Below are 44,525 nucleotides of genomic sequence, written 5' to 3' on the forward strand. Positions count from 1 at the left end.
GCGAGCCGAGTTGTAGACCTTCTCGAAGACGCGCGGGACGCCGAGGATCAGCGTCGGCCGGAAGGACTGCAGCTCGTCGGTGAGGTTCTTGATGTCCGGTACGCAGCCCAGCCGGATCGGCGCCAGCACGGCCGCCACCTCCACCAGGCGCCCGAACACGTGCGCGGCCGGCAGGAACAGCAGCACCGAGCACTCGCCGGTCTTGAACAGCGGGCTCAGCCGCTCGACCGCGTTGCCGCACTCGGCGAAGAAGTTGCGGTGGGAGAGCACGCAGCCCTTGGGGCGGCCGGTCGTGCCCGAGGTGTAGACGATGGTCGCCGGGTCGTCGGCGTTCGCCAGACCGCTGCGCTCGTCGACCTCGGCGTCGGTGATCTTGGCGCCCGCGGCCTTCAGCGCCTCCAGGGCGCCCTGCTCGATCTCCCAGACCTCGCGCAGCTCCGGCAGCCGGTCGCGCAGCGCGGCCACGGCCGCGCTGTGGCCCGGGCTCTCGACGATCGCCGCGGCGGCGCCGGAGTCGCCGAGGATCCACTGGATCTGCTCGGGGGAGCTGGTCTCGTACACGGGGACGGTGACCGCGCCCGCGCTCCAGATCGCGAAGTCGAACAGGACCCACTCGTAGCGGGTGCGGGAGATCAGGGCGACGCGGTCGCCCGGCTGGATCCCCGCCGCCATCAGACCCTTGGCGGCCGCCCGCACCTCGGCGAGGAACTCCGTCGCGGTCACGTCCTGCCACCGACCGTCCACCTTGCGGCTCATGACGGCGGTGTCTGGATGCTGAGCGGCGTTGCGGCGGATGAGATCCGTCAGGTTCCCGTCCGACGGGACCTCGTACAGAGCCGGAAGGCTGAACTCGCGCAAGACTGCTGCTCCTCTGGGCGCCATCGCCACCGTGTGGACCGACCGGACGTTACCCACCGGTAGTGGGTTCCGGATAGAGGGAACCGGCCAGATGTTCCGTGCGTCACATTCTGTACATCGTCAGACATTGCCAGAACGACGCACGCCCGGTATCGGCGATGCCGACAGTAGTCGACCCTGTTTGCGACTAGGAAGTAACCGCAGGTCCGGCAGGCTTCCGGAACCGCTCTACCCGTCGGGCCCGGTCGCCCCTAGGGTGTCGGCATGGGTGGCAGCAGGAGTCGTACGAGGGTCCACGTCGTCAGCGACGTCCACGGCAACGTCGAGGCGCTCGGTCGGGCCAAGGACGGCGCCGACGCCCTGATCTGTCTCGGTGACCTGGTGCTCTTCCTCGACTACGCCGACCACTCGCGCGGCATCTTCCCCGACCTGTTCGGCGTCGAGAACGCCCACCGCATCGTGGAGCTGCGCACGGCCCGGAAGTTCGGCGAGGCACGCGATTTCGGCCGCCGGCTGTGGGCCGGGCTGGACCGGGACCGCCTGATCGAGGAAGCCGTGCGACGCCAGTACGCACAGATGTTCGCGGCCTTCCCCTCCCCGACGTACGCCACCTACGGCAACGTCGACGTCCCGTCGCTGTGGCCCGAGTACGCGGGCCCCGGCACGACCATCCTCGACGGCCGGCGCGTGGAGATCGGCGGCCGCGTCTTCGGCTTCGTCGGCGGCGGCCTGCCCTCGCCGATGCGCACGCCCTACGAGGTGTCCGAGGAGGAGTACGCCGCCAAGGTGGAGGCTCTGGGCGAGGTCGACGTGCTGTGCTCGCACATCCCGCCCGAGGTCCCCGAGCTCTGCTACGACACCGTGGCACGCCGCTTCGAACGCGGCAGCGAGGCCCTGCTGGCCGCGATCCGCCGCACCAAACCGCGGTACGCGCTCTTCGGGCACGTCCACCAGCCCCTGGTCCGGCGCATGCGGATCGGCGGCACGGAATGCGTGAACGTGGGCCACTTCGCCTCGACCGGGCGGCCGTGGGTCCTGGAATGGTGAACTCCGCACCGCCCACGAGGTGACGGGAGGTGCTGGAGTGGCCGCACCCACACGCGCGGTAGCCTTCACGCGGCGGCCGGAGGCCTCCCGCACACTTGTCGAACAGTCCCCGGAGGAGCGACCGCGATGGCGGAACACACCAGCTCAAGCATCACGATCGAAGCCTCGCCGGCCGACGTCATGGCCGTGATCGCCGACTTCGCCCGCTACCCCGAGTGGACCGGCGAGGTGAAGGAGGCCGAGGTGCTCGCCACCGACGCCGAGGGCCGGGCCGAGAAGGTGCGCCTGCTGCTCGACGCGGGCGCGATCAAGGACGACCACACCCTCGCCTACTCCTGGAAGGGCTCGGACGAGGTCAGCTGGACGCTGGACAAGTCCCAGATGCTGCGCCAGCTCGACGGTTCGTACCGGCTGGCACCGCTGGACGGCGGCCGCCGTACCGAGGTGACCTACCAGCTGACCGTGGACGTCAAGATCCCGATGCTGGGCATGATCAAGCGCAAGGCGGAGAAGGTCATCATCGACCGCGCGCTGGCGGGCCTGAAGAAGCGCGTCGAATCCGCCTGACCCCGACGGTGACCCGGCCCCGAACCCGCCGACGCCCTGACGCGCCGCCCGCACGGGGCGCCGCCGGGCGCTCGGCCGGTCGGGCGGCCCGGGCTCCGCGCCGGACTCCGTCCGTCGGGCCGGCAGGTCGGTGCTACGGCCCGAGGGGCCGGTCCCGTTGCCGGACCATCCCCCCCGGTGGCCTTGCGGCCCCGTGCACGAGGAGAACCATGCCCCGCACCCTGCTGATCACCGGCCCCGGCGGGGCGGGGCGGACCACCGTCGCCGCCGCGACCGCGCTCGCCGCGGCCCGCGCCGGACAGCGGGTGCTGCTGCTCTCCGGGGACCCGGCGGCAGACCCCGGTACGGTTCCCGGGGTGCGGTTCGCCGGCATCGACTCCGGCGAGGAGTTCCGCGCCGAGCTCGCCGCCCTCCAGGAACGCGGAGCCTCCCTCATCGGCATGCTCGGCGGACGCCCGCTCGGCGCCGAGGAACTCACCGAACTGCCCGGCGCCGAACAGTTCGCCCTGCTCCGCGCCCTGCGCCGGGCCGCCGCCGCACCCGCGACCGACCTCGTCGTCGTGGACATGCCCCCGCTGCACCAGACCGTGACCACCCTCGCCCTCCCCGCGCAGCTGCGGAGGTACCTGGCCCGGCTGCTGCCCGCCGAACGGCAGGCCGCCCGCGCCCTGCGCCCCGTACTGGCCCAGCTCGCCGGCGTCCCGATGCCCGCCCGGTGGCTCTACGAGGCCGCCGCCCGCTGGGACGAGGAGCTCGCCGCCGTCCAGGCCGTCGTCGAGGCGGCCGACACGGCCGTCCGCGTCGTCGCCGAGCCCGGGGCCGCAGCGGACGACGCCCTGCGCACCGGCCTCCTCGGCCTCGCCCTGCACCAGCTGCCCGTCACCGACCTGGTGGCCAACCGGCTCGCCCCCCGGGACTCCGCCGACCCCTGGGTCGCGGGCATCGCAGCCCGGCAGGACGAGTACCGCGAGGAGTGGGCCCGGTACCTCCCCGTCGTCGCCCTGCCCCACCCGGGCCGGGAGCCGCGCGGCTCCGAGCAGCTGGCCGCCCTCGCCGCCGCGGGCCCGCTCGACCCGCCGGCCGCCCCCGGCCGCCCGCACTGGAGCGTCGAGGACCGGCGGACCGAGGACGGGGTGCTGGTCTGGGCGGTGCCGCTGCCCCGCGCCCGCAAGAGCGAGCTCGACCTGATCCGGCGCGGGGACGAGCTGCTCCTCGCGGTGGGCCCCCACCGCAGGATCGTTCCGCTGCCCTCGGTGCTGCGCCGCTGCACCGTGTCCGGCGCCGGCCTCACCGACGGCGTGCTCCGCGTCCGCTTCACCCCGGACCCGCAGCTGTGGCCACGGGCGCACTGAGCGCCGTACCGCCGTTCGGGTAAGGTCGAATGTGGCTGCACCGTACGCCCCGCAAGGAGAGTCCGCGATGAGCGAGACCGCCGACCGTCCCACCGATGACGACGCCTGGGCGAAGGCCTGCGAGGAGGACCTCGCCGCCGAGCGGGAGCGCCGCCGCGCCGGACGCGACGGCGCCGGACCGGGCAACGGAACCGCCGCCGAGGAACTGTTCAAGCTCTTCGAGGCCGTGGCCGAGAAGGTCTCCTCCCTGAACAACCCGCTCGTCGGCGCCGTCGCACAGGACGCCGTACGCCAGTTCGTCAACCAGGCCAAGACCGCGGCCAAGCCCGTCGTCGAACGCAATCCCGAGGTCTTCGACCACCTCGCGGCCGCCGGAGCGGAACTCCTCGCCGCCTACCGCTCGGCCGTCGAGGGCCACGAGCGCCGGTGGACGCGGGACGAGCCGACCACCCCGCCGACCCCCCGCAAGGACGGCGCCCCCGGTCACGGACCCGACGACGACCCCGGAGCCGGCCCGGCCGAGCGGATCGATCTCGACTGATCCTCCGGCCGCCTCGGGTACGGTGGGCCGTGGCGGGGCTTGACCGGAAACCGAGGGACTAATGGGACTCACCATCGGCGTCGACATCGGCGGCACCAAGATCGCGGCCGGCGTGGTCGACGAAGAGGGCACCATCCTTGAGACGTACAAGGTGCCCACCCCGCCGACCGCGGACGGGGTGACGGAGGCCATCTGCGCCGCCGTCGCCGAAGTCAGCAGCAACCACACCATCGAAGCCGTCGGCATCGGCGCCGCCGGATATGTGGACGACAAGCGCGCGACCGTGCTCTTCGCACCGAACATCCACTGGCGGCACGAGCCGCTCAAGGACAAGGTCGAGCAGCGCATCGGCCTGCCGGTGGTCGTCGAGAACGACGCGAACTGCGCCGCCTGGGGCGAGTACCGCTTCGGCGCCGGCCAGGGCCACGAGGACGTCATCTGCATCACGCTCGGCACGGGTCTGGGCGGCGGCATCATCATCGGCAACAAGCTGCGGCGCGGACGCTTCGGCGTCGCGGCCGAGTTCGGCCACATCCGCGTCGTCCCCGACGGCCTGCTGTGCGGCTGCGGCAGCCAGGGCTGCTGGGAGCAGTACGCCTCCGGCCGCGCCCTCGTCCGCTACGCCAGGCAGCGCGCCAACGCCACCCCCGAGAACGCGGCGATCCTGCTCGCCCTCGGCGACGGCACCCCCGAGGGCATCGAGGGCAAGCACATCAGCCAGGCGGCCCGCCAGGGCGACCTGGTGGCCGTCGACTCCTTCCGCGAGCTGGCCCGCTGGGCCGGCGCCGGCCTGGCCGACCTCGCCTCCCTCTTCGACCCGTCGGCGTTCATCGTCGGCGGCGGCGTCTCCGATGAGGGCGACCTCGTCCTCGACCCGATCCGCAAGTCCTTCAAGCGCTGGCTGATCGGCGGCGCGTGGCGGCCCCACGCGCAGGTGCTGGCCGCGCAGCTCGGCGGCAAGGCCGGACTCGTCGGCGCGGCCGACCTGGCCCGCCAGGGCTGACCCGCCCTTCGTCATGACCGCCCGTCGCGCCCCTTGGGGGAGCGGCGGGCGGCTGCGTATGTTGCGGGCATGGACCCGACGCCGCACCTGCCGCCCAAGTCCCTTACGGAGCCCGACGGTTCCGTCGTCATCCGGGTACTCGCCTACAACATCCGCTCACTGCGCGACGACGAGGACGCCCTCGCCCGGGTGATCCGGGCCTGCGAGCCGGACCTGGTCCTCGCCCAGGAGGCCCCGCGGTTCTTCCGCTGGCGCAAGCACGCGGCCAGGCTGGCCGCGAAGTGCGACCTCGTGGTCCTCGGCGGGGGAGCGACGGCGGCCGGGCCGCTGCTGCTGTGTTCGCTGCGGGCCCACGTCGAGCGCACCGAGGACGTCCTGCTCCCGCTCACCCCCGGCCGGCACCGGAGGGGATTCGCCACGGCGGTGGTCCGCTTCGGGGCGGTCCGCCTCGGGGTGATCAGCGCCCACCTGTCGTTGGCCCGGGAGGAGCGGATGCGGCAGGCGGTGATGCTGCTGGACCGCGTCGGGTCGATGGACGCCCCGTACGTGATCGCCGGGGGCGACGTGAACGAGACCCCGGGCGGGGCCGCCTTCGGCCGACTCGCCGGGGCGCTCCAGGACTGCTGGGCGGTCGCTCCCTGGGGCGGTGAGCAGACCTTTCCGGCGGTTCCGGGCGCCGATCGGCGCGTCGACGCGGTCTTCGCCTCCCGGGGGGTGGAGGTGCTGGCCTGTGGGGTGCCGGCGGGGTTGCCCGGGGTGACGTCCGCCGATCTGGGTGCGGCCACCGATCACCTGCCGGTGCTGGCCGTTCTCCGGCTTCCGGCCGCGCGGTAGGGCGGGTACCGGGCGCTGCGCGGGCCGCTCCCCGCCCCGCCCTCTCGCCGTTTCCCGGGACTGCGCCCCGGCCCCCCTTCGGGGGCTCCGCCCCCGGACCCCGCGCCTCAAAACGCCGGCGGGGCTGGATGAGGGCCCCGCACCCCGCGCCCTCGGGCGCGGGGTGCGGGTGAGGGTCAGACCACCGCGCCGCGTCCCGGGTCGTCGTCATCGTCCTCGTCGCCGTGGGCCATGCGGGCCACCAGGGTGGCGAAGCCGCCCAGGAAGCCGCCGATGCCCAGGGTGGTCAGCCACCAGGTCATGTTCCACTGGAGCAGCACCGCCAGGAGCAGCAGCACCGGGCCGCCGACCACCGCCAGCCACGCGAACTTCGCCGTCGTGTCCGCGGGCGGGAGGTCCGGTTCCGGAGGAACGAAGTGGCCCTCCTCCGCCGCGCTCAGGTCGTCGTCCTTCGGTTCGGCCGGTGTGTGGTCCCGAGGACCCGTCCCCGGTCCACCCACACCCACGCCCGGGGCGAAGACCACCGAACTGCCCAGCGGCGGCAGGGGATCCGGGTCGGCTCCCTTGTCCTTGCCCTTGCTCTTTTCCTGGCCCTGGCCCTGGTCCGCGTCCGACGCGGGCGCCGGCGGGGCCGGCTTCACGTCCTCCTCGGGCAGCATCAGGTTCTCGATCGGCCGGAACGGCCGGGCCCCGGGCGGGTCCGGGGGCTCCTGTCCGTATCCGGCGACGATCGCGGCCCACGCCGCCTCCTCGTCCAGCGGGGGAACGCCCCCGGACGACTCCTCGTGCTCAGCCACCGCTGGCCGCCCCCTCCTTGCCGACGCTCTTCGCGAGCCGACCGACGAACGCATAGCTGTCCGCGAAGATCCGCTCCGCGTCATGGTCCAACGTCGCGACGTGGTAGCTCTGTTCCAGCAGGGTCTCGGTGACGTCCGTGGAGGACACCCGGGCCAGGATGCGCGCCGAGTCGACCGGCGGTACGACGTGGTCCTGCGGGCTGTGCAACAGCAGCACCGGCTGCGTCACCTGCGGCAGCTCGGCGTCGACCAGGTGGAAGAACTTGCGCAGGGAGTGCGCGGCCCGGGTCGGGACCCGGTCGTAGCCGACCTCGACGGAGCCCGGCTTGGCGATGTCGCTGGCGATGCCCGGCGTCGACCGGATGAAGTGCTTGGCCACCGGAAGCGCGACGGCGAGCGGGTCGTGCACCTTGTTGGCGGGGTTGACGAGCACGATGCCGCTGATCTCGTCCCCGTGCTTGGCCGCCAGCCGCAGGGTCAGCGCGCCACCCATCGACAGCCCGAACACGAACACCTGCTCGCAGGAGTCCAGCAGCTCCCGCAGCGCGCGGTCGACCTCCGCGTACCAGTCCTGCCAACCCGTGAGCTGCATGTCCTGCCAGCGCGTCCCGTGCCCGGGCAGCAGCGGCAGCGACACGGTCAGTCCGCGCTCGGCGAGATACTCGGCCCAGGGGCGGAGCGACTGCGGCGAACCGGTGAAGCCGTGGCAGAGAAGCACGCCGACCTCTCCGCCCTCGTGGCGGAACGGCTCTGCTCCAGGGAGGACGGGCACCAGAGTCTCCTTGTCGATCAGGATGCGCGGGAGTACGGGGAGCGTTGCGCTGTGTGACTTCACCGTACGCGACCGGGGTGGTACCGACCAGGGTCGTAGGGCCGCTCCGGGCGGAGGCAGGGGATAGGGTCTGTTCGACAGACACAGGAAGGCTTTCGAGTTGATCTACGGCGCAATGAAGTTCTCCATCGGCGGGTCCCTGAAGCTCGCCTTCAGGCCGTGGGTGGAGGGCCTCGAAAACATTCCCGCGGAGGGGCCGGCGATCCTCGCGAGCAACCACCTGTCCTTCTCCGACTCCTTCTTCCTGCCGGCCGTGCTCGACCGGAAGGTGACCTTCATCGCGAAGGCGGAGTACTTCACCTCCCCCGGGGTCAAGGGCAAGCTGACGGCCGCCTTCTTCAAGGGCGTCGGCCAGCTTCCGGTGGACCGTTCCGGCGCGCGGGGTGCGGGCGAGGCCGCGATCAAGAGCGGCATCGACGTCATCGAGCGCGGGGAACTGTTCGGTATCTACCCCGAGGGGACGCGTTCACCCGACGGCCGCCTCTACCGCGGCAAGCCCGGTGGACTGGCCCGGGTGGCGCTCGCCACCGGTGCGCCCGTGATCCCGGTCGCGATGATCGACACGGAGAAGATCCAGCCGCCCGGCAAGGTGGTCCCGAAGCTGATGCGTCCGGGCATCCGGATCGGCAAGCCGCTGGACTTCAGCCGCTACCACGGCATGGACGGGGACCGCTTCATCCTCCGCTCGGTGACCGACGAGGTCATGTACGAGATCATGAAGCTTTCCGGCCAGGAGTACGTCGACATCTACGCGACGGCCGCCAAGCGGCAGATCGCCGACGCCGAGAAGGCCGAGAAGGCCGCCAAGGCGGACAAGGGCGACAAGGCCGACAAGGGCGAACAGCAGGACCGGGTCGCGGAGTAGGCGGGCGGCGGACGTACCGCCCGCGGGGGGTGGGGGAGATGGCGAAGCGCGAGCGCGTCGTACGCATGTCGGTCGAGCAGCCGCTGTGGCAGGCCCTGACGGCCTACCGGCTGCTGACCATGGTCTACGCGGTCCTGCTGTTCGCCTTCTCCCACGAGGAGTTCGAGCGGCCCGTGGTCGCGATCGGCTACCTCTGCCTCCTCGCGGTCTGGACGCTCGCCACCCATCCGAAGGTGGCGAACGCGGCCGGCTGCACCAAGCGCTTCCTCGGCGCGGACCTCACCGTCGCGCTGACCGGGATCCTGCTCACCCCGCTCGCCGACTCCCACGAACGGATCGCGGGCGGCGGCCCGACCCTCCCCAGCATCTGGACCGCGGGATCGGTCCTCGCCTTCGCCATCAAGGGCGGCTGGCGCTGGGCCGGTTTCGCCTCGTCCTTCGTGGCCGCCGCCAACCTCGTCATCCACGCCGGCGAGCCCACCCGCGACACCCTCCACAACGTCCTGCTGGTCTGGGTCGCGTCCATCGCGATCGGCTACGTCGTCGAGGTCGCCCGCGCCAGTGAGGCGACCCTCGCCCGCGCCCTGGAGATCGAGGCGGCCACCCGGGAGCGCGAGCGCCTGGCCCGCGACATCCACGACGGGGTCCTCCAGGTCCTCGCCATGGTCCAGCGGCGCGGCACCGAGCTGGGCGGCGAGGCCGCCGAGCTGGGACGGATGGCCGGGGAGCAGGAGGTCGCCCTGCGCACGCTGGTCTCCAGCGGGCTCGTGCACCCCTCACGGGTCTCCCGCGACGAGTCCCTCGGCGCGCTCGTCGACACGTACGAGGTGGACGAGCCGGACGCCGGGTCCGGCGAACTGGACCTGCGCTCGCTCCTCGCCCCGCACGCCGGGTCGAAGGTGAGCTTCGCCGAGCCGGGCGCGCCGGTGATGCTGCGGGTGCCCGCGGCCCGGGAACTGGCCGCGGCGGTCTCGGCCGCCCTCGACAACGTGCGCAAGCACGCCGGGGAGGGCGCCCGGGCCTGGATCCTGGTGGAGGACTGGGGCGACGAGGTGATCGTCACCGTCCGGGACGACGGCCCCGGCATCCCGTCCGGCCGGCTGGACCAGGCGGAGGGCGAGGGCAGGATGGGCGTGGCCCTGTCCATCCGGGGCCGGCTGCGTGACCTCGGCGGCAGCGCCGAGCTGGTGTCCGTCCCCGGACAGGGCACCGAAGTGGAACTGAAAGTACCGAGGGGGAGGACCCAGTGAACGCGCCGAACGAACTCCAGGACATCAAGGTGATGGTCGTCGACGACCACCCGATGTGGCGGGACGCGGTCGCCCGCGACCTGGCCGCCGCCGGGTTCGACGTCGTGGCCACGGCCGGCGACGGGCCCGAGGCGGTGCGCCGCGCCCGCGCCGCGGTCCCGCAGGTGCTGGTCCTCGACCTCAACCTGCCCGGCATGCCCGGGGTGCAGGTCTGCAAGGAGCTCGTCGGCGCCGATCCGGCCCTGCGCGTCCTCGTCCTGTCGGCCAGCGGGGAACACGCGGACGTGCTGGAGGCGGTGAAGTCCGGCGCGACCGGCTACCTGCTGAAGTCCGCCGGCGCCCAGGAGCTGATCGACGCGGTCCGCCGCACGGCCGCCGGCGACCCGGTGTTCACCCCCGGCCTGGCCGGCCTGGTGCTCGGCGAGTACCGGCGGCTGGCGACCGACCCCGCCCCGGCCGCCGCCGACGAGCCCAAGGCGCCGCAGCTGACCGACCGGGAGACCGAGGTCCTGCGGCTGGTGGCCAAGGGGCTCTCGTACAAGCAGATCGCCGAACGCCTGGTCATCTCGCACCGCACGGTGCAGAACCACGTCCAGAACACCCTGGGCAAGCTCCAACTGCACAACCGGGTGGAGCTCGTCCGGTACGCCATAGAGCGTGGACTCGACGACGCCTGAGCGGACCGGCCGACCCGCCGCATTGCGCGAACCGGGTGTCGAAGGTCGTACTTACGTCCTCGTACGAGTGAACCCGTGTACGCAACGCCCTGTAATTCCACCTGAATTGCCCTCGCCCGGCCCCTTGTTGTGACCTGGGTCACCACTAGCGTGGCCGTCATGGCGAAGGGAGATTCCATGAAGGTCGGAGTGCTCACGGGCGGCGGCGACTGCCCCGGACTCAACGCGGTGATCAGAGCCGTCGTCCGCAAGGGCGTGCAGGAGTACGACTACGGGTTCGTCGGGTTCAAGGACGGTTGGCGCGGGGCCGTCGAGGGCAACACCGTGCCGCTCGACATCCCCGCGGTCCGGGGCATCCTCCCCCGGGGCGGCACGATCCTCGGGTCCTCGCGCACCAACCCGTTCAAGACGGAGAACGGCGTGCGCTCCATCAAGGAGAACCTCGCCAAGTTCGAGGTCGACGCCCTCATCGCGATCGGCGGCGAGGACACGCTGGGCGTGGCGGCGAAGCTGTACGAGGAGTACGGCATCCCCTGCGTCGGCGTCCCCAAGACCATCGACAACGACCTGTCGGCCACCGACTACACCTTCGGCTTCGACACGGCCGTGGGCATCGCCACCGAGGCCATCGACCGGCTGCACACGACGGCCGAGTCCCACATGCGGGTCCTGGTCGTCGAGGTGATGGGCCGGCACGCCGGCTGGATCGCCCTGCACTCGGGCCTCGCGGGCGGCGCCAACGTCATCCTCATCCCCGAGCAGCGCTTCGACATCGACAAGGTCTGCGCCTGGGTCACCTCCCGGTTCAAGGCGAGCTACGCCCCGATCGTCGTCGTCGCCGAGGGCGCGATGCCGACCGACGGCGAACTGGTCCTCAAGGACGCCACCACCGACTCCTTCGGGCACGTCCGCCTCTCGGGCGTCGGGGAGTGGCTGGCCAAGGAGATCGAGGCGCGGACCGGCAAGGAGGCCCGTACGACGGTCCTCGGGCACATCCAGCGCGGCGGCACCCCGAGCGCCTTCGACCGCTGGCTGGCCACCCGCTTCGGGCTGCACGCCGTCGACGCCGTGCGGGACGGCGACTTCGGCAAGATGGTCGCGCTCAAGGGGACGGACATCGTCCGGGTGCCGATCATCGAGGCCACCTCGAAGCTCAAGACGGTGGACCCGTCGCTCTACGAGGAGGTCGGCGTCTTCTTCGGCTGAACGGGCCGGGATTCCCGACGGTCCCGAGCGGCTGGGTCGCCGGGCGGGGCCGGACCGTGGGTCGTATCGTGACGGACGACCCATGGTCCGACAAACCGTACGGGAGCACGCGTGGAGATCCTCGCCTTCGGAGTGACCGCCGACGAGAGGCCGCTCCTGGAGCGCGCCTTCGCGGGGGAGCACGAGGCCCGCTGCCTCGAAGTCTTCCTGACCGAGGACACCGCGCCCATCGCCGCCGGGTACGAGATCGTCTCCTCCAGCGTCAACGCCGACCTGAACGCCCGCGTCCTGCACATCCTCGCCGCCGGCGGCACCAGGATGATCGCCCAGCGTTCCACCGGCTTCAACAACATCGACCTGGACGTGGCCGCCCGGCTCGGCATGACCGTCGGGCGGGTCTCGTACTACTCGCCCTACTCCGTGGCCGAGTTCGCCTGGACCCTGGCGATGGCCGTGAACCGGCGGATCGTCCGCGCCTCGATCCGCACCCGCGACTTCGACTTCCGGCTCAACGGACTGATGGGCCGCGACATGCGCGGCCGCACCGTGGGCGTCCTCGGCACCGGCAAGATCGGCGAGGCCTTCACCCGGATCGCGCACGGCTTCGGGATGAACCTGCTCGGCTGGGACGTCGCCGAGAACCCGGCCTGCACGGCCCTGGGCATGAGGTACGTCGACAAGGACGAACTGTTCGCCTCCTCGGACCTGATCAGCCTGCACGTGCCGCTGCTGGAGTCCACCCACCACGTCATCGACGCGGCCGCCCTGAAGGCGATGCGCGACGACGCGATCCTGGTGAACTCCAGCCGCGGCGGACTGATCGACACGGAAGCCCTGGTCGCGGAGCTGCGGGCGGGCCGCTTCAGCGGGATCGGCCTCGACGTGTACGAGGCGGAGGCCGGGGTCTTCTTCCTCGACAAGTCCCTGGAGGCGGTGGAGGACGACACCCTGGCCCGGCTGGTCACCTTCCCGCACGTGGTCGTCACCTCCCACCAGGCCTACTACACGAGCGACGCGGTGGGCCAGATCATCGAGACCACCGTCCGGAACGTGGCCGACTACCTCGCCGGCCGCCGCTCCGAGAACACCCTGGTGCCCGGCCCCGCCTGACACGGGGCACCCCTCACACCGCCGTCGCCCGCACCCCGCTCAGGAGGTCGCGCACCAGCTCCACGCCGCGCAGCGTCAGGACCGACTCGGGGTGGAACTGGACGCCCGCCACGCCCGAGGCCGCCGACCGCAGGGCGTGGACCTCGCCCGTCGCCGGGTCCCGGGACACCTCCACACCCTGCCCGGCCAGGCGCGCGGCCAGGTCTTCGCCGCAGTGCGCGGTGTACGTGTTGTAGAAGCCGACCACCTCCTCGGCCCCGAACAGGTCGACGCGGGTCTGCGCGCCCTGCGCGGGCTCCGCCTTGCGGACGAGCGGCAGACCCAGCTCGGCCGCCAGCAGTTCGTGGCCCAGGCAGACGCCCAGGATCCCGCCGCGGTGCGTTGCCAGCAGCTCCGCGGTCAGCGCGCGCAGCATCCGCATCCTCGGGTCGTCCGCGTCCGTCGGGTTGCCGGGCCCCGGGCCCAGGACGACCGGGCCCTCCCAGGCGGCGGCGGCCGCCCGCAGGCCCGGGTCGTCGTAGCGGCGTACGGTCACCTCCAGGCCGGTCACCCGCAGCAGGTGCGCCAGCATCGCGGTGAAGGTGTCCTCGCCGTCCACCACCAGGGCGTGCCCGGTGACCTCCGCCGGGCGGTCCTGCATCCGCAGCCAGAACGGGGCCAGGTCCCGGCGCCGGGCCGCGAGGGCGTCCCGCACGCGCGGGTCGTCGGCCAGCCGGGCGCCGTCGAAGGCCGGCCGGGGCGCGGCCTTCCGGACGCCGAGCGCGGCCAGTACCCCGGCGGCCTTGGCGTGGGTCTCGGCGACCTCGCCGGCCGGGTCGGAGTGCCGGACCAGGGTGGCGCCGACCGCCACCCGCAGGGCGCCGTCCGCGGCGATGTCGGCGGTGCGGATCAGGATGGGGGAGTCCAGGGTCTGGCCCCCGGCGGCGTCCGTGCCGAGGAGCGCCAGCGCCCCCGCGTAGTAGCCGCGGCCGCCTCTCTCGTACCGCTCGATGACCCGGCAGGCGTTCTGGACGGGCGAGCCCGTCACCGTCGCCGCGAACATGGTCTCCCGCAGCACCTCCCGGGCGTCCAGCGAGGACCGACCGCGGAGCTCGTACTCGGTGTGAGCGAGGTGGGACATCTCCTTCAGCCGGGGGCCCACGACGACCCCGCCCATGTCGCCGACGGTGCACATCATCTTCAGCTCCTCGTCGACGACCATCGACAGCTCCTCGGTCTCCTTGCGGTCGCCGAGGAAGGCGAGCAACGAATCCGCCGTCGGACCGCCCGCGGGATAGCGGTACGTGCCGCTGATCGGGTTCATCACGACGGTGCCGCCCGACATCCGTACGTGGACCTCCGGACTGGCCCCGACCAGGGTGCGGTCCCCGGTGTGGACGACGTACGTCCAGTAGGCGCCCCGCTCGCCCTCCAGCAGCCGCCGGAACAGGGCCAGCGCGTCCGCCCGGCCGAAGCCGTCGATCCGGCCGCCGTAGGTGCGCCGGATCACGAAGTTCGCGCCCTCGCCGCGGCCGATCTCGTCGCGGATGACCCGCTCCACGGTCGCCGCGTACTCCTCGTCACCGACGTCGAAGCCGCCGCCCGCGACCCGCACCTCGTGCGCGGGCAGTGCGGCCAGCGCCTCGGCGAGCGGCACCTCCCAGGCCTCCTCGGCGGCCAGCACGCTCAGCGGGGTGCCGTCGTCGCGTACGTCGAAGCCCCGCTCGCGGATCTGCCGGAACGGCACGAGGGCGAGGGTGGGCAGCGGGCCGACGGGCAGGTCGGCGAGCCGCTCGACCTCGTGGACCGGACCGACGAGCACCTCGACGGTGTCGTGGTCACGGCCCGGGGTCCGCCGGCGCAGCAGCGCGAACGGCGGGGCGGAGTCGTGGAGCAGGCGGCTGAATCCCGTGGTCATGGTGGGGCGTCCTTCCGGAGGGAGGGACGGCCCGGGCTCCTGCGCGGTGTCTGTCGCACCACATGCGGAAGGCCGCCCCTCGGGGCGGCCTTCGCGTCACTCGTACGTGTCAGTGGGTACGCGCGAGGTGTGGGCCGCCGGAAGCGGGCCACCACCAGTTCTGGTTCGAGTGCGCGTACATGCCGCCGACCCTAACCCACAGCGCGTACATCGGGGGAGACGGCCGTCTCACGTATTGGGCAACGGGCTGGACGGCACGTATGACGCCGTAATGTGTACGAGGTGACCGTGAACGCTGAAACCCAAGCCCCCGCCGCCAAGGCGACCTGGCGAGACCTTCCCGCGGCGCAGCAGCCTTCGTACCCCGATGCCGAGGCTCTGCGCGCTGTCGTCGCGGACCTCGAGTCGTATCCTCCGCTCGTTTTCGCGGGTGAGTGCGACCAGCTGCGTGCCCGTCTGGGAGCCGTCGCCAAGGGCGAGGCGTTCCTGCTCCAGGGCGGCGACTGCGCAGAGGCCTTCGACGGTGTGTCCGCCGACCACATCCGAGCCAAGCTGAAGACGCTGCTCCAGATGAGTGCCGTCCTGACGTACGCGGCCTCCGTGCCGGTCGTCAAGGTCGGCCGCATCGCCGGCCAGTACTCCAAGCCGCGCTCCAAGGACACCGAGACCCGCGACGGCGTCACCCTGCCGACCTACCGCGGCGACTCCGTCAACGGCTTCGCCTTCACCGAGGCGGACCGCATCCCGGACCCCGAGCGCCTGAAGCGGATGTACAACGCCTCCGCCTCCACGCTCAACCTGGTGCGCGCCTTCACCACCGGTGGTTACGCCGACCTGCGCCAGGTGCACGCCTGGAACCAGGACTTCGTGAAGTCCTCCCCGTCCGGGCAGCGCTACGAGCAGCTCGCGCGGGAGATCGACAACGCCCTGAACTTCATGAAGGCCTGTGGCACCGACCCGGCCGAGTTCAAGGCCGTCGAGTTCTACGCCTCCCACGAGGCGCTGCTCCTCGACTACGAGGGTGCGCTGACCCGCACGGACTCGCGCACCGGCAAGCTGTACGACACCTCCGGCCACATGGTCTGGATCGGTGAGCGCACGCGCCAGCTGGACCACGCGCACATCGAGTTCTGCTCGCAGATCGCCAACCCGATCGGCATCAAGCTCGGCCCGACGACCACGGTCGACGAGGCCCTCACGTACGTCGACCGCCTCGACCCCGAGCGCGAGCCGGGCCGGCTGACCTTCGTCGTCCGCATGGGCGCCGACAAGGTCCGCGACAAGCTCCCCGAGCTGGTCGAGAAGGTCACCGCCTCCGGTACGACCGTCGCCTGGGTCACCGACCCGATGCACGGCAACACCTTCGAGGCCGCCTCCGGCCACAAGACGCGCCGTTTCGACGACGTGCTCGACGAGGTCAAGGGCTTCTTCGAGGTCCACAAGGCGCTGGGCACCCACCCGGGCGGCATCCACGTCGAGCTCACCGGTGACGACGTCACCGAGTGCGTGGGCGGCGGTGACGAGATCTTCGTCGACGACCTGCACCAGCGCTACGAGACGGCCTGTGACCCCCGGCTCAACCGCAGCCAGTCCCTGGACCTGGCGTTCCTGGTCGCCGAGATGTACCGCGACCAGTAGGGATCACTCAGTACCTTCGTACGACGATGGGGCGCGGATCGATGTGATCCGCGCCCCATCGTCATATCGAGGGCTTTTAGGGTTGCCTAACTTTGGGTACGGTTAGGTAAGCCTCACCGAATAGGGGATGGCTGCCGAACCGTTCCTCGCCAGGGAGGTGAACCGCGTGTACGTCTGCTCTTGTTTCGGGATCACCGACAAGCAGGTCAAGGACCACGCGGCTGCCGGGGCCTGTACCCCCCGCCAGATCGCCTCCGCCACCAAGGCCGGCACCGACTGCGGCTCGTGCGTGCGCACCATCCAGGGCCTCCTGGGCCGCGGGGCGTGCCCGCGCCGGGAGCTGCTGGACCAGGGCAGGACGGCCGCCGTCCTCTCGGCCGACGAGCCCGCGCTGGCCGAAGCGGCCTAGCTCGCCCCGCCCGACCCTCCGGCCCGGTTCAAGGCCTGTCGGACTAGCTCTCCGGCTGCTCGATCAGCTGCGCGATGTACAGCGGCTCGCCGATGCTCTCGATCAGTTCCAGCTGGGTGTCGAGGTAGTCGATGTGGTGCTCCTCGTCCTCCAGGATCTCCTCGAAGAGCCGCGCCGAGGTGACGTCACCCTTGCCGCGCATGACCTCGATGCCGCGCTTGAGGCGGTCGATCGCCTCGACCTCGACCTGTCGGTCGGCCTGGAACATCTCCGTGAGGGTCTGACCTACGCGCACGTGGAAGAGGCGCTGGTAGTTCGGCAGACCGTCGAGCATCAGGATGCGCTCGGTGATCTTGTCCGCGTGCTTCATCTCGTCGATGGACTCGGCACGGGTGTAGTTGGCGAGCTTCGTCCAACCCTTGTTGTCCTGGATGCGGTAGTGCAGCCAGTACTGGTTGATGGCGGTGAGTTCGCCGGTCAGCTGCTCGTTGAGAAACTCGAGGACCTCGGGGTCGCCCTGCATCGCAGAAGCTCCTTCCAAGCAATGTCAGCTAAGTGACTGGGCAGGTGCGCGCATCCTTGCACCGCCGCCGGAGGTCGTCCAGTAAGTGCCTCCTTAGTGGGAGTTGCCGGGACTTGCCCGAATAGGCACGGACCTGGTCATCACCACCCTGCCCAGTCTGTCACCATGGAGACATGGGTCAGCCGGAAAACCGGGAATCACCGGGAGCAGAGCAGCTTGAGCTCCCACCGGGACAGCGGTTGCAGCGAGGCTGGCCCGTCACCCACTACGGTCCTGTACCGAAGTTCAAGCCGGAGCGTTGGGAGTTCCGCGTCTTCGGCGCGACCGCCGACGGCGAGAAGCGTTGCTGGAACCACGAGGAGTTCGCGGCGCTGCCGTTCGACTCGGTCGTCGCGGACCTGCACTGCGTCACCAAGTTCAGCATGCTGGGCGCCGAATGGGGTGGGGTGCTCGCGCGCACCCTCCTCGAACTGGCGCCCCCCGCCCCGCAGGTCACGCACGTGATGGTGTGGGCCGAGTACGGCTTCAGCTCCAACATGAGACTCGCCGACTTCGCCGCCGAACGGACCGTCTTCGCCACCCACATGGGCGGCGAACTGCTGACGGCCGAGCACGGATTCCCGCTGCGCCTCGTGGTCCCGCACCTGTACGCGTGGAAGGGCCCCAAGTGGGTCCGCGGCATCGAGTACATGACCGCCGACCGTCGCGGCTTCTGGGAGGAGCGCGGCTACCACAACATCGGCGACCCCTGGCGCGAGCAGCGCTACTCGTACCAGGAGGAACCGGGCGACGGCCCGGAGCTCTAGGGCCTGTCGGCGAACTCCCGGGCCCCGCCGTCACCTCCGGATCGCGGTCAGTGGTGGTAGCGGTGGACCACCGCGTGACCCTTGCCGCGGCCGATCATCCACTTGTTCACCGGCACGGTGATCACGAAGGCGGCGGCCAGCGCGATGGCCAGGACGATCCAGAACAGCGGGTCCGCCAGGTGCGCGTCCATCGCGCCCGGCCACAGCGCGATCACCCCGTTGTCGATCAGCTCCATGACCGCGATCGAGAGGGTGTCCGCGGCCAGCGCCACCCGGACGGCCGAGCGGAAGCCCACCCCGGCCGCGAGGATCCCGCGCAGGGTCAGCGCGTAGCCGAAGACGAACGCGAGGATGATCGCGAGGATCATCGTCGGGACGTTGCCCCAGCCCAGCGCGGTTCCGATGACCATGCCGAGCACCTCGCCGATGGCGCATCCGGTGAGGCAGTGCAGGGTGGCGCGGGCCGCGGCGGCCCAGGTGACCTTGCCGCCGGTGGTCGGATGTTCGTGGCCGGGGCCGTGCCCCGGTCCGTGGGCCGCGTCGTGCTCGTTGCCGTGTTCGTGGTGCGCGTGCGCGTGTTCCATGACCAAGCCCCTCGCATGCGAAACGCCGGTATGCGGTTCCGTCCCCGTGACAGAACCGTATACCCCCCTGGGGTATTCCTCAAGGAACCCGTGGATCAGTGGAGATCGCGCAGCTCCTTCAGCAGGGCCACGTCCGCCGCGTGCCCCTCCTTGCCGCCGGGCGTCTCGATGATCAGCGGCACGCCGGCCGTCTCGGGGTGCGAGAACAGCTCGCCGAAGGCCTCGCGGCCGATGTGGCCCCGGCCGATGTTGGCGTGCCTGTCCTTGTGGGCGCCGACGCCCTCCTTGGAGTCGTTGGCGTGGATCAGCTTCAACCGGCCCGGCCCGACGGTGTCCACCAGCAGGTCGAGCGTCTGCTTGGTGCCGCCGGGCTCGGCCAGGTCGTGACCGGCCGCGAAGATGTGGCAGGTGTCCAGGCAGATCCCGAGCTTCGGGTGGTGGTCGAGCGCCTCGAAGTACGGCCCGAAGTCCCAGGTCCGCGAGCACAGCGAGGAGCCCTGCCCGGCCGTGGACTCCAACAGCAGGTAGGGGTCGTCGTCATGGGTCAGCTCGTCCAGCAGCGGCAGCATGTGCTCCCTGACCTGCGCGTACGCCGCATCGCGCGGGCGGCCGCCGGTCGCCGAGCCGGTGTGGACGACCACCCCGAGCGCGCCGATCTCCCGGGCACGGCGCAGCGAGTGCCGCAGTGACTCCACGGACCTCTCGACGGTCGCCCCGGTGTGCGAACCGAAGTTGATCAGGTACGGGGCGTGCACGTACGCGGGTACGGAGAGCTCGGCGCACCGCGCGCGGAAGAGCTCGTCCTGCTTCGGGTTTCCCGTCGGCGTGGCCCAGCCGCGCGGGTTGGCGACGAAGACCTGGACGGCCTCGGCGCCCATCTCGGCGGCGTACGGCAGGCCGACCGAGGCGAGCCCGCCGGCGACGGGCACGTGCCCGCCCACCGGGTTGCGCGTCGCCGCCGCGTCGCGGGAGGTCGCCGGAGGGGTCGGCGTCGAGGGGGTCACCGTGGGCGTGACGGACGGGTTCACAGGCCCCTCGTCTTCACCGTGATCGTGCTGCCCTCGGGGGCGTTCAGGCCGCCGAGCACCGACTGGGACTCCACCGTGTTGCTGAAGGAGAGGAACGGACGGTCCACCTTGACCTTGAAGCCGAGGCCCTCCAGCGTCCCGCGGGCCGCGTCCACGTCCTGGCCGGTCACGTCCGGTACCTGGACCTGGCGGGGTCCCTTGGAGAGGGTGAGGGTGACCGTGTCGCCGGCGGCCGCCTGGGCGCCCGCGAGGACCGACTGGTTGGCCACCGTGCCGGGCGCCGAGGGCGAGTTGACCTGCTCGGGGGCGGTCTTCACGGTGAGGCCGAGGCCCTCCAGCGCTTCGCGCGCCTGGTCGACGGTCCGGCCGGTGACGTTCGGCACCTGGACGGGTCGGCCCTTGCTGACGATCAGCGCGACGGCCGTGTCCGGAGCCCGCCGCTGGCCGCCCGCCGGATCCGTACTGATCACCGAGCCCTGGGCGACGTCCTGGCTGAAGGCCTGTGTGACGATCCCGGGGGCCAGGCCCACCTTCGTCAGCTCGGCCTTCGCCTCCTCCAGCGGTCGCCCCTTGAGGTCGGGCACGCTGACGACCTCGGGGCCGCGGGAGATGGTGAGCGTCACCGCGCCGTTCCCGCGGATCCGCTTGCCGCCCTCGGGGTCGGTGTTCATCACCGTCCCGCGTTCGAAGGCGTCGCTGAACTTGCGGTCGATCCGCTTCACCCCGAGTCCGGCCGCCGACAGCTGCGACTTCGCCTGCTCCTCCGACTTGCCGAGCAGGTTCGGGACCTTCGTGAACTGGCCGGAGCTGATGTACCAGACGCCCGTGCCGAGACCCAGGGCGAGCAGCACCCCCGCGACGATCAGGAGCGGCCCGCGCCGGGGTGCGCGCGGAAGCCGCCGGGTGGGCGGTGCGGCGGCCGCGGGCGGCGCCGCCTCCAACCGCGAGGTGTGCAGCACCGGCTGCTGCACGTCCACCGAGCGGGGGATCACCCCCGTCCTGTCCTCCGCCGCGCTGCGCGCCTGGGCCCGCGCCTGCGGCGGTACGGCGTCCAGCTCGGCCTCGCCGAGTCCGTCGCGGGCGCCGCGGGCCAGGCCGAGGAGGGCGGCGGCGTCGGAGGGGCGCAGCTCGGGGTTGCGGGCGGTGGCCTGCGCGACGAGGGCGTCGAGGCCGGCCGGAAGGCCGGGGACGACGGCCGACGGGGGCGGAACGTCCTCGTGGAGGTGCTGGTAGAGCACCTGGGCGGGGCTGCCGCCGTTGTGCGGCTTGCTGCCCGTGAGCATCTCGTAGAGCACGACGCCGCAGGCGTACACGTCCACGCGGGTGTCGGTGATCCCGTTCTCGATCTGCTCGGGCGCCAGGTAGGAGACGGTGCCGAGGACCGAGCCGGTGGTGTTCGTGACCGAGCCCACGGAGCGGACCAGCCCGAAGTCGGCCACCTTGACGCGGCCGTCGTCCCCGATGAGCACGTTCTCGGGCTTCATGTCCCGGTGCACGAAACCGGCCCGGTGGGCGGCGCCGAGGGCGGCGAGGACCGGTTCGAGGATGTCGAGGGCGGCCCGCGGCTGGAGCGCGCCGCGCTCGCGGAGCACGTCGCGCAGGGTGCAGCCGGAGACGTACTCCATGGCGAGGTACGTGTACGGGCCGTCGGTCCCCTGGTCGAAGACGGCGACCACGTTGGAGTGGGCGAGGCGGGCCACGGACTTGGCCTCGCGGATGAAACGGTCGACGAAGGCGCCGTCGGCGGCGAGCGCCGGATGCATCACCTTCAGCGCCAGGACGCGGTCGAGGCGGGTGTCCACGGCCCGGTAGACCGTGGCCATGCCGCCGGCCGCGATGCGGGCATCGATGCGGTAGCGGCCGTCGAGCACGCGCCCGACGAGGGGGTCATCCAGGGTCGTATCCACCCGGCGATTCTACGAGCGCCCGCCGCGCCACCGGCGCGGGTGGGGGTGGTTGCAGCGCAGCTGTGACGCACGTCCCCTTCCGGGCGCCCCGCTCCGGGGCGCCCGCCGACCCCGGCCGACCCGCCCGGCCGGGGCCCGTACCCCCGGGTCAGGTGGTGAAGGCGGGGCGTTCCGGGTCGAGTGCGGCGCGGCCCTCGACGGGGGAGGAGGCCTCGGCGAAGCGCCGCTGCGGGATGCGTCCCGCCCGGTGGGCGAGACGTCCCGCGGACACGGCGTCCCGCATGGCCGCGGCCATCAGCACCGGCTCCTGCGCCCGGGTCACGGCGGAGGCCAGCATCACGCCCGCGCAGCCCAGCTCCATGGCCAGCGCGGCGTCCGAAGCCGTTCCGGCGCCCGCGTCCAGGATGACCGGGACGCCGGCCCGCTCGACGATCAGCTCGAAGTTGTGCGGGTTGCGGATCCCCATGCCGGAGCCGATGGGGGACCCGAGCGGCATGATCGCCGCGCAGCCCACGTCCTCCAGCTTCCGGGCCAGCACCGGGTCGTCGTTGGTGTACGGCAGGACGGTGAAGCCCTCGTCCACCAGGACCTCGGCCGCGTCGAGCAGCTCGACGCCGTCCGGCAGGAGGGTGCGCTCGTCCGCGACGACCTCCAACTTGATCCAGTCCGTGCCCAGGGCCTCCCGTGCCAGCCGGGCCGTGAGCACGGCCTCCCCGGCGGTGAAGCAGCCCGCCGTGTTCGGCAGGACGGCGATGCCGAGCTTCGTCAGCACCGACAGGACCGAGCCCTGCACCGTCGGGTCCAGGCGCCGCATCGCCACCGTCGTCAGTTCCGTCCCCGACGCGGTCAGCGCGCGTTCCAGGACGTCCAGGCTCGGGGCCCCGCCCGTGCCCATGATCAGGCGGGAGGAGAAGGTCCGTCCGCCCAGCGTGAAGAGGTCGTCCGCCATCGCCGTCAGCCTCCCTGGACCGCGGTGAGGACCTCGACCCGGTCGCCGTCGTCCACCGGGGTGTGCGGCCACTGCCCGCGCGGGACGACGGTCTCGTTGAGGGCGGCGGCGACCCCCTTGGGCGCCCGGGTCAAAGTGGCCACCACCGCGTCGAGGGTGGTGCCGGCCGCGACCTCGCGCGGCTCGCCGTTGACGGAGATGGTCATGCGTAGGACTCCTGACGCGTGGGGGAGAAGCGGCGGGGGGTGAAGGGGCGGGCGATCTCCGGCACGACGCCGGTGGCCAGCAGCTCCGCCATCACGTCCCCGGTGAGGGGGGTCAGCAGGACCCCGTTGCGGTAGTGGCCGGTGGCCAGGTGGAGGCCCGGCAGCTCGGTGGGGCCGAGCAGCGGCGCGTTGTCCGGCGAGCCGGGACGCAGCCCCGCCACGGTTTCGACCAGCGGGAGTTCGGTGATGCCGGGCACCAACTCGTGGGCGTCGCGCAGCAGCTCGTAGACCCCGCCCGCGGTGACCGTGGTGTCCCAGCCGAGTTCCTCGCTGGTGGCGCCGACGACGAGCTCGCCGTTCTCGCGCGGCACCAGGTAGACGTGGCTGCCGCGCACGACCGCCCGTACGGTCCGCGACAGGAACGGGCCGTACGCGGCCGGTACCGACAGCCGCAGCACCTGCCCCTTCACCGGCCGTACCGGAACGGCCACCTCGGGCGGTACGCCGGCCAGCCGGCCGCTGAGCGAGCCCGCCGCCAGGACCACCTGGTCGGCGAACAGCTCCGTACCGTCGTCGAGGACGGCGCCCGCGGCGCGGTCCCCGGTGGTGACGAGCCGGGCCGCGCGGCCCCGGCACAGGGTCACCCCGGACCGCTCGCAGGCGGTCAGCAGGGCGGACGCGAGGCGGCGCGGGTCGACCTGGTGGTCCCCGTCGACCCGCAACCCGCCGCGCACCCCGGGCGCCAGCATCGGCTCCAGGCGGCGGCACTCGCGGCCGGTGAGCCACTCGGACTCCAGCCCGCAGCGGCGCTGGAGCGCGTGCAGCTCGCGCAGGTGGAGGCGGTCGTCGGCGTCGAGGGCGACGGCCAGGGTGCCGCAGGCCCGGTAGCCGATGTCCGTGCCGCCGGTGGCCTCGGACAGCTCGGCGGCGAAGTCCGGGTAGCGGGCGGCGGAGGCCACGTTGAGCCCGAGCAGGGTCTCCTCGCCGTAGTGCAGTTCCGTGACGGCGGCCAGCATGCCCGCCGCGACCCGGGCCGCGCCGCCGCCCGGGTCCGGATCGGCCAGCACGACGCGCAGGCCGCGCCGGGCCGCCCGCCAGGCGGTGACCAGGCCGATGATCCCGCCCCCGATGACGAGGACGTCGGATCCCTTCCGAGATGAGTGCATGGGCGTCCAGCCCCTCCCTTCGCCGGCATGACCCGGATCAGGTTCGTACGGTCGGAGGCCGGCCAGCCTCCCTCTCAGCCCGGTGCGCCCGGACTCCCGCGATAGGTACGGTGGCCAGACTAACCCCGTGGCCGATGCCGGGTAAGGCTGCCTCCCCCGGGCTCCCGCACCCGCTATTCCTGACGAACCGTCAGAGAACTAGGCTGGGACGCGTGAGCGAGCAGACGCAACAGACGAACCCCGGTGTCGTGATCGTCGGCGCCGGAATGGCCGGGGTGCAGACCGCGGTGGCCCTGCGGGAACAGGGCTTCACCGGCCCCGTGACCCTGCTGGGCGCCGAACCCCACCAGCCCTACGACCGCCCCCCGCTGTCCAAGGCGGTGCTGCTCGGCAAGGCCGAGGACTCCGCCTTCGACATCGACTTCGAGGGCCTCGACATCGAGCTGCGGCTCGGCACCGAGGTCACCGGCCTGCGGCACGCCGAGCGCGAACTGGACACCGGGGCGGGACCCGTCCCGTACGGGGTCCTCGTCCTGGCCACCGGCGCGCGACCGCTGACCCTGCCCGGCTCCGACGGCGTCCCCGGCGTGCACCTGCTGCGCACCCTCGACGACGCCGCGCGGCTGCGGCCCGTCCTGGCCGCCGCCCCCGCCACCGTCGTCGTCGGGGCGGGCTGGATCGGCGCCGAGTTCGCCACCGCCGCCCGCGCGGCGGGCTGCGCCGTCACCGTCGTCGAGGCGGCGGACCGGGTCCTGGCGGGCGCCCTCCCGGCCGAGGTCGCCGCCCCGATGGCCGACTGGTACGCCGAGGCGGGGGCCGAGCTGATCACCGGCGCGAGGGTGGCCGGCATCGGCGAGGGCCGGGTCCGGCTGGCGGACGGCCGCGAACTGGAGGCGGGCGCCGTCGTCGTCGGCATCGGCGCGCGCCCCGCGACGGACTGGCTGGCCGGGACCGGGATCGACCGCGGCCCCGACGGCTCCGTCACGGCGGACGCCCACCTGCGCACCACCCTCCCCGGGGTGTACGCCGTCGGAGACTGCTCCTCCTTCCCGTCGGCCCGCTACGGGACGCGGCTGTTGGTCCACCACTGGGACAACGCCCTCCAGGGCCCGCGCGCCGTCGCGGCGAACATCCTGGCGGGGGGGCCCGTGCGGGCCTACGACCCCGTCCCGTACTTCTGGTCGGAGCAGTTCGGCCGCTTCGTCCAGTACGCGGGACACCACGCCGGCGCCGACACCCTGCTGTGGCGCGGCGACCCCGGCGACGCCACCTGGTCGGTGTGCTGGCTCCGGGACGGCCGCCTGGTCGCCGTCCTGGCCGTCGGCCGACCGAGGGACCTCGCGCAGGGCCGCAAGCTCATCGAGTCCGCCGTCCCCGTGGACCCGGCCCGGGTGGCGGACCCCGCCACCCCGCTGAAGTCCGCCACCGTCTGACCCCCGGCGACGGAGCGGGCGGAGCGGAGCGGGGGAATCCACCCCGCGCCGCCCGTGCGGGAGGCGGCCCGGCCCCCGGACGGACGGGCCAGGTACCGGCGGCCCGTCCGAGATGGCAGGCTTGTGTCCGTGACCGAGATTGACGCAAAGATCGATGCCCTTGTCCCCTCCTGGCTGCACCTCCCCGACATCGCGGAGATGCTCGACGTCGAGGTGACCCGGGTCCGCCAGATGGTCAAGGAAGGCCAGCTCATCGCCGTACGCCGGGGCGAGAACCGCACGCTGCAGGTTCCGGCCCAGTTCATCGACGGCGACAAGGTCGTCAAGGGGCTCGTGGGCCTGCTGACCGTGCTGCGCGACGACCGCTTCTCCGAGGAGGAGATCCTGGAATGGCTCTTCACCGAGGATCCGACCCTGCCCGGCAGCCCCGTGCAGGCGCTGAGCGAGAATCGCGGCACGGAGGTGAAGCGCCGCGCTCAGGCGCTCGCCCTCTGATGAGCTGATCCACAGGTGTGCGGGCCGGTCCCGCCGGTCCGCACACCGCCACCACCACGGGGGGTACACCCATGCAACAGCTGTCCGATGCCCGGCTCTACCTCTGCACGGACGCCCGGAAGCGGCAGGGTGACCTCCCCGAGTTCCTGGACGCCGTCCTGGCCGGCGGCGTGGACATCGTCCAGCTCCGGGACAAGGGAATGGAGGCCGGCGAGGAGCTGGAACACCTCCAGGTCTTCGCCGAGGCGGCCCGCCGCCACGGCAAGCTCCTCGCGGTCAACGACCGCGCCGACGTCGCGCACGCCATCGGCTCCGACGTCCTGCACCTCGGCCAGGGCGACATCCCCGTCCCGGCCGCCCGCGCCATCCTCGGCGGCGGCGTCCTCATCGGCCGGTCCTGCCACTCCGAGTCCGAGGTCGACGCGGCGGCCGCCGAGCCCGGCGTCGACTACTTCTGCACCGGCCCCTGCTGGCCCACCCCCACGAAGCCGGGCCGCCACGCCCCCGGCCTCGACCTCGTCCGCCACGCCGCCTCCCTGCGCCAGGACCGCCCCTGGTTCGCCATCGGCGGCATCGACGCCGGCAACCTGGACGAGGTCCTGGACGCCGGCGCCACCCGCGTCGTCGTCGTACGGGCCCTCACCGAGGCGTCCGACCCCGGCGCGGCCGCCGCGGACCTCGCCCGGCGCGTCCGCGCCCGCGCCGAGGCCGAGGTCGCCGCGGGCTAGAGCCGCCTCCGGGGTGTCCAAAAATGTGTCCAATGGATGGACGCGGCTTCGGTGTCCGCCGAGCCGCGTCTAACCTGCCCGTATGGCCCTTGGTACCGCTTCCACCTGGTCGGACCGTGCACACACGGTCCGGGACCTCATCGCGTCCGGGTGCTCGTACTCATTCGAGTTCTGGGCCCCCAAGACGGAGAAGGGCGAGCGCAACCTCTGGAACGCGCTCCGCCGGATCGAGGCGGTCTCCCCGAGCTTCGTCTCGGTGACCTACGGGGCAGGCGGCTCCACCCGCGGCGGCACCGTCCGCGCCACCCAGCAGATCGCCGCCGACACCACCCTGACCCCCGTCGCGCACCTCACCGCCGTGGACCACTCGGTCGCCGAGCTGCGCCACGTCATCGGACAGTTCGCGGACGCCGGGATCCGCAACATGCTCGTCGTGCGCGGAGACCCGCCGGGCGACCCGATGGGCGAGTGGGTCCCGCACCCGCAGGGTGTGCACTACGCGGCCGATCTGGTCCGACTGGTCAAGGAGTCGGGCGACTACTGCGTCGGCGTCGCGGCCTTCCCCGAGATGCACCCCCGCTCGTCCGACTGGGACACGGACATCCGGCACTTCGTGGACAAGTGCCGCGCGGGCGCCGACTACGCGATCACCCAGATGTTCTTCGATCCGGAGAATTATCTGCGGCTGCGCGACAGCGTCGCGAAGGCGGGCTGCGAGACCCCGATCATCCCCGAGGTCATGCCCGTTGTGGCCGTCAAGCAGCTCGAACGGCTGCCCCAACTCAGCAACGCGGTCTTCCCCGCGACTGTGAAAGAGCGCATGCTCGCGGTCAAGGACGATCCCGCCGCTGTACGCTCCATTGGCATCGAGTTCGCCACGGAGTTCTGCGCGCGGCTGCTGTCCGAGGGTGTACCAGGACTGCACTTCATCACGTTGAACAATTCCACGGCGTCCCTCGAAATCTACGAGAACCTGGGCCTGCACCAGCGGGCCTGACCGGCCATTCCCCGTTCCCGTGCGGGCGGCCGTACCGAGAGGGGCCACGCATGGGAATGACGGTCCTCTACATCGCGTTCGGTGTCGTCGCGTTGTGGTTGCTTGCCGAGGTCCTGATGCAGTACAAGGCCCGGCTCCGCTGGCGCCTGCTCGCCTTCACCGGGTTCCTCGGCGTCGTGGCGGGGGTGCTGCTGCCCTCCGTGTACGTGATCGGCGCGGGCGCCGTCGCCTTCGCCCTGGGCCAGACCCTGGTGACGCTGTCCTTCCGCAAGGGCTTCGTGGCCGGCTGGTCGCTGCGCAAGAGCGGGGAACCCGCACCGCAGGAACAGGGCCGGCGCCGCCGCTCCGGGAGCGCACCGCGCCCGGACGCCGGGCTGGAGGTGACGGCGCTGGAATACGGATCCCAGGGCCCGGACGCCACCCACGAGAGCCACGACGACCGGGACGACCGGGACGACCGGGACGTGGACTCCACGCGGGTCTTCACCCCGGAGCCGGTCCCCGAGGACACCGGCTCGTACGGCATACAGAGCTTCGCCCCCCGCCAGGGCGACGGGCCCGCGCCCTACGGCCGGCCCGAGCAGGACGCCCACCAGTACGCGGCGTACTACGAGCAGCAGCAGGGCCGGCAGGGCTACGACTACCCGGGCGGCTACCCGACCGGCGAACAGCAGGTCTACGCCGCCTACTCGGACCCGTACATCGGCACCGGCGGCACGGTCGCCCCGCCGACCTACGACTACTCCGGCTACGCCCAGTACGACCCTGCGCAGCAGCAGTACTCGACGGACACCCCGCCCGGCGGCGTCTGGGTCCCGCAGCAGCGGGCCAACGAGGCGCAGCCCCCGTACCCGGGCCAGGACGGCGGCCAGGAGCAGCAGCCCCCGCAGGGCTACCCGTACCAGGGCCGGCAGGGGAACCAAGGCAATCAGGGCAACCAGGGCAACGGCACCGGCGAGTACGAGCAGTACCGCTACTGACGACCGCCCGCAGGGCCCGGTTCCGGGGTCACTGCGACCCCCGGAACCGGGCCCCCTCCACGATCAGCCCGGCCACCAGGGCCCCGGTCATCCCGGCGTGCGCGAGCCCGCCGCCCGGGTGGGCCCAGCCGCCCGCGAGGTAGAACCCGGGCAGGGCCGTCGTGTTCGCCGGGTAGAGCAGCCGGCCGCCCGCCCCCGCGAGGGCCGGCGGGGGCACGGCCCCGCCGAGGGCGCCGGTCGCCGCCTCCACATCGGCCGGGGTGCGCACCTCGTGCCACAGCAGCCTCTCCCGCAGCCCCGGAACCGCCCGTTCGGCCGCCGCGAGCAGCTCCTGAACCCCGGGGACGCCCTGCGGTGCCCGCGGGTCGCACACGGCGCTCACGGTGACGGCCTCGTGGTCCGCGTCGGGCCGGGTCGTCGGGTCGTCGGGACGCAGGACGGTGACCGGCCCCGCGCCGGAGCCGGGCCGGTGGGCCCCGTCGCGGTGCACCAGCGTGCGGTGCACGGCGTCCGCCGGACGGGCCCCGCGCAGGGCGAGCATCAGGGTGACCCGGCTGGGTACCCCGGCGCCCCGGGCCGGAACCGCGTCCGGGGCCCAGGCGGGGGAGCCGGGCGGCAGCTGCCTCGGGTCGATGCCGCAGACGACCAGGTCGGCCTCCTCCTCGGTGCCGTCGTCGAGCAGCAGCCCGGCGGCCCGGCCGTCCCGCGTCAGGACGTCCCGTACGCCCGAGTCGAAGACGAACTCCACCTTGCGTTCCAGGCAGCGCTCGTGGACGGCGGTCGCCAGGGCGCGCAGGCCGCCCCGGACGTACCAGCTGCCGAAGGTCTGCTCCATGTACGGCAGCGCGGCGGCGGAGGCGGGGGCGGTGCCGGGATCGATGCCGTACGCCTCGACCCGGGCGGTCAGCAGCTCGGCGAGCCCGCCGCCCAGCTCGCGCCCGGCCACCTCGGCCAGGGTCGGCGGGCGGCGCCGCAGCAGACCGCTCCCGCGCAGCGCCGGGTACGGGTCACGGCCGAGCGCCTGCCAGTCGGGGCGCAACGGCTCCTCCAGCAGGGGGCGGCGGGTGGCGTCCCAGGTGTCGCGGGCGCGGCCCAGCACGGCGTTCCAGCGCTCGCCCGCGCCCCGGCCGAAGGCCTCGTCCAACGCGGCGGCGACCCCGCCCCGCGAGTTGCCGGGGAGGGTGACGGTGGTGGCGCCGGGGCCTTCGCCGAGGACGTGCCGGACGGCCGGGTCCAGCTGGACCAGGTCGACGTGGTCCTCCAGGGGCCGCTTGCCGGTCTTGATGAACAGGTCGCGGTAGACGGCGGGCAGGTGCAGCAGCCCGGGGCCGGTGTCGAAGGCGAAGCCGTCGCGCCTGTGGCGCCCGACGGAGCCCCCGTAGTCGGGTCCGCGTTCGTGGACCGTGACCCGGTGCCCCGCCACGGCCAGCCGGGCCGCCGTCGCCATCGCGCCCATCCCGGCGCCGATCACCGCAATTCGTGCCATGGGCTGAGCCTATCGAGGGAGGTCGGGGGGCCGATCCGGTGGTGCCCCGGTGGCCGCGCGGACTTCGGCGCCGAGCCGTCTCTCCTCGCGGCGCTGGGCGCGCCGGCGCAGGAATCGGCGGATCCGGGTCCACAGGTAGAACACCGTCGCCAGGCCGGCGACCAGCAGGACGGCCGCGATGATCGCGGCGGCCTGGGGGTTGAACATGGCGAAGGTGATGATCGCGCCGACGCCGAGGTCCTCGGCCGTGCTCATCACGATGTTGCTGACGGGCTCCGGTGAGGTGTTGATGGCCATCCGGGTGCCGGCCTTGACGAAATGGCTGGCCAACGCGGTGGAGCCGCCGACCGCGCCTGCGGCGATGTCCGACAGGGAGCCGGTCTGTCCCGCCAGCAGGGCGCCGACCACGGCCCCGGACAGCGGTCGGATGACCGTGTGTACCGAGTCCCAGAGCGAGTCCACGTAGGGGATCTTGTCGGCCACGGCCTCGCAGAGGAACAGGACGGCCGCCGCGATCAGGACGTCGGGGCGTTGCAGCGAGGCGGGGACGTCGTCGCTCAGTCCGGTCGCGCCGAAGATGCCGAGCAGGAGGATCACGGCGTACGCGTTGATCCCGCTGGCCCAGCCGCTGGTGAAGACCAGGGGGAGCACACTCACCCGGTCATCATGACGCAGGCGGCCCACCCCGGCAGGCGCAGGACGCGACGGGCTTCACCGCACAGGGCCGCACACGGCTCGGGGGGACGGCCGAGGGGACGGCCGCCATCGGGCGGCCGTCCCCTCGGTCATGAGTCGTCGTGGGGCTACTGCCCCTGTTCGTCACGGCGGCGCTGCCACCGTTCCTCGATCCGGGTCATCATCGACCGACGCTGTCGGCTGCGGCCGTGGGCCGAGCCGTCTGCACTTCCGGAGACGGGCTGCTCGCCAGGCTTGGGTGCCTTGCGCCAACCGGTGACCACGAGGACCGTACATCCCAGCATGACGAGGAAACCCACCACGCTGATCCAGAGCACGTTCGGCACGATCACACCGGTCATGAGGAGCGCGATACCCACCACAATGCCTGCGACTGCCTGGTAGACCCGTCGCCGGGTGTACGTGCGCAGTCCACTACCCTCAAGCGCTGTCGCGAACTTGGGGTCTTCGGCGTACAGCGCTCGCTCCATCTGCTCGAGCATTCGCTGCTCGTGCTCCGAGAGCGGCACGGGAGTCCTCCTCATCCGTCGGTCGCGGGGGTAGCGACCAGGGGTCCCCTTCAGGATAGGCGGGGAATCGCCCCCGTGACACCCGCCCTCTACGCCACATTCTGCGAATCCACCGTGCCGGTAAAGCACGGTGTCAAATCTGTGTGTCAAACCGTACCGTCGCCAGCGCGGTCACTGAGGCGCTTATTCCCCAATGAGCAGTCCGCCATGCCGACCGGTGCTTCCGATCATACGGGGAGGAGCGCCGGATGGGAGGGTGTGCGGCCGAGGCCGTCCCCGCATGCCCGCAGATCAGGCGGGCTTCTCGCCCAGGACGTGCAGTTGCGTGGCGACCGCGTGGAAGGCGGGGAGCTCGGCCGCGGCCTCCTCCAGACGCAGCAGCGCCTCCACCGCACCGGGTTCGGTGTCCACCAGGACGCCGGGGACCAGGTCGGCGAAGATCCGCACGCCGTGCACCGCGCCGACGGCGAGGCCGGCTCCGCCGACCAGCTCGCCGAGCTGCTCGGCGGTGAAGCGGCGCGGCACCGGGTCGCCGGAGCCCCAGCGCCCGGCCGGGTCGGTGAGCGCGGTACGGGCCTCGGTGAAGTGCCCCGCCAGCGCCCGGGCGAGCACGGCCCCGCCGACGCCGGAGCCGAGCACGCTGAGGACGCCGCCGGGGCGCAGGGCCGCGACCGCATTGGCCACGCCCTCGGCCGGGTCGTCCACGTACTCCAGCACCCCGTGGCAGAGCACGACGTCGTACGCGCCGCGCTCGACCACGTCGAGCAGGCCCTGCGCATCGCCCTGGACGCCGCGCACCAGATCGGCGACGCCGGCCTCGGAGACCCGGCGCTCCAACCCGAACAGCGCGTTCGGGCTGGGGTCTACCACGGTCACCCGGTGGCCCAGGTGGGCCACCGGCACGGCGAACTTGCCGGTGCCGCCGCCGGTGTCCAGTACGTCCAGCACGTCCCGCCCGGTCGCCTTCACCCGGCGGTCGAGGGCCTCCCTGAGGACCTCCCACACCACGGCGGTGCGGAGGGAGGCGCGGGGGCGGGAATTGTCCGACACGGCTGATGACTCCTCGGCGCGTTTGGGTGGGGGAGCAGTGCGGTCCCCACCCTATGGCCTCGGACAGCCGGGCAGGTCATCCCGCCTCCGGACGCTCCGGTCCCGGTGTCCTCGGCAGCGGCAGGGCCTGCGCCACGGGCTGCAGCGCGAGCATCCGCTCGACCAGTCGCAGGAACATGCCCGCCTCCCGCACCAGGTCGTCCGCCTGACGGCCGGTCGCCGCGTCCCGTATCCCGGCCTCGGCCCGCGCCCGGCGCGCCGCGCCGGAGGCGAACAGGGCGCTCCACTCCGTCAGCTCCGGCGCTATCTCCGGGAGCACCTCCCACGCGCTGCGGATCCGGGGCCTGCGCCGCGGGTGGACCGGCTCGGGGCGCCCGCGCGCGGCGAGTACCGCCGCGGCGGCACGCAGTGCCGCGAGGTGGGCGGTGGCGTACCGCTCGTTGGACCGGGGCAGCAGGGCCGCCTCGGCCAGGCCGCTGCGGGCCTTGGCGAGCAGGTCCAGGGCGGCCGGTGGTGCGGCCGACCTGCGCGGGACGGGGTGGACAGGGGACGGGGACGGTGTGGCCATGACGAACCTCCTGTCGTTGCGTGGTGCTCGGCGGTGGTGCGGGTACGCGCGCGGTGCGCACGTGCTCCTCCATCGTGACGGCCCCCACTGACAATCGTCCTGACCTGCGCTTATGCCCCCAAAGCCCCCCTCATGTGCGGCCCTTGGCCCTGAACCTGATAGTTTTTGAACTGACCGGTCAGTTCAAATGAAGGGGGACGGCGTGGACAGCCCGCACGGCGCGGCCGTCAAGGCCGAGGACTTCGGACTCAAGGGCCCGCGCGGCTGGGCCTTCCGGGGCGTGGGCGTCGACGCGGCGCCCGGCTCGCTCATCGCACTCGAAGGGCCCTCCGGCAGCGGCCGCACCTGCCTGCTCCTGGCCCTCACCGGACGGATGAAGGCCACCGAGGGCCACGCCGAGATCGGCCGCCACCGGCTGCCGAAGAAGATGGCCGCGGTCCGCCGGATCTGCGCCCTGGGCCCGGTCCCCGGGGTCAACGACCTCGACCAGGCGCTCACCGTCGCCGAGCAGCTGCGCGAGGGCGCCCTCCTCCAGCGGCACTACACCGGTCCCGTACGCGCCCTGCTGCGCCCGCGCGGCGAGCGCCGGGCCGGGACCAAGGCCCGGATCGAGGAGGCCCTGACCGCGGTCGGACTGGACCTGGACACCCTCCCCAAGGGGCCGCGCACCTCGGTGCGCGACCTGGAGCGGCTGGAGGCCGTCCGGCTGTCCGTGGCCATCGCCCTGCTGGGCGGCCCCCGTCTGCTGGCCCTCGACGACCTGGACCTCAAGCTCTCGGACGCCGAGCGCGTCGACGTCTGGGACCTGCTGCGGTCCATCGCCGCCCGGGGGACCACGGTCCTCGCGGTGTGCAGCGAGGCCCCGGAGGACGTGACGGTGCTGCGCACGGTGCCGGCCGCGCCGGAGCCCGCGGCTGCGGCGAAGGCGGAGACCCGGGCGAAGGCCGCCGAGCCGGCCGGGAACGGGGCCGCGAACCCCGCCCCCGCCGCCTCCCGGGGCGCCGGTCCGAAGATCACCTGGGGCCTTTCCGACGGAGCCGCGTCCGCACCGGACGCGCCCGCCGCCCGGAAGTCGACCCCGGACAACGACACGGACGACGCCCCGGCCGAGGTCGAGGCCGAGGCCCAAACGGACGCGCCCGCGGACACGGCTTCGGAGACCGCCGACGACACCGCCGACGACACGGCTGACGACACGGCCGACGACACGGCCACCGAGACCGCCACCGCCACCACCACCCACCACGACCCGAAGGGAGCGGCGGACGATGCGATCGCCGAAGCTGGCCGCGCTTGAGCTGAAGCGGTTCGGGCGGGGGAAGCTGCCCCGTGCCGCGCTCGTCGCGCTGCTCCTGCTGCCGCTGCTGTACGGAGCCCTGTACCTCTGGTCCTTCTGGGACCCGTACAGCCGTCTCGACAAGGTTCCCGTCGCCCTGGTCAACGCCGACAAGGGCGCCACCGTGGACGGCAAGCGGGTCGAGGCCGGTGACGAGATCACCAAGAAGCTGCACGACAGCAAGACCTTCGACTGGCGCGAGGTCAGTGCCGCCGAGGCGGCGAAGGGCCTGGAGGACGGGAAGTACTACCTGTCCCTGACCATGCCCGCGGACTTCAGCGCGAAGATCGCCTCCAGCTCGGGCGACGACCCGGCCACCGGCGCCCTCCAGGTCCGCACGAACGACGCGAACAACTACATCGTCGGCTCGATCTCCAAGACGGTCTTCTCCGAGGTCCGCTCCGCCGCGTCCACCAACGCCTCCCGCGGCTTCCTCGACAAGATCTTCGTCAACTTCTCCGACCTGCACGACAAGACGGCCGAGGCCGCCGACGGCGCCGACAAGCTGAAGGACGGCGCGGGCAAGGCGCAGAAGGGCGCCAAGGACCTCGCCGACGGCCTCGACACGGCCAAGGAGAAGACCGGCGAGCTCAACGGCGGGCTGAAGAAGCTCAACACGTCCGCCGGCCAACTGGAGACCGGCGCGAAGGACCTCGCCGCCGGCACCCAGATCCTCGCCGACAAGGTCAACGGCGCGGCCGCCAAGGCCAAGCCCTTCGTCAGCGACCCGAAGTCCCTCGCGGCCAACGCGGCGCTCGTCGCCGACTCCGCCAAGGTGGTCAGGGAGCACCTCGACACGTTCATGAAGGCGGCCCCCGTCGCCGCCACCGTCACCAAGCGGGCCCAGACCGGCGCGGACAAGTACTACACCGACCACTGCGTCACGCCCGGGGCGGAGCCGCACCTGGCGTCCTGCCCCGACCTGAAGAAGGTCAAGGACGACGTCTCCGAGGGCGCGGCGGCCGCCGCGGACGCCAACAAGGTCGCCCAGGCCGCCGGCACCGACCTCGGCAAGCTCCGCGGTCAGCTCGCCGACCTGGAGAACAAGGCGCGCGAGCTCGTCGACAAGGCGCCCTCCCTCGCCTCCGACCTCGACCAGGCCGTCACCAAGGTCAACGCCCTCAACAGCGGCGCCCAGAAGGTCTCCTCGGGCATGGGCCAGCTGCACACCGGCATCGGCAGCGCCATGAAGGGCTCCGGCGCCATCAACGAGGGCGTCGGCAAGCTCGGCGACGGCGCGCACACCCTCGACGGCGGCATGTACAAGCTGGTCGACGGCTCCGGCGAGCTCGCCGGCGGCCTGCACGACGGCGCCGGCAAGATCCCGGACTACGACCAGCAGGCGCGCGACGCCCGCACCCAGGTCATGGCCGACCCCATCCGGCTCGCCAACCAGTCCCTGCACAAGGCACCCAACTACGGCACCGGCTTCGCCCCGTACTTCATCCCGCTGTCCCTCTGGGTCGGCGCGATGGTCGCCTACATGCTCATCGCCCCGATGAACAAGCGGGCCCTGTCCACGGGCGCCTCGCCCTGGCGGATCGCCCTCGCGGGCTGGCTGCCCGTGGTCGGGATCGGCGCCGCCCAGGTGGGCCTGTTGATGTCGGTGCTCCACTGGGCCCCCGGCCTCGGCCTGGAGATGGCCCGCCCGGCCCTGACCATCGGGTTCCTGCTGCTGGTCACCGGCTGCTTCGCGGCGATCGTCCAGTGGCTGAACGCCAAGTTCGGCGCCGCCGGACGCATCCTGGTACTGGCCGTCCTGATGCTCCAGCTGACCTCCGCGGGCGGTACGTACCCCGTTCAGACCAGTCCGGGCTTCTTCAACGCCATCCACCCGTTCCTGCCGATGTCGTACGTCGTCGAGAGCCTGCGCCGCCTGATCACCGGCGGCGATCTCACCCCGGTGTGGCAGGGCGGCGCGGTCCTGGTGGCCTTCACGGTCGGGGCCCTGGCCCTCACCGCGCTCGCCGCCCGCGGCAAGCAGGTGTGGACGATGGACCGGCTGCACCCGGAACTGAGCCTGTAAGGGGCTGTTGACCTGTGAGAATCAGCGCCATGGAAAGCAGCAGCACCGGTACGGGCGCGGGCGGCGCCCGCCGCCGGGCCACCCGGCAGAAGCTCTATGAAGCCGCCGTCACCCTGATCGCCGAACAGGGGTTCTCCGCGACCACGGTCGACGAGATCGCGGAGCGGGCGGGCGTGGCCAAGGGCACCGTCTACTACAACTTCGCGAGCAAGACCGACCTCTTCGAGGAGCTCCTGCGGCACGGGGTGGGGCTGCTCACCGCCTCGCTGCGGGCCGCGGCGGAGGAGACCGAGGCGCGCGGCGGCAGCCGCGTCGAGGCGCTGGACGGGATGATCCGCGCGGGCCTGGTCTTCATCGACCGCTACCCGGCCTTCACCCAGCTCTACGTCGCCGAACTGTGGCGGACCAACCGGGCCTGGCAGTCCACCCTGATGGTGGTCCGCCAGGAAGCCGTCGCGGTCGTCGAGACGGTGCTGCGCGAGGGCGTCGAACGGGGCGAACTCAGCTCCGAGATCGACGTCCCGCTGACGGCGGCGGCGATGGTCGGAATGGTGCTGGTGGCCGCGTTGGACTGGCAGGCCTTCCAGAGCGAACGCTCGCTGGACGACGTCCACTCGGCGCTGTCGCTGCTCCTGCGGGGCAGGGTCAGCGGCAGCCGGTGACCCCGCCCGGAACCCCCGGTCGGCGGTGCCCACCGGGGGCGTCCGGGACGTAGAACTGAGTATCCGTACCCAGGTGCCGAAATGAGTACCCGTACGGATGGCTCCCACCTGCGAGGACAGCAGACTGGGGTGACGGACAGGGCTTCGGCCCGCACCGCGGACACGGGGCCGCGGAGCGGGCCGGACCCCTGGCCGGGCAGGGATCGGGGGACCCTGGGAAGGGAAACGCCGGTGTGTCGGGGCTCGGGGGGAACGAGCCCGGACACACCGGCGTTTTCCGTGCGCACGTACCTCCGGGCGCCGCCCGGCCGGCGGTCGGCCCGCCTCAGCCCCGGCCGCGCAGCGGGATCCGGATGCGGCCGAACACGGCCGTAACCCGCTCCGACAGCGCGGACCAGCGGGCCGCCGCGGCCCAGGCCACCCGGGCCGCCGATCGCGGCAGCAGCAGCGCCCGCAGCCGTCCGGCCCGGTCCGCGGCCGCCAGCAGGCCGGCCCGTGCCAGCAGCACGTCGTCGGCGAGGCCGGGGTAGGACAGGTCGGCGCCGGGCGGCGCGTACAGCGCCCGTTCGACGGCGTCCGCCACCCGGTGGACGGCCGCGGCCGCCTCGGCCTCCAGCTTGCCCAGCGTCACGACGCGGGCCGCGGCCCGCCGCGGCGACAACGCCTCGTCCGGTGGGACGTTCACGTCCCAGGCGGCGTCACCCAGCTCCCGCCAGGCGTCCAGCACCTCCCGCGAACCCAGCCGGCGCGCCCGGACCCGGCCGCGCCACAGGACCGGCAGCAGCGGCAGGGCCAGTACGGCCAGCGCCGCGCCCGTCCAGCCGAGGACCACACCGACCGAAGGACCACCGGAACCCGACGCGGTGTCCTGGCCCAACGCCGGACCGCCGCACTCGCCGAGCTTCCTCAGCTCCGCAGGGCACTCGTCGGCCTTCGACGGCGCCGCCGAGGGCTGGGGGACGGCCTGCGACGGAAGCGCGGCCGGCGCCGACGGCTGGACGGTCGGAGCCTCGGCGCGGCTGTAGTCCGGCACCGAGATGCCCGCGCGGGGGGTCGGCTCGAAGCGCGTCCAGCCGACGCCCTCGAAGTACAGCTCCGGCCAGGCGTGCGCGTCCCGCATCGACACGTTGACACTGCCGTCCGCCTGCTTCTCGCCCGGCGTGAACCCGACCGCGACCCGCGCCGGGATCCCGAGGGTCCGCGACATGGCAGCCATCGAGAACGCGAAGTGGACGCAGAAGCCCTCCTTGTCGTTCAGGAACCGCGCGATGGCCTGCGAACCCGTACCCGAGGACACCTTCGTGTCGTAACGGAAGCCGCCGTTCACCGCGAAGAAGTCCTGGAGCCTGACCGCCCGCGTGTAGTCGTCCTTCGCCCCCGCGGTGACCCGCCGGGCCGTCTCCGCCACCACCGGCGGCAGGTTGTCCGGCAGTTTGGTGTACTCCGCCCGCACGAAGGGGTTCGGGCCCGGGGCGGACTGCAACTGCGCCGCCGTGGGCCGCAGCAGCAGGCTCCGTACGGTGTACTGCGCGCCCTGCACGTTCTGGAAGCGGTCCTTGCCCAGCTGGTCACCGACCAGGGTCCGGCCGGCCGGCTCGAAGCGCCACTTGCCGCCGATGTCCACCTGCGTCGCCGGGTACGGCATCGGCAGGTAGCGCTGGGCGTAGGTGTCCGCCGCCGAAACGGTGGTGCGCACCTCGCTCGCGCCCTCGCGGACCCGTTCGCTCAGCCCCGTGGGGGTCGGCAACCGCTCGGGAACGTCCGTCAGCGGGCGCCCGGAGGCCTCCCACTTCACCCCGTTGAACTCGTCCAGCGCCAGGATCCGCAGGTACTGCTCGCCCAGCTGGGGGCTGTCGGTGCGGTACCGCAGGACGACCCGGTTGTCCTGCGCGTTCAGGCTGCTCTGCAGCGAGACCAGCGGGTTCACCGCCGAGATCGTCCCGCCGGTCCCGCCGCCCGAACCGTCGTCACCGCCGGGCGGGCCCAGTACGCCGCTGCCGAGCGCGGGCAGCATGGCCGGCGCGACCAGCGCCAGTCCCAGCGCGGCCACGCCGATGCGGCGTCCGGTGCGCACCGGGGCGACCGCCTTGGTGCCCGACCCGCCCCCGTAGCCGGAGGCGGCCGACACCCGCCCGCCGGGGGCCGCGCCGAAGACCCGGCCCCACTGGGCGAGGCGGTCACGGCCCTCGGAGAGCAGCAACATCAGGTAGCCGCCGCCGGCCAGCACGAACGCGAACCAGGCGCCGCCCTGACCTGCGGACAGCCCGGCGGCCACCGAGTACAGCGCCAGCAGCGGCAGTCCGGCCGCGGCGGCGGTGCGCACGGTCACCGCGAGCACGTCGACGAGCAGGCCGATCAACAGGACGCCGGACAGCAGCAGCAGCCGGATGCCGTCGGTCGTGGGGGCCGGGATCGCGAACTCGGCGACGTCACGGGCGCCCTGCTGGAACAGGGCCCCGAAGTCGGTGACGAGGAAGGCCAGCGGCCCGGACCCGGTGGACTCGGCCTTCCCGGCGAAGAGGAACGCCAGTAGCAGCAGGGACACCAACAGCTGGGCGGCCACGGTCAGCGACCGGGCCAACGGGACCCGCCGCGCCCCGGCGCCGACGGCCGCCTGCACGCCCAGCAGCGCGGCCGCCTGGAGCAGCCAGCCGGACGATTCCACCAGCGGGGCCAGTGACCAGGAGGTCAGCAGCGTCGCCAGCATTCCGAAGAGCGTCACGCGCGCCCGTCCGCTCATCCCCTGCCTCCGGAGGTTCCCGTACCGAGCGGAGCGTTCCCGGCCTGCCGCCACAACTCGCCGAACGGGGCGCCGGGCGGTACGGACACCGCCGTCCAGCCCGCGTCCCGCAGCCGGCGCAGCCGGTCCTCCACCCGCGGGGGCTCTCCCGCCCAGGTCGCCGAGTCCAGTACGAACGCCACGGCGCCTCCGCTGCGTTGGCGCATCCGCGCCGCCATTTCCGCCTGTGCTTCGTCCAGGTCGCCGAAGAACGCGATGAGCAGGCCGTCCCCGCCGGACGCGGCGAAACCGGCGCCGCCGCGCAGGGCGTCGTGGGCTGCGGCGAGCCCGGACCCGTCGGAGTGCCCGACCACGGCGAGGGTGTCCATCATCAGCCCGGCCGCCTCGGCGGACTCCTGCCCGCCCGAGGTGAAGCCGCCGCCCTCGCCGCCCGCGGAATCGCCGGTGTCGGTCAGCAGCCGTACCGAGAAGCCCTGTTCGAGCACGTGCAGCAGGGTGGAGGCGGCCGCGGAAACGGCCCACTCGAAGGCGGAGTCGGGGCCGGCGCCCTCGTACGCGAGGTGCCGGGTGTCCAGCAGCACGGTGGCCTTGCTGCGCTGCGGCTGTTCCTCGCGGCGCACCATCAGCTCGCCGTAGCGGGCGGTGGAGCGCCAGTGGACCCGGCGCAGGTCGTCGCCGCGCCGGTAGGTGCGCGGGATCACGTCGTCGTCCCCGGCCAGGGCCAGCGAGCGGCGGGAGCCGTCGCCGTAGCCGTTCGCCTCGCCGGTCATGCGGACCGGGGGCAGGGGTTCGGTGCGGGGGATGACGGTGAGGGTGTCGTAGGCGCTGAAGGAGCGGGTCAGCTCGACCAACCCGAAGGGGTCGGTCAGGCGCAGTTGGAGCGGGCCCAGGGGGTAGCGGCCGCGCAGGTCGGAGCGCACCCGGTACGAGACCTCGCGCCGCCCGCCCGCCTCGACCCGGTCCAGGACGAACCGGGGACGGGGCCCCAGCACGTACGGCACCCGGTCCTGGAGCATGAGCAGTCCGGTCGGGACGCGGGAGACGTTCTCCATCCGCAGCTGGACCCGGGCCTCGCCCCCGGCGGGCACCCGCGAGGGGGTCAGCCGGCGGCTGCCGGAGACCCGGTGACGGGTGCGGTGCAGGGCGAGCACGCAGATCAGCGGGAGGACGACCAGTAGCAGCCCGACCCGCAGCAACTGGCTCTGGCCCAGGACGTACGCGCACGCGGCCGCGGCGGCACCGGCGGCCAGGAACGACCGGCCGCGGGTGGTCAGGCCGGCCAGCGAGGCCCGCAGTCCACCCGCCTCCCGCGGCAGCCCGCCGGCGCCGCGCTGGGCACCGGCGCTCATCAGAAGCCCCGGATGCCCGCGCCGGGCGGCATCTCGCCGCGGGCGTGCGCGGCGGGAACGGGGGTGCGCTGGAGGATGTCGTGGACGACCTGCTCGGCGGTGCGCCGGTTCAGCTGGGCCTGCGCCGTGGGCAGCAGCCGGTGCGCGAGGACGGGGGCGGCCAGCGCCTGCACGTCGTCGGGCAGGACGTACTCCCGGCCGGCCAGGGCGGCGGAGGCCTTCACGGCGCGCAGCAGGTGCAGGGTGGCGCGGGGGGACGCGCCCAGGCGCAGGTCCGGGTGGCTGCGGGTCGCGGAGACCAGGTCGACCACGTACCGGCGGACCGGGGCGGCGACGTACACCTCGCGGACGGCCTCGATCAGCTTGACGATGTCGTGGGCGTGCGCGACGGCCGTCAGGTCGTCGAGCGGGGAGACCCCGCCGTGCACGTCGAGCATCTGGAGCTCGGCCTCGGGGCTGGGGTAGCCGACGGAGACACGGGCCATGAAGCGGTCGCGCTGCGCCTCGGGGAGCGGGTAGGTGCCCTCCATCTCCACCGGGTTCTGCGTGGCGACCACCATGAACGGACTGGGCAGGGCGTAGGTGGTGCCGTCGATGGTGACCTGGCGTTCCTCCATCGACTCCAGCAGCGCGGACTGGGTCTTGGGGGAGGCGCGGTTGATCTCGTCACCGATGACGATCTGCGCGAAGATCGCGCCCGGCTTGAACTCGAACTCGCGGCGCTGCTGGTCGTAGATGCTGACGCCGGTGATGTCGGAGGGCAGCAGGTCCGGAGTGAACTGGATGCGCTGCACCGAACAGTCGATGGACTTGGCGAGCGTCTTGGCCAGCATGGTCTTGCCCACGCCTGGGACGTCCTCGATCAGCAGGTGTCCCTCGGCGAGCAGCACCGTCAGCGCGAGGCGCACGACCTCGGGCTTGCCCTCGATCACGCCCTCGACCGAGTGGCGGACCCGCTCTGCCGTGCTGGTCAGATCCGCGAGGCTGGCTCGGTCGTCGTACGTGGTCACCTGGTTCTCCTCGGCCCTTTCCCAGGGCCGACGCCGTTGGCGCATGTACCGGCCCACCCCTGAACGCGGACACCGGCCCCGAAGGTTTTCCGGGGGGCGTCACACCGCATTCTTGACGCCGTTACGGCCTTGTGTCACTCAAGAGGCGGGATCGATCTCCCGGAGCAGTCCGGTGTGCACGTCGAAGACGAAGCCTCGCACATCGTCGCGGAAGAGCAGGAAGGGGTTCGTGCGGACGCGCTGCATGGACTGGCGGACGTCCTGGTCGACGTCCCGGAAGGCCTCGACGGCCCAGGCGGGGCGCTGGCCGACCTCGTCCTCCAGCTCGTGCCGGAAGTCCTCGGTCAGGCTTTCGAGACCACAGCCGGTGTGGTGGATGAGTATCACCGCGCGGGTGCCCAGCGCCCGCTGGCTGATGGTGAGGGAGCGGATGGTGTCGTCCGTGACCACCCCGCCCGCGTTCCGGATGGTGTGGCAGTCGCCCAGTTCCAGGCCGAGGGCGGCGTGCAGGTCGAGGCGGGCGTCCATGCACGCCACGACGGCCACCTGGAGGACGGGGCGGGCGTCCATGCCCGGATCCGAGAACGCCGAGGCGTACTTGCGGTTCGCCTCGACCAGGCGATCGGTGACGGAACCGACGCCGGATGCCTGGGGAGCGGGGGTGGCTGGCAGGGATGCGGAAGTCGTCATGGTTAAGACGTTAGTGGTCACAGCTCGGTGAGGCATTGAGTGAGGGTGGACAAAGAAGGTCAACGAGGCTTGTTGTGAGCTAACCCACAGGGGTGGGGCGGAGGCCGCCGTTCGGGTGATTCGCGGCTTTTGCGGATTCACCGGGAGAGGGGCGCACCGGGCGCGGGGCGGTTCGTTGACCGTGGCGACCGTTGCACTAAAGTGACGCGAACCGGCCGGAGCCCGGCCCTCAGCGGCCGCCCGGCCCCCTGGTAAAACTCCGCGTGCGCGGCGCGGCGTACGCCTGCCGCGCCGTTATCTGAGAGGGCGCTTTGACTAGCGAGTCCCGACATGTCCCGGTGATGCTCCAGCGGTGCCTGGACCTGTTGGCCCCGGCGCTGGAGAGGCCGGGAGCCGTCGTCGTCGACTGCACCCTCGGCCTCGGCGGCCACAGCGAGGCCCTGCTCACCCGGTTCCCCGAGGCCCACCTGATCGGCCTCGACCGCGACAAGGAGGCCCTGCGGCTCTCCGGCGAGCGCCTCGCGCCGTTCGGCGACCGGGTCACCCTCGTCCACGCGATCTACGCCGACCTGGCCGAGGTACTGGACGGCCTGCGGATCCCCACCGTCCAGGGCATCCTCTTCGACCTGGGCGTGTCCTCCATGCAGCTCGACGAGGCCGACCGCGGGTTCGCCTACGCGCAGGACGCCCCCCTCGACATGCGCATGGACCAGAGCACGGGCATCAGCGCCGCCGAGGTCCTGAACACCTACGCCCCGGGCGAGCTCGTGCGGATCCTGCGCCAGTACGGCGAGGAGAAGCAGGCCAAGCGGATCGTGTCGGCGGTCGTCCGCGAGCGGGACAAGGAACCCTTCACCAACAGCGCCCGGCTCGTCGAGCTGATCCGCGACTCCCTCCCGCAGGCGGCCAAGCGCACCGGCGGCAACCCCGCCAAACGGACCTTCCAGGCCCTGCGCATCGAGGTCAACGGCGAGCTCTCCGGACTGGAGCGGGCCATCCCCGCCGCGGTGGACCGGATCGCCGTCGGCGGCCGGATCGCGGTGCTCTCGTACCACTCCCTGGAGGACCGGCTCGTCAAGCAGGTCTTCGCGGCGGGCGCGGCCTCCACCGCGCCGCCCGGCCTCCCGGTGGTGCCCGAGAAGTACCAGCCGAAGCTGAAGCTGCTGACGCGCGGCGCCGAGCTGCCGACCGAGGAGGAGATCGCCGAGAACCGGCGGGCCGCCCCGGCCCGGTGCCGCGGCGTCGAGCGTATCCGCGAGGCGCGGCTGTGACCCCGGCGGGCCGCTCCGGGGGCGGCAGGGCCGGCAAGGTGGCCACGCTGACCCGCGGGCAGGCGGCCCGCATCGGCCGGGCGCTCGGCAGCGGCCCGGCCGCGCGGCCCGGCGGCACCACACCGGGACAGGCCGCCCGGATGCCGTTCGTCCTGCTGGTCGTGGCACTCCTCGGCGGCGGGCTGATCAGCCTGCTGCTGCTGAACTCCGCGCTGAACGAGGGCTCCTTCCAGCTCAGCAAGCTGAAGAAGGAGACCACCGCGCTGACCGACGAGGAACAGGCCCTCCAGCGCGACGTCGACGGCTACTCGGCCCCCGACGCCCTCCAGCGCCGGGCCCACGAACTGGGCCTGGTGCCCGGCGGCAGCCCGGTCTTCCTCGGCGCCGACGGCAAGATCGCGGGCGCCGTCTCCACGGCCGAGGCCCCGCCGCCGCCCTCCCCGCCGC

General features: G+C 72.7%; 44 protein-coding genes and 1 riboswitch (1 of these 45 only partly in view). Of the genes, 24 read left to right on the forward strand and 20 right to left on the reverse strand.

Annotation, left to right across the window (positions count from 1 at the left end; translation table 11 throughout):
- Positions 1-858: the 5' portion of an AMP-dependent synthetase/ligase gene (locus NOD94_RS05850; RefSeq protein WP_281204621.1), read on the reverse strand. It extends 939 nt beyond the left edge of the window; only the first 858 of its 1,797 coding nucleotides appear in the window; its start codon is at positions 856-858; its stop codon lies beyond the left edge, outside the window.
- 264 nt (positions 859-1,122) lie between these two features.
- On the opposite strand from NOD94_RS05850, the gene NOD94_RS05855 reads away from it, so the two are divergent.
- From NOD94_RS05855 to NOD94_RS05880, 6 genes are all read left to right on the forward strand, one after another.
- Complete coding sequence (locus tag NOD94_RS05855; protein WP_281204622.1) at positions 1,123-1,905, forward strand: metallophosphoesterase; 783 nt, start codon at positions 1,123-1,125, stop codon at positions 1,903-1,905.
- A 126-nt stretch (positions 1,906-2,031) separates the two neighbouring features.
- Positions 2,032-2,472: an SRPBCC family protein gene (locus tag NOD94_RS05860; RefSeq protein ID WP_281204624.1), complete on the forward strand. Its 441-nt coding sequence runs from the start codon at positions 2,032-2,034 to the stop codon at positions 2,470-2,472.
- Positions 2,473-2,681: 209 nt separating this feature from the next.
- The gene (locus NOD94_RS05865) at positions 2,682-3,824 is read left to right on the forward strand and encodes an ArsA-related P-loop ATPase (RefSeq protein WP_281204625.1); all 1,143 of its coding nucleotides are present in this window, start codon (positions 2,682-2,684) and stop codon (positions 3,822-3,824) included.
- A gap of 67 nt (positions 3,825-3,891) precedes the next feature.
- Positions 3,892-4,365, forward strand: coding sequence for a DUF5304 domain-containing protein (locus NOD94_RS05870; protein ID WP_281204626.1), 474 nt, complete (start codon positions 3,892-3,894; stop codon positions 4,363-4,365).
- Between the two features lie 61 nt (positions 4,366-4,426).
- Positions 4,427-5,368, forward strand: coding sequence for an ROK family glucokinase (locus NOD94_RS05875; protein WP_281204627.1), 942 nt, complete (start codon positions 4,427-4,429; stop codon positions 5,366-5,368).
- Positions 5,369-5,437: 69 nt separating this feature from the next.
- Positions 5,438-6,202 carry an endonuclease/exonuclease/phosphatase family protein gene (locus NOD94_RS05880; RefSeq protein ID WP_281204628.1) on the forward strand — a complete coding sequence of 255 codons (765 nt, stop codon included), beginning with the start codon at positions 5,438-5,440 and terminating at the stop codon, positions 6,200-6,202.
- A gap of 176 nt (positions 6,203-6,378) precedes the next feature.
- On the opposite strand, the gene NOD94_RS05885 is transcribed toward NOD94_RS05880, so the two are convergent.
- Both NOD94_RS05885 and NOD94_RS05890 read right to left on the reverse strand, forming a co-directional pair.
- Positions 6,379-6,999, reverse strand: a complete 621-nt coding sequence (locus tag NOD94_RS05885; protein WP_281204629.1) for a hypothetical protein — start codon at positions 6,997-6,999, stop codon at positions 6,379-6,381.
- Positions 6,992-7,771, reverse strand: coding sequence for an alpha/beta fold hydrolase (locus NOD94_RS05890; protein ID WP_281204630.1), 780 nt, complete (start codon positions 7,769-7,771; stop codon positions 6,992-6,994). Before NOD94_RS05890 ends, NOD94_RS05885 begins: the two co-directional genes overlap by 8 nt.
- A 175-nt stretch (positions 7,772-7,946) precedes the next feature.
- Here NOD94_RS05890 and NOD94_RS05895 point away from each other — a divergent pair, with 175 nt between their 5' ends.
- The 5 genes from NOD94_RS05895 to NOD94_RS05915 all read left to right on the forward strand — a co-directional run bounded on the left by NOD94_RS05895 (position 7,947) and on the right by NOD94_RS05915 (position 12,939).
- Positions 7,947-8,696, forward strand: a complete 750-nt coding sequence (locus NOD94_RS05895; protein ID WP_281204665.1) for a lysophospholipid acyltransferase family protein — start codon at positions 7,947-7,949, stop codon at positions 8,694-8,696.
- Between the two features lie 38 nt (positions 8,697-8,734).
- Complete coding sequence (locus NOD94_RS05900) at positions 8,735-9,946, forward strand: DUF5931 domain-containing protein (RefSeq protein WP_281204631.1); 1,212 nt, start codon at positions 8,735-8,737, stop codon at positions 9,944-9,946.
- A 32-nt stretch (positions 9,947-9,978) separates the two neighbouring features.
- On the forward strand, positions 9,979-10,623 hold the full coding sequence (locus NOD94_RS05905) for a response regulator transcription factor (RefSeq protein ID WP_281204666.1): 645 nt from the start codon (positions 9,979-9,981) through the stop codon (positions 10,621-10,623).
- Positions 10,624-10,800: 177 nt separating this feature from the next.
- Positions 10,801-11,829, forward strand: coding sequence for a 6-phosphofructokinase (locus NOD94_RS05910; protein ID WP_281204667.1), 1,029 nt, complete (start codon positions 10,801-10,803; stop codon positions 11,827-11,829).
- A 111-nt stretch (positions 11,830-11,940) separates the two neighbouring features.
- Positions 11,941-12,939, forward strand: a complete 999-nt coding sequence (locus NOD94_RS05915) for a 2-hydroxyacid dehydrogenase (protein ID WP_281204632.1) — start codon at positions 11,941-11,943, stop codon at positions 12,937-12,939.
- A 13-nt stretch (positions 12,940-12,952) separates the two neighbouring features.
- On the opposite strand, the gene NOD94_RS05920 is transcribed toward NOD94_RS05915, so the two are convergent.
- Positions 12,953-14,836, reverse strand: coding sequence for an anthranilate synthase family protein (locus NOD94_RS05920; protein ID WP_281204634.1), 1,884 nt, complete (start codon positions 14,834-14,836; stop codon positions 12,953-12,955).
- Positions 14,837-15,118: 282 nt separating this feature from the next.
- On the opposite strand from NOD94_RS05920, the gene NOD94_RS05925 reads away from it, so the two are divergent.
- Together NOD94_RS05925 and NOD94_RS05930 are read left to right on the forward strand one after the other, a co-directional pair.
- Positions 15,119-16,474, forward strand: coding sequence for a 3-deoxy-7-phosphoheptulonate synthase class II (locus NOD94_RS05925; protein WP_281204635.1), 1,356 nt, complete (start codon positions 15,119-15,121; stop codon positions 16,472-16,474).
- Between the two features lie 127 nt (positions 16,475-16,601).
- Entirely contained in the window at positions 16,602-16,883 is a 282-nt protein-coding gene (locus tag NOD94_RS05930) for a (2Fe-2S)-binding protein (RefSeq protein WP_281204636.1), read from the forward strand.
- A gap of 43 nt (positions 16,884-16,926) precedes the next feature.
- Here the strand turns inward: NOD94_RS05930 and bfr are convergent, their stop codons facing one another.
- Positions 16,927-17,406: a bacterioferritin gene (gene bfr / locus NOD94_RS05935; RefSeq protein WP_281204637.1), complete on the reverse strand. Its 480-nt coding sequence runs from the start codon at positions 17,404-17,406 to the stop codon at positions 16,927-16,929.
- Between the two features lie 173 nt (positions 17,407-17,579).
- On the opposite strand from bfr, the gene NOD94_RS05940 reads away from it, so the two are divergent.
- Positions 17,580-18,212 carry a sulfite oxidase-like oxidoreductase gene (locus NOD94_RS05940; protein ID WP_281204638.1) on the forward strand — a complete coding sequence of 211 codons (633 nt, stop codon included), beginning with the start codon at positions 17,580-17,582 and terminating at the stop codon, positions 18,210-18,212.
- 47 nt (positions 18,213-18,259) lie between these two features.
- Here NOD94_RS05940 and NOD94_RS05945 read toward each other — a convergent pair whose 3' ends face one another.
- From NOD94_RS05945 to thiO, 6 genes are all read right to left on the reverse strand, one after another.
- Positions 18,260-18,796: a DUF4396 domain-containing protein gene (locus NOD94_RS05945; RefSeq protein WP_281204639.1), complete on the reverse strand. Its 537-nt coding sequence runs from the start codon at positions 18,794-18,796 to the stop codon at positions 18,260-18,262.
- Between the two features lie 95 nt (positions 18,797-18,891).
- Positions 18,892-19,800: a deoxyribonuclease IV gene (locus NOD94_RS05950; RefSeq protein ID WP_281204668.1), complete on the reverse strand. Its 909-nt coding sequence runs from the start codon at positions 19,798-19,800 to the stop codon at positions 18,892-18,894.
- Between the two features lie 20 nt (positions 19,801-19,820).
- Positions 19,821-21,731, reverse strand: a complete 1,911-nt coding sequence (gene pknB / locus NOD94_RS05955) for a Stk1 family PASTA domain-containing Ser/Thr kinase (protein WP_281204640.1) — start codon at positions 21,729-21,731, stop codon at positions 19,821-19,823.
- Positions 21,732-21,879: 148 nt separating this feature from the next.
- Positions 21,880-22,680, reverse strand: a complete 801-nt coding sequence (locus NOD94_RS05960) for a thiazole synthase (RefSeq protein ID WP_281204641.1) — start codon at positions 22,678-22,680, stop codon at positions 21,880-21,882.
- A gap of 5 nt (positions 22,681-22,685) precedes the next feature.
- Positions 22,686-22,886 (reverse strand): sulfur carrier protein ThiS, encoded by a 201-nt coding sequence (gene thiS, locus NOD94_RS05965; RefSeq protein WP_281204642.1) that lies wholly within the window; start codon positions 22,884-22,886, stop codon positions 22,686-22,688.
- Complete coding sequence (gene thiO / locus NOD94_RS05970) at positions 22,883-24,052, reverse strand: glycine oxidase ThiO (RefSeq protein ID WP_281204643.1); 1,170 nt, start codon at positions 24,050-24,052, stop codon at positions 22,883-22,885. The genes thiS and thiO overlap by 4 nt, the downstream gene beginning before the upstream one ends.
- Positions 24,050-24,162, reverse strand: a riboswitch (TPP riboswitch). (Overlaps the previous gene by 3 nt.)
- Before the next feature lie 156 nt (positions 24,163-24,318).
- Here thiO and NOD94_RS05975 point away from each other — a divergent pair.
- From NOD94_RS05975 to NOD94_RS05995, 5 genes are all read left to right on the forward strand, one after another.
- Positions 24,319-25,485: an FAD-dependent oxidoreductase gene (locus tag NOD94_RS05975; protein WP_281204669.1), complete on the forward strand. Its 1,167-nt coding sequence runs from the start codon at positions 24,319-24,321 to the stop codon at positions 25,483-25,485.
- Between the two features lie 129 nt (positions 25,486-25,614).
- Positions 25,615-25,980 carry an Rv2175c family DNA-binding protein gene (locus NOD94_RS05980; protein WP_281204644.1) on the forward strand — a complete coding sequence of 122 codons (366 nt, stop codon included), beginning with the start codon at positions 25,615-25,617 and terminating at the stop codon, positions 25,978-25,980.
- A 71-nt stretch (positions 25,981-26,051) separates the two neighbouring features.
- Positions 26,052-26,708: a thiamine phosphate synthase gene (gene thiE, locus NOD94_RS05985; RefSeq protein WP_281204645.1), complete on the forward strand. Its 657-nt coding sequence runs from the start codon at positions 26,052-26,054 to the stop codon at positions 26,706-26,708.
- Between the two features lie 82 nt (positions 26,709-26,790).
- Positions 26,791-27,705 (forward strand): methylenetetrahydrofolate reductase [NAD(P)H], encoded by a 915-nt coding sequence (gene metF / locus NOD94_RS05990; RefSeq protein WP_281204646.1) that lies wholly within the window; start codon positions 26,791-26,793, stop codon positions 27,703-27,705.
- A gap of 50 nt (positions 27,706-27,755) precedes the next feature.
- Positions 27,756-28,685: a hypothetical protein gene (locus NOD94_RS05995; RefSeq protein WP_281204647.1), complete on the forward strand. Its 930-nt coding sequence runs from the start codon at positions 27,756-27,758 to the stop codon at positions 28,683-28,685.
- Between the two features lie 28 nt (positions 28,686-28,713).
- Here NOD94_RS05995 and NOD94_RS06000 read toward each other — a convergent pair whose 3' ends face one another.
- The 5 genes from NOD94_RS06000 to NOD94_RS06020 all read right to left on the reverse strand — a co-directional run bounded on the left by NOD94_RS06000 (position 28,714) and on the right by NOD94_RS06020 (position 32,994).
- On the reverse strand, positions 28,714-30,171 hold the full coding sequence (locus NOD94_RS06000; RefSeq protein WP_281204648.1) for an NAD(P)/FAD-dependent oxidoreductase: 1,458 nt from the start codon (positions 30,169-30,171) through the stop codon (positions 28,714-28,716).
- A gap of 9 nt (positions 30,172-30,180) precedes the next feature.
- Positions 30,181-30,828, reverse strand: a complete 648-nt coding sequence (locus tag NOD94_RS06005; protein WP_281204649.1) for a DUF4126 domain-containing protein — start codon at positions 30,826-30,828, stop codon at positions 30,181-30,183.
- Between the two features lie 146 nt (positions 30,829-30,974).
- Positions 30,975-31,376 carry a DUF3040 domain-containing protein gene (locus tag NOD94_RS06010; RefSeq protein WP_281204650.1) on the reverse strand — a complete coding sequence of 134 codons (402 nt, stop codon included), beginning with the start codon at positions 31,374-31,376 and terminating at the stop codon, positions 30,975-30,977.
- A gap of 291 nt (positions 31,377-31,667) precedes the next feature.
- Positions 31,668-32,426 carry a methyltransferase gene (locus NOD94_RS06015; protein ID WP_281204651.1) on the reverse strand — a complete coding sequence of 253 codons (759 nt, stop codon included), beginning with the start codon at positions 32,424-32,426 and terminating at the stop codon, positions 31,668-31,670.
- 76 nt (positions 32,427-32,502) lie between these two features.
- A complete protein-coding gene (locus NOD94_RS06020) occupies positions 32,503-32,994 on the reverse strand; it encodes an SAV_6107 family HEPN domain-containing protein (RefSeq protein ID WP_281204652.1) in 492 nt (163 codons plus the stop codon).
- 187 nt (positions 32,995-33,181) lie between these two features.
- Here NOD94_RS06020 and NOD94_RS06025 point away from each other — a divergent pair, with 187 nt between their 5' ends.
- The 3 genes from NOD94_RS06025 to NOD94_RS06035 are packed head-to-tail and all read left to right on the forward strand — an operon-like array spanning position 33,182 to position 37,018.
- Positions 33,182-34,291, forward strand: a complete 1,110-nt coding sequence (locus NOD94_RS06025; protein ID WP_281204653.1) for an ATP-binding cassette domain-containing protein — start codon at positions 33,182-33,184, stop codon at positions 34,289-34,291.
- Positions 34,263-36,356 (forward strand): YhgE/Pip domain-containing protein, encoded by a 2,094-nt coding sequence (locus tag NOD94_RS06030; protein WP_281204654.1) that lies wholly within the window; start codon positions 34,263-34,265, stop codon positions 36,354-36,356. The genes NOD94_RS06025 and NOD94_RS06030 overlap by 29 nt, the downstream gene beginning before the upstream one ends.
- Positions 36,357-36,385: 29 nt before the next feature.
- Entirely contained in the window at positions 36,386-37,018 is a 633-nt protein-coding gene (locus NOD94_RS06035) for a TetR/AcrR family transcriptional regulator (protein WP_281204655.1), read from the forward strand.
- Positions 37,019-37,343: 325 nt separating this feature from the next.
- Here NOD94_RS06035 and NOD94_RS06040 read toward each other — a convergent pair whose 3' ends face one another.
- From NOD94_RS06040 to NOD94_RS06055, 4 genes are all read right to left on the reverse strand, one after another.
- Complete coding sequence (locus NOD94_RS06040; protein ID WP_281204656.1) at positions 37,344-39,740, reverse strand: DUF3488 and transglutaminase-like domain-containing protein; 2,397 nt, start codon at positions 39,738-39,740, stop codon at positions 37,344-37,346.
- Between the two features lie 14 nt (positions 39,741-39,754).
- On the reverse strand, positions 39,755-41,107 hold the full coding sequence (locus NOD94_RS06045; protein ID WP_281204657.1) for a DUF58 domain-containing protein: 1,353 nt from the start codon (positions 41,105-41,107) through the stop codon (positions 39,755-39,757).
- Positions 41,107-42,117 carry a MoxR family ATPase gene (locus NOD94_RS06050; protein ID WP_281204658.1) on the reverse strand — a complete coding sequence of 337 codons (1,011 nt, stop codon included), beginning with the start codon at positions 42,115-42,117 and terminating at the stop codon, positions 41,107-41,109. Before NOD94_RS06050 ends, NOD94_RS06045 begins: the two co-directional genes overlap by 1 nt.
- A gap of 138 nt (positions 42,118-42,255) precedes the next feature.
- Complete coding sequence (locus NOD94_RS06055; RefSeq protein ID WP_281204659.1) at positions 42,256-42,807, reverse strand: carbonic anhydrase; 552 nt, start codon at positions 42,805-42,807, stop codon at positions 42,256-42,258.
- 311 nt (positions 42,808-43,118) lie between these two features.
- Between NOD94_RS06055 and rsmH the strand changes: the two genes are divergently transcribed.
- Both rsmH and NOD94_RS06065 read left to right on the forward strand, forming a co-directional pair.
- The gene (gene rsmH / locus NOD94_RS06060) at positions 43,119-44,078 is read left to right on the forward strand and encodes a 16S rRNA (cytosine(1402)-N(4))-methyltransferase RsmH (RefSeq protein ID WP_281204660.1); all 960 of its coding nucleotides are present in this window, start codon (positions 43,119-43,121) and stop codon (positions 44,076-44,078) included.
- Between the two features lie 71 nt (positions 44,079-44,149).
- Positions 44,150-44,525 (forward strand): hypothetical protein (locus tag NOD94_RS06065; RefSeq protein WP_281204670.1); only part of this gene is annotated, 376 nt, incomplete at its 3' end.

It is taken from the genome of Streptomyces sp. Isolate_45, from assembly GCF_024721315.2.
Lineage (GTDB): Bacteria > Actinomycetota > Actinomycetes > Streptomycetales > Streptomycetaceae > Streptomyces.

Bases quoted from the DNA above. Each gene is read 5' to 3' on its own strand.
- bfr (WP_281204637.1), bottom strand. From the start codon at position 17,406: ATGCAGGGCGACCCCGAGGTCCTCGAGTTTCTCAACGAGCAGCTGACC.
- NOD94_RS05855 (WP_281204622.1), top strand. From the start codon at position 1,123: ATGGGTGGCAGCAGGAGTCGTACGAGGGTCCACGTCGTCAGCGACGTC.
- NOD94_RS05930 (WP_281204636.1), top strand. From the start codon at position 16,602: ATGGCTGCCGAACCGTTCCTCGCCAGGGAGGTGAACCGCGTGTACGTC.
- NOD94_RS05920 (WP_281204634.1), bottom strand. From the start codon at position 14,836: ATGACCACGGGATTCAGCCGCCTGCTCCACGACTCCGCCCCGCCGTTC.
- NOD94_RS05875 (WP_281204627.1), top strand. From the start codon at position 4,427: ATGGGACTCACCATCGGCGTCGACATCGGCGGCACCAAGATCGCGGCC.
- thiE (WP_281204645.1), top strand. From the start codon at position 26,052: ATGCAACAGCTGTCCGATGCCCGGCTCTACCTCTGCACGGACGCCCGG.
- NOD94_RS05870 (WP_281204626.1), top strand. From the start codon at position 3,892: ATGAGCGAGACCGCCGACCGTCCCACCGATGACGACGCCTGGGCGAAG.
- NOD94_RS05960 (WP_281204641.1), bottom strand. From the start codon at position 22,680: ATGGCGGACGACCTCTTCACGCTGGGCGGACGGACCTTCTCCTCCCGC.
- NOD94_RS05975 (WP_281204669.1), top strand. From the start codon at position 24,319: ATGGCCGGGGTGCAGACCGCGGTGGCCCTGCGGGAACAGGGCTTCACC.
- NOD94_RS05880 (WP_281204628.1), top strand. From the start codon at position 5,438: ATGGACCCGACGCCGCACCTGCCGCCCAAGTCCCTTACGGAGCCCGAC.
- NOD94_RS06055 (WP_281204659.1), bottom strand. From the start codon at position 42,807: ATGACGACTTCCGCATCCCTGCCAGCCACCCCCGCTCCCCAGGCATCC.
- NOD94_RS06030 (WP_281204654.1), top strand. From the start codon at position 34,263: ATGCGATCGCCGAAGCTGGCCGCGCTTGAGCTGAAGCGGTTCGGGCGG.
- NOD94_RS06035 (WP_281204655.1), top strand. From the start codon at position 36,386: ATGGAAAGCAGCAGCACCGGTACGGGCGCGGGCGGCGCCCGCCGCCGG.
- NOD94_RS06000 (WP_281204648.1), bottom strand. From the start codon at position 30,171: ATGGCACGAATTGCGGTGATCGGCGCCGGGATGGGCGCGATGGCGACG.
- NOD94_RS05905 (WP_281204666.1), top strand. From the start codon at position 9,979: ATGGTCGTCGACGACCACCCGATGTGGCGGGACGCGGTCGCCCGCGAC.
- NOD94_RS06020 (WP_281204652.1), bottom strand. From the start codon at position 32,994: ATGGCCACACCGTCCCCGTCCCCTGTCCACCCCGTCCCGCGCAGGTCG.
- NOD94_RS06045 (WP_281204657.1), bottom strand. From the start codon at position 41,107: ATGAGCGCCGGTGCCCAGCGCGGCGCCGGCGGGCTGCCGCGGGAGGCG.
- NOD94_RS05895 (WP_281204665.1), top strand. From the start codon at position 7,947: ATGAAGTTCTCCATCGGCGGGTCCCTGAAGCTCGCCTTCAGGCCGTGG.
- NOD94_RS05900 (WP_281204631.1), top strand. From the start codon at position 8,735: ATGGCGAAGCGCGAGCGCGTCGTACGCATGTCGGTCGAGCAGCCGCTG.
- metF (WP_281204646.1), top strand. From the start codon at position 26,791: ATGGCCCTTGGTACCGCTTCCACCTGGTCGGACCGTGCACACACGGTC.
- NOD94_RS05995 (WP_281204647.1), top strand. From the start codon at position 27,756: ATGGGAATGACGGTCCTCTACATCGCGTTCGGTGTCGTCGCGTTGTGG.
- thiO (WP_281204643.1), bottom strand. From the start codon at position 24,052: ATGCACTCATCTCGGAAGGGATCCGACGTCCTCGTCATCGGGGGCGGG.
- NOD94_RS06025 (WP_281204653.1), top strand. From the start codon at position 33,182: ATGAAGGGGGACGGCGTGGACAGCCCGCACGGCGCGGCCGTCAAGGCC.
- NOD94_RS05940 (WP_281204638.1), top strand. From the start codon at position 17,580: ATGGGTCAGCCGGAAAACCGGGAATCACCGGGAGCAGAGCAGCTTGAG.
- NOD94_RS05910 (WP_281204667.1), top strand. From the start codon at position 10,801: ATGAAGGTCGGAGTGCTCACGGGCGGCGGCGACTGCCCCGGACTCAAC.
- NOD94_RS05865 (WP_281204625.1), top strand. From the start codon at position 2,682: ATGCCCCGCACCCTGCTGATCACCGGCCCCGGCGGGGCGGGGCGGACC.
- NOD94_RS05860 (WP_281204624.1), top strand. From the start codon at position 2,032: ATGGCGGAACACACCAGCTCAAGCATCACGATCGAAGCCTCGCCGGCC.
- NOD94_RS05945 (WP_281204639.1), bottom strand. From the start codon at position 18,796: ATGGAACACGCGCACGCGCACCACGAACACGGCAACGAGCACGACGCG.
- thiS (WP_281204642.1), bottom strand. From the start codon at position 22,886: ATGACCATCTCCGTCAACGGCGAGCCGCGCGAGGTCGCGGCCGGCACC.